Below are 40,442 nucleotides of genomic sequence, written 5' to 3' on the forward strand. Positions count from 1 at the left end.
AGCCGACTACAACCGCGCTATTGAAATTAACCCGAATTATGCTCTAGCCTACAACGGTCGGGGTCTTACTCACCGCCGCCAGGGAAATTATGAAGCAGCCATAGCTGACTACAACCGCGCTATTGAAATTAACCCGAATTATCATAATGCCTACAACAATCGGGGTTTTGCTCACCGGAGCCAGGGAAATTATGAAGCAGCCATAGCCGACTACAACCGCGCTATTGAAATTAACCCGAATTATGCTCTAGCCTACAAAAATCGCGGTGATGCTTACAAGGTTTTAGGAGAAAAGCAAAAAGCCGGTTCCGACTGGCAAACCGCTGCTAACCTCTATCGAAAACAGGACAATAATGCCGGATATCAAGGAGCTATGAACAGCCTGAGAAGCTTGCAGTAGGCTGAGAAACTAGGTTTCTTTGAGGGGCTTTGGTCAAATCCATGAATCACAAAAAGTGTATTTTGTCAAGGGGCGGATTTTCCAGCGCCACAATTTTCGCCAAAATTGGTGCATCGCCAAAGTCAAAATTTACCCCATTACCGCCCAAGTGCCACCATAGAATCAGGCTTACAGAGGATATTTTGGTGAGTTGACAAAACCCCAGTGGATTTTTATTTTTTCAAATTTACCACAACCCCCATTCTGTCGTCAATTATTTAAGAATAAGTAGCAATAAAAATGTAATGAATATTTACAATTTTTTAAATATTAAAATTATTCTCCTAAAAACATTAAATTAACTTATGTTTGCCGGGGTTTGGGGAGGCAGGGGGTTGACAATTTCGGGAAAATCTTTATATGCTTATTATAAAATTGAGATATTGCTAACAAAATTTTGACAGCATATGCAAAAAATATAACACATACATTTGAGGATATCAGCAAAAATAGGATAATGTCAACCCCTAAGCTAAAAATTGATATGGAAGTGTTTTGAGTCGATGGTGGCTGATCCAATATAAACTGTGGTATTTTGTTATGATTAACCCCAATGCAGCCAGAGCAAACCGTCCCCGGCTGGGTAAGAGCTAGTCATGAAAGAGTTTCTGAAATATACCCTAGCCAGTGTAGTTGGCAATTTACTGGGACTGTTCCTAGTCATCACATTTGGCATGGGGGGAATCGCGTTTTTAGTAGTAGTTAGTGCTTCGAGGGGTACACAAACAACCCTAAGAGATAAATCAGTATTGGTGCTAGACCTGTCTGTGGGTATAGCGGACACAGCACCGCCGCCAACACCATCGATCGCCATAGGACAGACCCTGAGAGAAGATCGGGCTAGGTTCTTGCCATTGCGGGTAGTCCTAGAAACTATTGAGCGGGCGAGTAAGGATGATAAAATTGTCGGGCTGTATCTGCAAGGCAGTAGTGGTACAACTCCCACAGGGTTTGGGAATTTAAAGGAAGTCCGTCGGGCTTTGGAAGGGTTTAAAGAGAGCGGTAAAACTATTATTGCTTATGATACTGACTGGACCGAGCGTGAATATTACCTGGGTTCAGTAGCTGATCAAATCATTATCCACCCCATGGGTACGGTGGAGATGAGCGGGTTTAGTTCTCAAAGCGTCTTTTTGGCGGGAGCCTTGGAACGGTTCGGGATTGGGGTACAGGTGACGCGGGTTGGTCAATATAAGTCTGCTGTTGAACCTTTTTTGCGCCAAGAGATGAGCCCGGAAAATAGACAGCAAATGCAGCAGTTATTGGGAGATTTGTGGGGTGAGTTTACCGGGGCGATCGCATCTAGTCGCAGTCTGACTACAGCACAGTTGCAGCAAATTGTGAATCAGGACGGATTTTTAATGGCTGCAGATGCGAAGGATCGCGAAATGGTTGATCATATCGCCCATAGAGATGAAGTGGCCGCTAAACTGCGCGAATTGACCGAAGAAAAGGAGGAGGGAAGACAACCTTTTCGACGGGTGGGGATCCAGGAATATTCGAGAACTCCTCAAGTTAAGGGAAGTTGGGCTGGTAATCCCAACAGTCGCAATATCATTGCTGTAGTCTACGCTGATGGTGAAATTGTCGATGGTCGCGGGGGGATTGGTCAAGTTGGCGGCGATCGCTTTAGCGAAGAGTTACGCAGGCTACGGGATAATGATCGGGTCAAAGGAATTGTCCTGCGGGTCAATAGTCCCGGTGGTAGCGCTACCGCTTCCGAGGTCATCGCACGAGAAGTACAATTGACCAGAGAGGAAAAACCCATTATAGTTTCTATGGGGAATGCCGCCGCTTCCGGTGGTTATTGGATTGCTATGGGGAGCGATCGCATTTTCGCTGAACCCACTACGGTCACTGGTTCCATTGGTGTATTTGGACTGCTGTTTAATGCTCAGGATATTGCTAACCAGAATGGCATTACCTGGGATGGTGTGAAAACCGGACCCTTTGCTGATCTTAATTCTATCTCCCGTCCCAAAACAGACCAGGAACTACAGAAGGTTCAGCAGATGGTTGATTTCATTTATCAGCGGTTTGTCTCTTCCGTCGCCCAATTGAGAGATTTACCACAAGAGGAAGTTTTGGAAATGTCTCAGGGTCGGGTTTGGTCGGGGGTACAAGCTGAAGCCTTGGGGTTAGTTGATCAGTTGGGGGGTTTACAAGATGCGATCGCTGCTGTAGCCGAAAAAGCCGAACTGGGTGATGATTGGAAACTCGCCGAATATCCCAGAATTCCTAGTTTTGAGGAACGTTTGCTAGAAAGCCTGCGAACCGAAGCCACCCAAGCAGACCCTCTGACCAGGGAACTGCTCCAACTCTATCATGAGTTATCCGTGCTTAGGCATCTCAATGATCCTAGGGGAATATATACCCGGTTACCCTTTAACTTACAGATTGATTAGATCCAACCCAATGATCGTCGTGTGGGGCGGGTTGACGACAATTCCGGTGGAGAAATTTAATTGACTGCGGAGGCGCGCCCCTACTAGGATATGCCGACCAAATCTTAAATTTTTCTAAAAAAGTAATAATACCTATTCCCAAATAATCAGTTAAGGTGCTAGACTCTAGTCAATGGAGAATTAAGTATCGGTTGTAGTATTTTTGTTTCAAGTATCAACGAGTTTTTCACGTTCAATGCTGGCAAGTTTCTCTCCGAGAACCTCACTCCCTACGAAACTCTGGTTTTGGAGATAATTTATGTCGATTTACGTTGGTAACCTGTCCTATGAGGTTACAGAAGATGATCTAACTGCTGTGTTCGCAGAGTATGGATCAGTTAAGCGTGTCAAACTACCCACGGACCGAGAAACCGGACGTATGCGTGGTTTTGGCTTCGTAGAAATGGACACAGAAGCTGAAGAACAATCAGCCATTGATGCTCTTGATGGTGCTGAGTGGTGCGGTCGTGATCTGAGAGTCAATAAAGCCAAGCCTCGCGAAAATAGTGGCTCCTTTGGCGGCGGCGGCGGCGGTCGTCGTGGTGGCGGCGGTTACTCTCGTCGGTCCTAAGGGTCTCACTTCCTCACTTCTTTTAATAAGTCTTACAGCTTATCTAGCAATTTCGCGTTTCAGCTTAATAATTGTTAAGAGTTAGTGCTGTGCAGTCGTGCGCTGTCAACATTGTGTTGAAGGCTTTGAGAGATACCTTTCCACGTCTGGGGTAACTGAATTATTCCAGATTGTGCAATACTCAGAAACTTTCTGAATTACTAAATTACTAAGTTAATCAAAACCCCTCATTGTTGTAGGGGTCTTTTTTTGTTTCCATGGAAATATGAAAAAATATACAACATCCCAGACCCTATTTTGGCTTTTCCTCAGCATGAGTTTAGCCAGCATTTACGGTATTCTATCGCTAAAACAAGCCTTTGCGGAACCCAATTTAGTCCATAATGACGCAAGACAGCACATTTTTTGGATGTTGCGGTTCATTGACCCCAACCTGTTTCCCAATGATTTAATAGCCGATTATTTTCAATCTGTAGCTCCCCGGGGATATACTATAGTTTATAAACTAGGTATTATCTTAGGAATAAACCCCTTTGATTTAGCTAAAATTATCCCACCAATTTTAGGATTATTTGTTACTTATTATTTTTTCAGGTTATGTCTTGAGATTTTACCAATTCCAGCCACAGGATTTATCGGCTGTTTAATCATCAATCAAGCCTTATGGTTAAAAGACGATTTAGCATCAGGAACACCCAGAGCATTTATTAACCCGATTTTCATCGCCTTTTTATACTATCTAGTTAGACATTCTCGGCTGGGTGTTTGTGTCACAGTAGCAGCTATTGGCTTATTTTATCCTCAGTATGTTTTCATGGCTGCTATAATGCTGATATTGAGAGTTATTAATTGGCAAAATCGCAGCTTTAAGCTAACCCAAAATAACCGCGATTATCAAATTTTAGCTTGGGGTTTATTGGTCGCGTTCATAGTATTACTTCCATATATTATCACCTCCTCAGAATTTGGTCCGACCATTACTCGCGCCGAAGCCATGAATTCTCCCGAATTTTTCGAGGGGGGACGGAGCAGGTTTTTTCACGATAATTTTATGGATATTTGGTTCACCGGAAGACGTAGCGGAATGTTTCACAGTTCCCTATTTACCCCCGCTACTCAATGTGTGGCTTTATTACTGCCATTTTTACTAATATTTCCGAGACAGTTTCCCCTAGGGAGATATATTACACCCCAGGTTTGGGTATTATTGCAATTATTCATATCATCGGTTTTGATGTTTTTTGCATCCCATGCACTTTTGTTTAGGCTACACCTTCCCGGTCGATATACTGAGTTCAGTTTTCGGATTATTATTGCGCTTTTAACAGCCATATCTTTGACTTTAATATGGGATACACTCCTGAGAGTCTTTAAACATAACTACGGCTATAGATTTTATCGATATTTGGCGGGGAGTCTTATGGCTATTATGGTGGGAATTGTCCTATTATATCCGGCTTTCGTGCCTTATTTTCCATTGGTGAGATATGAAAAAGGTAGAATGACAGAAGTTTATGATTTCTTCCAACAGCAACCCCCAGATATTGTCATAGCTTCTCTGTCAGCAGAGGCTGACCAACTGCCAACTTTTGCTCAAAGAACTGTTTTGATGGCGCGAGAATATGCTATCCCTTATCACTTGGGTTATTATAATCAAATTTTGGCGAGAACTTTGGATATGATTAATGCTCACTATACGGATGATTTGCAGACACTTCAGGATTTTATTAATCAATATAATGTGGATTTTTGGCTGATTGACCCGGCGGCTTTTTCGCCTGAATATATTAAAAATAATCACTGGATGCTGATTTTTTCGGAAGGTCAAAAAGCCTTAAATTTACTGGAAAATAATTCGCAATTTGCTTTATATCAACAGGTTAATATATGCAGGGTTTTTGAGCAGCCTAATTGGTGGATTGTTGATGCAAAATGTATTTTAAATAACCCAGGATGATGAGTTAATAATGTTTTGATTGCCGTTTCAGTAATCATGCCATAAGCCTGCGAAGTACCTCTCCCCGGTGAGAGGAATTTAGGGGGTGAGTAATGTTTAGTGCGATGGCTGCTTGGGGTTATTGTGAATTACTCAGAACGTAAATCTTGAGTAATCCGATCGCAGTTTAATTGCTCTAAATCCTCTGGTGGAATATCCCATTGGGTGGCGGCATTTTGGCGCATTGTACCTACCAGACTATCAGCTTGTTCGGGAGTTAAAATACCCTCTTGTTGAGCAGTTTCTGCGGTGATACATATACCCAACAAAACCCCGGCAGCCGCACCGCCAATACCTCCGATCGCCGTACCTCCGACAAAGCCAATACCACCACTAAATAAGGCAGTAGCAACGGCAATTAAGACAACATGAATGGTTTTCATTATCGGTTATCCTCTCTAACAATTATCAAAATTTAGCAAGATTCTCAGCCTATATCAATCAATATTATATGAAAATCGAGACGATGATGGATCAAAGTTGAGTAAATGGGCAGGGGAGGACTATAATTTTTGGGTAAGATAGCGCTAGGCCTGTTGTAGACTGCGACAGGGAAACTGGGAGTGGGAATGAGTGTTGAAGAGTTGTTGAAGTTGGCACAGGATAATTTAAGCCAAGGAAACCAAGATCGGGCTTTTGCTATTTGTCGAGAAATTATCAGCCAACAGCCTAATTGTGCCATTGCTTATCAACTACTAGGCAATATTCAAGAAGATAATGGCCAATTCATAGCGGCCATGGGGGCTTATACCAAAGCCTTTGAACTTGCACCTAACCAACCTATTAGCTATGCTTACCTTGCCCAAGTATATCGGAATATGGGCTGGTTTGATGAAGCTATTTCATTTTACCAACAGGCGATCGACCTCTCTCCTAATTGGGCAGATTTACACTATCATTTAGGGATGACTTGGCATTGGCAGGGTAATATTGAAGGGGCTATTGGCTGTTACCAAAAAGCGATCGCCTTAAACCCTAAGCTAGGTGAGGCTTATTTAGATATGGCGCTGCGGTTAAATGAGCGGGGGGACATTAACACAGCGATTAAAGTTTTACAAGAAGGCCGAATTAACTGCCCTAATTTTAAGGAAATTTTCAACACTCTGGGATATTTGCAATTACAGCAAAATCAGATAGATGAGGCGATCGCTATCTTTCAAGAAGCCCTAAGTATTGACCCAACCGAACCATTAGTATATAATAATTTGGGTTGGGCTTTCGCTCGCCAAGGAAAGCTGAGTGAAGCGATCGCCGCTTACCATAAGGCAATTAGCCTGAAACCAGATTTAGCTATTGCTTACAGTAATTTGGGTAAGTTGTGGCAGCACAAAAATAACCACCGACAAGCAATCACTTATTTTCAAAAAGCGATCGCCATTGAACCGGATAATATCATGTTCTATAGCGACTGTGGGAATTCTTGCCTAATCATAGGTTGCCTATCTCAAGCCATGGCTTGTTTCCAGAAAGCGATCGCCATTGACCCCAAATTTGTGCAGGGTTATATCCAACGCTTTAATCGGGATGTTATCCTAGAAACAGGTTCAGATGAACTACTACAGGCACAAATAGCCTGCGCCCAGTTTTTGGAAGCTCTGCAAAAATCCGATTTGGAATTGGGGAACTCTGAGAACTCCCAGGAGTCTGATCATAGTGTAACTGAGGTGCCAGATGCGGTTTATAACTACCTAGAAGCTACCTATAGTCATTTGGGTAATACCCTAAATCAATATGGTGAGTGGGATGCAGCAATTAGGTATTATCAACGAGCATTAAGGATTAAACCTCAAAAAATACAAACTTACCTGGATTTAGCATCCTGTCTAGCTAAACAGGGAAGGTTGCAGGGGGCAATAACAGTTTGCCATACTGCCGGGGTGATTGAATACTCCCCAGAAGTCTATTGGCTTTTGGGGAGTTTACTTGAGTTACAGGGACAGTGGGAATTGGCGATCGCTTATTATTCAAAAGTCTTACAAAACGGAGGAACAGCAGAGAAGTTAACTACTGTTTCGCAGGAGTGGCGGGATAGCGGAACTATATCGACCGGAGAAATTCCCCGACCACAACAGCCACCCCAAGGAGTTTATCAGAAAACCCAGGCATGGCTACAGGCGAATAATATAGACACCAGCCACTATATCCCGATTCCAACGGTAGGACAACAGCTACCCCCAACAGAGTTAGACTTAGACAATGTAGGGGGAGAGTGCGGCGGTTTAGATTGTAGCCCTTGTCGAGAGCGAATTTTTGCGGGATTTGAGGTGAGCAATTTAGGTTATGGTATTGAGAGGCGAGTGGCAGATGCCAAGACTGTAGAGGTTCCCTTTGAAACCTTTGTGGCAAGTATTCCCCAGGGACGGTGTTGGATTGTCCCCCAAGAAAATAACTGGAAAGTCTGTCGGGCGATCGCTACCATAACACCGGATAATCAACTGTTAGCGGACCTGTCACGGGAATATCCCGCCCCCCTTCCGGGTTGTACTAACTATAATCCCGAAAAACATTGGATTTTTCGCCAAACTAAACTTTGTCCCCCCCAAAATATTGATGGGACGGTGGCGGTATTATCAGGACTTTCGGGACATATCTATTTTCACTGGATGGTTGATATAATGCCACGGTGGGAATTAATGCGACGGGTGGGGGTAGACTTTAATCAGATAGATGGGTTTGTGGTCAATAGCGCCTTGCTACCGTTTCAGCGGGAAACTTTGCGGCGCTTGGGTATTGCGGAATCGAAAATTATCGAAAGCGATCGCTACCCCCATATTCAGGCGCGACAGTTGCTAGTCCCCTCGTTTGCTTCTCCGACGGGATGGTTGCAACCCTGGGGGGTGGACTTCCTGCGAGGAACTTTTCTCCCGCTGGCGACAGGTGATAATCATGATTACCCTAATCGTATCTATGTTAGTCGTGCCCAGGCTAGACATCGACGGGTTTTGAATGAAGAACAGGTGATGGCGCGCCTGAGTCGGTTGGGGTTTGTGCGGGTGCTACCAGAGAAACTATCATTTTCCCAGCAGGTGGCATTATTCTCACGGGCGGAAATAGTTATCGGTCCCCATGGGAGTGGTTTAACCAATTTGATTTTCTGTCAGCGAGGGGTGAGGGTGATTGAGTTGATCTCCCCCCATTATGACCGCCATTACTATTGGGTGATATCTCAGGCTTTGGGATTAGAGCATTATTCCCTGACTGGGGATGGGTTTTCCTGTTACCCTTTGCGATCGCTAATGTACCAAAATCCCTTAACTGAGGATATCTGGGTCAATATGACCGGGTTGGAGAAGATTTTAGAGAAGTTGGAAATTAGATAAAAAAAATTTTGTGATCCAATCACCATAAACGAGTACAATCGAATCTTGGGAATTAAAAAATGAGTCCGTCTGATCTGAGCCAAACCATGCAAGCTAAAGAGATCCTCCAAAAAAGTGTCCAGTTCCTGCAACAACAAGCCCAAGCATATCTTCAACAAGGACAGGTTGATGATGCTCGTAAGGCTTGTGAACAATTATTGAAAATTCAACCTACCTCGGCGGTGGGGTTTAAGATCCTGGGAGATGTCTCCTTGCGAGGGGGAGATATAGAAACCGCCAAGCAAAACTATACGAAGGCCCTGGAACTACAACCCAACTGGGCTGAAGTTTACGCCAATTTGGGTAGCCTCTATGCGCGATCGCAACAATGGGAACAGGCTAGTGCTGCTTATCAAAAGGCGATCTCGATTAAACCAGAATTTGCTGGGGCTTATCGGAATTTGGCTAAGGTCTGGACTCAACTAAATCGCCCCTTAGATGCTATCCGAACTCAATATAAAGCCTACACCCTAGAACCTCAAACTTTCAGCGCTCAAGAACATCTGGCTTTGGGTGATGGTCTGATGCAGCAGGGTATGGCGACGGAAGCACAGGCTTGTTATCAAAATGCGATTAATCTTAATCCGAGTTTGGCGGCGGCTTATCAAAATCTGGGGGAAGCCCTTAAACAACAGGGTAAATTGCCGGAGGCTGCTACCTATTTTCGGAAGGCTATTGAGTTGAATAACCCAACTCCAGCAGTTTCTAACCCGGTGGATACTTTGGCGGCGGCGGTGTCAACTCCTCAAGATACTTTAGCAGCGGCAACTGCTGCGGGGCAGGTTCCTCAGCCTGATGTGTTGGTGGTGGGTCAATCTCCACAAGTTCCTATGGAGACGGGAATGGGGGTTCCTATTAGTCGCCCGGTTAACCCGGAAACGGTTTTACAAGAGGCTAAGGCATTCTGCGCTATTAAAAAATGGGAACAGGCGGTTTCGGCTTGTCAGAAAGCATTGCGACTTGACCGGAATTTGGCGGAAGCCTATAAAATTCAGGGTAATGCTCTGCAAATGTTGGGGGAAATGGAGGCGGCGGTGCGCTCCTACAATAAGGCTCTGGAAGTTAAGCCTCAATTCCCGGAAGTTCATGCGAATTTGGGTAGCTTGTACGCCCAGGAAGATCGCCTGGAAAAGGCGGTTTCCTGTTATCAACAGGCGATCGCTCAAAATCCTAATTTTGCCGGGTTCTATCGCAATTTGGCTAAGGTTTTAGAACGTCTGGGACGAGAGGGTGAAGCCTCTATATGTCTGGAAAAAGCCTATACTTTGGAACCGACTAAGGCTACCCCGGAAGATCATCTGCGTCTGGGAAATACTCGCCTCGGTCAGGGTAAGCTCGATCAGGCTTATGAGAGTTATCAGCGGGCTTTGGAGTTGAATAAACAACTGGCTCCGGCTTATTATGGTATGGGTAAGGTGAAGGCTTCTGAGCAGGCTTGGTCAGAGGCGGAGGCGGCTTACCGTCAGGCTATTGAACTTGACCCGAAATCAGGAGTTTTTTACCAGGGTTTGGCTGAGTGTTTGGCTGGTAAACAGGACTTTGATGGGGCGATCGCTCTGTATGGTCAGCTATTACAGCTTAATCCGAATTGGGCGGCGGGATACTACCAAATTGGGGAACTTCGCAACCAACAATGGAATTTGTCGGAGGCGGAGGCGGCTTATCGTAAAGCGCTGGAATTGGACAAAAATCTGGCGGCTGCCTATTATGGGTTGGGTCGGGTATTGCTGCGACAAGAACGTTGGGCTGATGTGATTCCGGTTCTGGGTCAAGCAATGGCTTTGGATGCTTCTGGGGCGGATTTTGAGCTGTGTAAGGGTTTCGCTGATGCTCTGGTACAGACGGGACAGCTAGATGAGGCGATCGCTTTCTATCAAAAAGCTACGGATTTGGCGGCGGATAATGCTGAGGTTTGGCAAAAGTTGGGAGACCTATGGCGGGATAAACAAGCGTTTGATCAGGCTATTGAGGCTTATCAAAAGGCTAATGAGTTGGACCCTAATTTGTTCTGGTCTCACAATGGTTTGGCTGATGTGCTGTTTAAGTTGGAACGCTGGTCGGAAGCGGTTGAGGTTTATCAAAAGGCGATCTCGATTAAGTCGGATTATTCCTGGTCCTATAACAGTTTGGCGGAGGCTCTGGTTAAGTTGGAACGCTGGTCGGAGGCGACTACGGCTTACGGAGAGGCGGCGCGGTTGAATCCAGAGTTCCCCTGGTCTAGTTATAATTTGGGAGAGGTTTCGGTTAGACTTCAAAATTGGGAAGAGGCGGTTAAGGGGTATCGCGCCGCCATGGCTGTACAATCGGATTTACCTGGGATTCAACAAAAACTGGCTGATGCACTGCGAGAACGCGCTAAAGGTGATTTAGATGAGGCTCTGGGGTGTTATCTTCAGGTGATGGAACAAGAACCAGATAATGTGGATACCTATCATAAGGCGATCGAGATTAAGCCTGATGATTCTGAACTCTATGTTAAGTTGGCTGATACTCTGGCTCGACAAACTCAGTTGGATGGGGCGATCGTTTTTTACCAAATGGCTCAAGACCTTGACCCTGACAATAGGGCGATCGCTTCTCGCCTACAACAGGTGATTGAAAAAAAAAATGACGGGTTAGAACTATTCATTCCTCAAGAAACTTTCGGGGAAACTCCAATTCTTCCTACTCAGAAAAAATCCCGTCCATCTGAGCAACGGTTTCCCATTGACCAAGAAAGTTATGAACATTGGCTGAGGGAAAATTTGCCTAGACCCGCTGACTTACGGCAAATGTCTCAGGCGGTTAATTATCTCGGATATAAGCCGCTAATTAGTGTGGTTATGCCGGTATATAATACCCCGGAAAAGTTCCTTAAAAAGGCGATCGAATCAGTTACTAACCAAGTTTATCCCTACTGGGAACTGTGTATTGCTGATGATAATTCCAGCGAACCTTGGATTAAACCTCTTCTCAAAGAATATGCCAGAAAAGATAACCGGATTAAAGTTGCTTTTCGCACCGAAAACGGTCACATTTGCGCCGCCTCCAATTCGGCTTTGGAATTAGCCACAGGAGAATATATAGCACTATTAGATCATGATGATGTCATTACCCCAGAAGCACTCTATGAGGTCGCACTGGTACTTAATGAAAATCCCGATGCTGATATGATTTATTCCGATGAGGATAAATTAGACCAATACGGTCAGCGAGTGTTCCCATACTTTAAGCCAGATTGGTGTCCTGACTCATTTTTAGCACGGATGTATACCTGCCATTTAGGAGTATATCGCCGGGAACTGGTTAATCAAGTAGGTAACTTCCGAATTGGTTACGAAGGTAGTCAAGACTATGACCTAGTTTTGCGAGTAACTGAGAAAACTAATAAGATTTTCCATATCCCCTTCTCTACAGTTGGCGACAGCATAGCGGTTCCACCGCCTACGACCCCAACAGTAAACTCTACGCCTATATAGCAGCAGAAAAAGCCCTAAATGAATCCTTTGCTCGTTGCCAAGAAAAGGCGCGAATCGTTTCCGATCATGAGAATTTCCCCGGTCAATACACTGTTCGCTATCACATCGAAGAACACAAACTTGTGAGTATTATTATCCCGACTCGCAACCTGGGAACCACTCTCAATCATTGCCTACAATCAATTTTTGAAAAAAGCACTTATCCTAACTATGAAGTGGTGGTCATTGACAATGGCAGTGATGAGCAAGAAACTTTCGATATTATCAACGCCTGGAAACAAAAAGAACCCCAACGCTTTAGCTGTTACGAGTTTGATGTACCGTTTAATTACCCCCAAATTAATAACTATGGGGTAACTAAAGCTAGGGGCGATTATTTACTGTTTCTAAATAATGACACAGAGGTATTGACCCCCGACTGGATAGAAGCCATGGTAGAACAGGCTCAACGTTCCTCTATTGGTGCTGTCGGTGCTTTGTTACTCTATCCTGATGATACGATTCAACACGCTGGCGTTGTCCTGGGAATTGGCGGGGTAGCGGGTCACAGCCATAAGGGTTATCAGGCTCATCATTTGGGTTATTATAACCAACTGGTAACGGTTAATAATTACTCCGCCGTGACGGGAGCCTGTTTGATGTGTCAGCGAGAGGTTTTTGACCAGGTTGGTGGGTTAGATGAAGAGTTGGAAGTTGCATTTAATGATGTGGATTTCTGCTTAAAGTTAGTGAGCCGAGGATATCGGAATATTTATCTACCCCATGTGGTTTTATATCACTACGAGTCTAAGAGTCGTGGTTATGAGGATACGCCGGAAAAAGAAGAACGGTTTAAACGAGAATCTAAAATCATGAAGCAGCGGTGGAGAGATGTACTCAAGAATGACCCCTGCTATAACCCTAACCTGAGTCGCATACGACAGGACTATGGTATTCGTCTGAGTAATGATGAAAATCAGGTGGTAGCGATATCAATGTCTGAGGATAGGGAGGCGTTTTTAGGATGTGCGATCGACTCACCCAAGCTACACCAGCCTTTTAATGAGGAAAATATGCTGATTCAGGGATGGGTGATTGGTAAGCACTCTCCAGCTAAACTAATCAAGTTTATCTGTGGCGATCGTGTCATTGGCGAATCCAAAATGAACCAGGAGCGTGGTGATGTCGCTAAAGTATTTCCAGATGTCTCCCATGCTATTGATAGTGGCTTCGTCAAAACCATTGATGTCAGTGAAACACCCAGTGAAGTAGAAATTTTGATTCTAGCTACCATGGAAGACGGGAATGAGATTCCTTTGTCAACATTACACCTGCGACATGGTAGCTCAGATGATGATTATTGATATTCTCCTTCTCCCCCTAGACTAACCTAACAGAAATCGTGGGATTGTGGATCCCACGATTAGGTATGCCTGTAATTGCATTTTTAAAGAAGTGAACTCCACTATAAATCATCTACAATTGTCATCAGTTTTTGCTTATATTCTTTCAAACTGGTTCTAATGGATTCTAAGTTTGAAAAACTACTCATCTCTGTCTTTTGTGATTGGGCAAACAAATAAGAATCTATCAATCGACTTTTTAATTCTGGAAATAAATTGTAAATATCTAAGGTTTTTATTTCTGCTTTCCAGAGAATACATAAAAAATCCATAAATCCTGGTTTTACTTGATAAACTTCCGCCTTATAAAAATTAACTATATTATATTTAATTAGCTCAGATATCACATCATAAAAATGTAAATCTGTGAAAATATTGCAGTGAGTATCAATGTAGACTTCTTTAGATTTTTCGGCTGCCAATATCAGTTGATTAACATCTTTAGGAATGCGAGAAAGTGACTTACTGTTTATTTTTCCAGCCCAAACATCAGCCGGTTTCACCGGCTTATTGTAGTATTGAGAGTTAAATACATGACGAAAAGCTGGTTTTTCTAAGTTGTTTAAGTTGTTTTCTAAGATTTCACCCAGGCTTGTCAAGGGTTTCAAAAAATCAAAAGTATAACGTTTATCAGGGATTATTAAAAATACCAAACCAGTATCAGTTAATAAATCAGCAATTTGATTCAGAAAACCAATCATATTGGGTGTATGTTCAGTTACATGGGAAGCTACGATATAATCGTATTTTACAGGTATATCACTGAGAGTCATTTCTGACAAATTATAGGTCACATCCACTACAAAATTAGGATTATGACCAGCAGCCCGTTTTGCCAATTCCTTTAACTCTTGTGTAGTTCTATAGTCTGCATAGTGCATTTGTCCTTGATTTGGCGGCACAAAAGGCCTATCAAATGCTCCAATTTCTAGACCAATGCTAGTTTTTACATCTACTAGATTTTGCAGTATACTTTTATAATATAAAAAACGCTCATTCTCTCTGGGATTTTTGATTTCTAAATTTACCTTTGGAGGGTCAGATTCAGGTTTATCTAAAGGTCTGGAAGATGGGTTATAAAGACGATCATACCTTTGAGCTTCGGACTGAATAAATGCCATAAATTTTTGATCATACTGCTGTTTTCCTCCCAAGGAAGCATAGATTGATGAAACGTGATTTTCTAGTTCTATGATTCGAGTCAAAATATCATGGTTTTCTAATGTGTTACTATAAGAGTTATGACTATCAAAATCTCCGGGTTTTAGACGGCTTTGGGGTGAACTTTCATCAACGGTAGCTCTTCCCCTAAGTTTTCTACATTTATACTCCTGCAAAGACTTAGACTGATAGTGGTTAATCTGTCCAGGTTCATGATTAATATAACCTTGCTCTCTAATATGTTCTCCAGTTGGGTTGTTGCCAAATTTTAATTCTGTCCCATCAATATGAAAATATGCTGATCCAGGCTTTAAAACAGGTATGTGAATGTCGCAGTTTTGTATAGCGTCAATTTTTGATATACATTTAACGTGTTTGTGAACTACATGATTACTAGGAGCGCATTTGACAAATCTTTTAGTTACCAGTTCTGGGAGATACTCATTTTTACAGCCAGATCCAAACATCAGCCAGTTAAACAGGATACTGTCTGCTCTGTTTTCAAAGGACTTAATGCAGTCATGAATCGACTTGAAATTCTTTAAAACTAAAAACTCGTCCATATCTAAAAAACAAACCCATTGAAATAAATCCTTTTGAGTTTGAATGACATGGTTATAGGCTGATTGCTGAGGTGGCTGACCGGGTACTCGTGGCCATTGTTGAAACTTACATAACCCTAACGCTGCTAGTTTTTGAAGCAGATACAAACTATCATCATGACTATCGTTGTCATAAATTATGATTTGATCAAAGCCAACAATCAATCGATGATAAGCTATCCATTCTACTAAATACGGAGACTCATTTTTGGCGGTGGTACACAGAATAGTTTTAGAACTCATTGACTTGATTAAATGGGTGAGGTTAAACATTTTAATAGCATCATTATACTTAATACTTGTATGTGATTATAAGCCAGCCACTTTTATGAATCAATAGTTAAGATATTTCCCATTAACATTAATTAGTCCCATGATATCAGATGAGTCAAAACTTTCCGTGTCAGGCAATATCATGGCTCTGACAATTCCCTTGGTTTCCCCATTATTCCAGTTAACAGAACCTTTCATTTTAAACCATAAGTGAGTTATCCTCAATATGATCAAGCCAAGACTTAGATTTATCAAGTTCCTTTTGAATTTCTTGTAATTGTTTAAAAGACCTCTTTAGCTTATTATTAGCAGAATCTATCATATCATATTTTTGATAGTCAAACACCAACTGATTAGGGGTTTTATATTGCTGATTTAGTAGCAGTTCATAGTTAAGAACACGTTCACGCTCTGCCAAAGCATTTTTCAACTGAGGAAGAAAACGTTGAATTGTTAAATCTTCTACGTCATTGCGATCATAAGCCTTAAATAACTGCGGATTTCTGGGTTGCAATGTAGTAGGTCTCCCGCGCCTAGTCTTATAATCACCATCTTCTTGTGAACGAGTTTTATAATGATTAATCCGCAGCTTTTTTGTAGAAGATATGTCGGTGCGAGATCCTCCTAGTAAAGGTTGCTTAGATTCAGTTACAGGTAAACCATCTAAGTAGGTAAACTCATGAGGTGTTCCAGCCGAACCTAATGTTTTTTCAGGACGAACAATAGATTTAACAACTTGATGAGATTGAAAATTATCTGGAGCGCGTTTTGTATAGTTCTCTATCTGTAAGCCTTTAGGTCTTTTGATATGACCAGAAGAACCAAAACACAGCCAATTGACTACAACTCCTGGATAATCTTTAAACTCTTCTAAAACTTCTCTTACATCGTTTTTTTCAGTAGCAAACAGAAACTCATCTAAGTCAATAAAGGCTATCCACTCGGATTCTCTACCATAATGTTTAAGGCAATGTTCAAAGGCAGGAATTTGACCGGGATGTAGGGGCCAGTCGTGGAAAATTACCTCACCAGTTTGAATATAGGGGATCACAATGTCTGTAGTGTTATCTACACTATTATTGTTATACAAATAAAAACGTTCAACACCAACTAGCTTATGAAACTCCAGCCATTCCATCAAATAACAGCCTTCGTCTCTCATAATGGCACAGATGCTTAACTTACATTTGTCTCTCATCAACTTTTTCCTCGGCGAAATAAAAACAACTATTTAGTGTTTAATCTTTGTATAAATCCACTACGATAGACAAGGGTCGACGGGGGGTTTTGACACGATTATCATGATCAGGAGTTCGCATGACATATCCTTTAGAATAATCAATATCATGCATCACTGGCTGACCATTGGTGTCATAATAGTGCAACCAATTGGCTTGACAGTTCCGCAGGGGTGATAACTCAATCAGCGATCGCAGTCTCTCATAAGTCGGTAACCAAACATGACCTCCTGGAGTTACCCGTTTACGTTTAGCATCCCATTTTCCTCCCCCCTGAGGATCATAATAAGGTTCTCCTTCATCATTTTTCCAGCATCGATTAATCAAATAATCACATCTATAATCTGGAACTGAAATCCGAATAAACCCTCCAGACTTCATCACTCGGTAAATCTCAGGAAAGGTCACAGCCAACAAATCGGAAGGTTCTATATGTTCTATAACATCCTCAGCTTGGAAACAGTCCACTACTTCATCGGGAATGGGCATAAGTTTGGTTAAATCATGTTTAATGTGCCATTGATCAGAACGATAATAAGCCAGCCCTGTCCATCCATCCTCTTTGGCTTTGGGAGACAGAGAATCAGCATAGAGGCGGATGGGACTTTGTTTGAAAATCCTAGCCCAATCTGAATCCGTGGATTTAAAATTCGGAGGTTTAACCCACCAGTCAGTTTGGCGTTGTGGATGAATTCTGCGATTATATTCCCAGTTTTGTAATAAATGATGAACGCGATGGTAATAAGGTCTTTGGGCATCATCTAACATTAGTATGCCGCCTGTTTTTAAGATTCTGATCGCTGTTTGAGCGCACCGAACTCGGTTGCGTCCATCCACTAAAATCAGATCAAAAGATTCGTCCTGAAAATCTTCACAGACTCCATAATAGGGAAGAGATATTAGTCTGAGGTCAACTGGGTTACAATTATCATAGTTATCTAAGTCCCGCTTCACCCTATCATACCATTCTCGATTATGTTCTATCGAAACTACATTTTTGGTATAAGTTGAAAACCATACTGTAGAGCCACCACTTCCAAATTCTAAAACCCGAGCATGGGGATTTTGCTGCAAAAATTGTTGCAAAAATTCAACGGCTCCATTCGCCAGTAAGGGAGGCTTGATTTGTGGTCTTTGGTTAAGCTGTATCATGGGTTTAAGGTTGTGATTATCTTGAGGTAAGTATCCAAATTCCTTCATTAAATCATAAATTTCAGGTCTTTGAGCTAATTTTTGGGTAACATAATCTTTCTTTTTAGGGTCTTTGTTCCAAACTCCAATTTTATCTTTTTCTAGGGGTTTAATCTCCTTGATTGATTTCAAATAATCAGGACTAATTGGCTGAAAATGTTGCCAACATTCAGAAAATGGCTTGTTAATATCAAATCCAAATTTAACTGCTATTTTTTCTTGGATGGCATTTGGGTTAGTTACCAAGTCTTCATATTTAATCCATAGGACTCGCTCATGTTCTTTAACTTTGTTTAGGATTAGAGCATTGTCAATCCATCGTTTCGGATCTTTAATCCAAGGCTCACCAGGCTTTGCTCCATGTTCGGAGACCAAGACATCTCTAGGATCGCGAATCATAAAAATAATAGCTGCATCCTCAAGATCTAAAAAATGGTCAGCTTGGACTTTTTTATGAGATAGTCCTTCAGGACTTGGAAAAGTACCAAAAGTAATTTGATTCGGATTACTTTTATTGGGTATTGGTATATCTTGTGCTGTTAATACATGGCTATTTTTAAATCCTACACCGCATAAAAGCAACATGAGTGTATTTCCAGAACGAGGACATCCCCGTATATAAACTCGCCGAATTGGAATGGATCTTGCAGACACTATTTTCCATAATTGATAAACTATATATTGAATACTAGCAACTATTTCCTTCTCCCTATTAGAAGTTGGTTTAAGTGTATCGAACTGATCCATCAACTGCTTAACTTGGATTTTAACTCTCCATAACTTATCTTGATTTTCTTTCAGGCTTATTCTAGTTTGGAAAAGCTTTTCTTGATTTTTTTCTAAAATTGCTTCTGTTCTATAAAGCTGATTTTGAGATTCAGCCAGCACCATTTTCATTTGACTTATACAAGCCTGAGAATGAACGGCAATAGCTATAATCTCCTGTGATAATTGATCATCTTGATCTATACCTTTGACATTAGCTAAATCTAATGTGCTGGAATTAAAGCTAGACATTGCTGTTAATTCCTTTTTAATTTGAGATAAACGATTTTCCATTCTTTCGATTTTTTCCATTTTAGGTATTCCATTAATTGTCAATGATTTTAATTTATGAAGATTATCAGCCTTTATATCTAATGTTATGGGCTGATTAGTAATTAACGAACTAAACGAACTATTGGTTATTAATTTATCTTGTTTTTTTGCTGTAATAATTATAAACTTGTATGTCAACTGAGTTATATTCATGACAAAATTCCACAAATTCTGAGTTACTAAGTAACTCGTTTTTGGATATTGCTGGCATCACATTTTTGTTTTCCATATGTATTTCTGGGTTTATATTCAAGCCAATCAAATTTATATAGTCGCTAATAAATTGAAAATAGTTTTCGGTAATGCCTACTAAATCGAAATCTCTCAAGATATCAATAATTTCAGCAGGTTTCAAATCTTGATTGAGTTGAAAGTATCGAGATTGATTATTTGCAAATATACCTCTATAGTCACATAAAACTTGGATGATATCTTCAGTATTATGAAGATTTTTGTGTCTAATATCTAATGACATTTTTCTAATTTCTTGTGGATGATTTTTGAAAAACTCAGATTCTACGTCATTGCTAATATAAATTACCCAATTTAAGTGAGATATTAGTTGCTCAATGGGGTCCATCAGGATGGTTACAAGATAGTAATCTTTACGGTCAAAATTTTGGTTAAAATCTTGCAGTCTTAAGTGACCTGAAATAAAGTCAAAAGTTTTCAATTTATTTAAATTATGAAAACTGTCTCTATTTTTGTAATTTTCACAATGTTCTTCTCCACATAAATGAGTTCTCAAAAAATGATTAAAGGAAGTACCTGCAGTTTTCGCAACGTGAATAAAAAATGTTTTTTTCACCGATTTATGCTCATAATGATTGACATCAAGCATGACAACTGGAACTCTGGTATGGTTTTCCAGGACGACTTGTAGACAAAAATTTTGACTTCCCAATAAATTTTTTTTTAAATCTAGCTCAAATTCAAAACCACTAGATTGATAATTACTGATATCTGGATAATATTCAGCAACTTTTGGTCGATGAATATTGACATGGCTTTGTGCAACAATTTGTTGTTCTTTTACCATTTCAACTGCAACAGCAGGCATTTTTTTTCCCAAAACCCACCCACATACATTGATTGTATTACTGAAAGCCACTAGATTTGATTTGGGGGAGTCAAGTACAAATCCTAAGATCAAATGATTATCGTATTTCAACTGATGGACATGGATATTTGTAGCTATAGTCATAGTCACATTATGTTAGATATTTTGACCAACAAGGGATGAGAACCTTACTTCTGTGTCACTAAAGACTTGACAGCGATCGCACGTTTGATAAGTTGTTTCCATGGTTCAGAACTCGTTAGAGAAGCTGTGTCAAACGGAACCCCCTTTTCCTTAGCAAACTGGCTGAAATTCTCCAGCCAATGACTGAGAGTTTCGGTTTTTGACTGGGGGGAATATTTAACAGATCGCTGTAAACATTGAGCCATTGTCTCCAAATCTCCTACCTGATAAGCACACCAAGCATCCCAGACAAAAAGCTGATATTTCCGTTCCTCACTCTGTTCACCAGCCGAATTAGCAACTATTTTATAAAACTGTAACTTTTCAGCTTCTAATTGTGCCTTATTCAGTGCTTTTTGCGACCGTTGTAACTCCTCTTGGGTTTGCTGTAGTTGATGTTGAGATGATTTTAACTCCTGTTCAGTACCCTGCAATTTAGCCTGATACTGAGCGATCGCTTTTTCCATCTCATTTTCCTGTTCAATTGATTTTTCCAAAAGTCGTTCCCACTCTTCCAGTTGATTCTTATACTGGGTTTTTTGTTGCTGACTTTCAGCTAAATACAATTGACATATCTCCAAGTTCCCTTGAGTTTGATGTAATTGTATCAGAGTTCGCTGATGATTTTTCTCAACCTGGTTAAGTTTAACCAGAGACTGACTCAATTGGATCTCAGTTTTCTCCAGTTGTGGCTCAAGTCGTTCTAATTCTGCTAGATACTTATGTTGTTGAAACTCCGCATATTCTAGTTTACCTTGGGTATCATGAAGTTGAGCAATAGTTCGGACTCGGGTTTTGTTCCCTTGTTCCAGTTTTAGCCTTGATTGACTCAACATCATCTCAGTTTTCATCAGCCGAGACTCAGACTCATTTAGTTGAGACTGTAGTTGATGTTTGTGGCTTAAAATTTCTCGGTTTTGTTGCTCCGACTGTTCCAGTTCTTCCTGCGTATGGTGTAACTGGGATTGATATTTCATCACATCCCATTGAGTTTGACTTAACTGTGATTTGGCTTGATCGAGTTCTTCCTGAACTTGGCTAAACTGCGATCGCAATACTGTCAATTGACTGTGAGACTCCTGTAAAATCGACTCAGTTTTTTGCAGTTGGGTGTGAGTTTTTTCTAAAATCTCTTCCGTTTGTTCCAACTGAGACCTTAACTGTTCTACAATCGACTCTGTTTGCTGTAGCTGAGACCTAGTTTCTTCCAATTCATCGCGAGTTGGGTTTAACTGAGACAGAGTTTCTTCCAGTTTAGCTTGAGTCCCTTCTAACTCAACCCGGAGAGACTTATTTTCGGCTGCGGACAGTCGATAATTCGCCCAATCTCTGAAGGCCCAAGCCATATAGGGAGAAGACTTAATCTGATTACTCCATGATAAATCTGGAGTTTGATTAGGATGCCATCCCCGACTCTCTAGTTCCTGATACATTTCTATGGCTTCAGGAAAATAATAATCGATTAAGCTGGGACGTTGACCATCTTCTGAACTATTCGTTTGCAGTAGGGAGGCATCATAAACAGCCGGAGAAGGATTAGTTAAATTTATCCCAAATTTATGATTGATTTCTGCTACATATTTATCTTGATATTTAACAATCGTTTCAATATTTGCCAACAAACACTTATCACCATATTTATTATAAAAGTCTAATACCTTCTGGTTATAAAATACCCAATATTTAACTGCTAATTCTGGCTGACTTCTAAAAAGTTCATCTCCTCGGCGGTACAGAGAATCTATCACATCCCAGGGAGAACGGTAAATCAACAGAAACCTAGCATCAGGTAATAACTCCGCCCAAAAATCTAAAAATAGCGTCGTCCGAGGTTCTTTCCATCCCCAAATATGACTCAGAGAATTTTTGTCGACAATGGCATTAGCTCGGTCGATAAACTCTTCGGGAACATCTAGGTTATCTTGTAATGTCCAACCATCTACATTAACACCCTGCGATCGCAATAAATCTAGGTGAAATTCAAAAAAATCAATATTCTCAAAGTAGCCTTTGGGGTTAAACTCGGTTCCCTGCATTAGCCGACGACCAATGTGCAACCCAGCACTTTGCAATAATGAAGCGGTCAAGGATGTACCTGAACGGTGCATTCCTGTCATAATTAAAACCTGGGATTCGCTCTTTTTATCTGGCATGGTATAAATGTCGGTTTATCTTTAGTTTATAAGTGAATGGCAAATATAGCGTTTATTAAGGTTCATAACTGACTAGCTACCAACCCGGACAGCCTAGCCCGCCAGTCCGTGGGAGTTTACCATAAATCATCGAGATGGTTCAGGATTTCCATAAATGCTGTCCGTTCTTTGATTAAACCATGTTCAGCGACCGTTTGAAAGGCTGCTTTTTTGACCAGAGACTTCCGCACCTCAGAAAAGACGATCGCCTCTTTGATGGCTTCTAACAGCCCTTCCACAGTATACTTGGGTCGCAGACAATTGTAACCAGGAAAACAGAAACACCGATTCCCAATACAATCTGGACAGATAGTTAGTGTCCCCATGGCCATAGCTTCCAGGGCGGGAAGGTAAAATCCCTCTCCCTCTTCGCGGTTAGGCAGGAGTATCGTCATTTTAGCACGGTTGAGGTACTGTAGATAATCCCTTCTGGGAATTAGGGATGTCAGTAGTTGCACCCCATAGCCCATTCCTGCTAACCTTTGTTGTAACTGTTCGCCTAGTTCCGGTTGTTTCAGGGCCGAAATCAGGATTTCGATATCCCGTTGGGGGTCGGGTCGGGGTTCGGGGAAACTACTGGTATCTAAGCCATTGGGGATAATAAACACGGGTCCATTGACCTGACGTGATTCTGCCAGATAGGTTCCTACTTCTGGGCTGACACAAATGCGGATCGCTTTATGGTTGAGAAACTGATAGCGAGGATTATCTGGGTAGGCGTGCCGGATGTGCTGAATTAGATTAATAATTGGTATGGGGGAGTTGTGGCGCTGGGTGGCTGGTAAAAATTCCCAGTCCATACCGTCCATAAAGATAATTTGGGGATCTGATAGCGGTTTAGATAAAATTAGTTCCTTGTCAATATTGAACCAGGGGTTATTAGCATCGATCGCACTTTCGGGAGAAAAATAAATCTGGGGTAGGTAGTCCGGGGAATCGAGAATATGATTAAAATAATCCCAGACCTTTAAATGACCTCCGGTTAGTCCCCCATAATCTCGATAAAATAAAATAGATTTTCGCTGTGGTGAGCTAGGTGGTATAATTGCGGGCGATGGACTACCCTGGGCTGGTAACTTTTCCATCTGCTCAGAGATTTGTTCTAGCCAGGACTGCGATCGCTCTAACTCAGAGTCGATTTGCTCTAATTTTTGGCGGTCAAATTCCATAAATTATGTACAATTGGGAGGGATGGCTCGATTCAGTAGGGGGATGGGAACATCTAATTAAACTCTGGGTCAGTCTCTAGGGCGGGTCATAACCAACAAATATCAATCATCTGTTCTTCCATATCAAAATATAGTAAAGAAACCGAACATGAGCGTCACTTCCTTCGACACAGCCAATCAACTCCTAAGAAAAGGTCAGCTAGACGAGGCGATCGCATCCTATAATCAGGCGATCGCAGAAAGTCCCCAATCGGCTTGGTATTATCATAACTTGGGGGAAGCCCTCAGCCAACAGGGAAAAATAGACGAAGCTATTGCAGCCTATCGTCAAGCTACCGAACTTAACCCTAATTCTGCCTGGTCTTATGATAATCTGGGAACCCTCCTAAATCAACAGGGTAACTTACCAGAAGCCGTTAGTTGTTTCCGCAAGGCTATTGAACTTGACCCAGATTTCTCCGAATTTTACCACAATTTAGCCCTAGTGCTGATTAAAGAAGGCCGCCTAGAGGAGGCGGTTTCCCTATTACAAAAAGCCATTGAGTTAAAAGCCGACGATGCCGAATTATACCACAGCTTGGGTAAAGCCTACCAGCAACAACAGCAATATTCGGAAGCAGTTACAGCCTATCGTCAGGGGTTAGAATTAAACCCTTATTGGTCCGACTGTTATCTGAGTTTAGGTCAAACTTTGGAGGCTTTAGGAGAAACCGAAGAGGCGATCGCCTCCTATCGTCGCTCCTACGAACTTAATCCTAGCCTATCAGAAGCCCTGCCCAAATTGCAAACAGTCCTAGAGTCCCAAGGACGCTGGGAGGAATTAGCCACCCTCTACCGTCGCTGTTGTATTGTTGATCCTAACTCAGCCACCAGTCATAAATACCAGGGGACCGCTTTAGCCAATAGTGGAAAGCTATCAGAGGCGGCGGAGAGTTATCAGAAAGCCTTAGAGTTAGACCCGAATTTGGTAGAAATTCTGCAACCCCTAGGACAGGTTTTAACCCAATTAAATCAATGGGAAGCCGCCGTTGACATATTCCAAAAAGCCACCCAAGTCGATCCTAACTCCGCTTCATTCTACCATCAATTGGGGCAGGCTTTAGCTAAATGCGATCGCCTCTTAGAAGCACTCGCCGCCTATAAACGGGCTTCAGAATTGCATCCCACTTCCACCCCAGTCCTGTTTGATTTAGGTCAGGCCTTGACTAAACTTTACCATTGGTCCGAGGCGATCGCCACCTATCAAAAAGCCTTATATCTTAATCCCCCCAACCAGGCTGAAATTCAAACCCATCTACAGGAAGTCCAGGACAAACAGCGCCACCTAGACGAGGAAATCGCCGCCTATAGCGACAGCCACGAGTTTCATCCTAATTCTAGCGAATCCTACGAAAAATTCGCACAGTTTCTCAGAAGCAAGGGAAAAATTGAAGATGCGATCATAGGATTTCACCAAGCCTGTATTCTCAATCCTCAGTCAGCCGTAGCCCATCATCAACTAGGTTATACCCTCGCTCGTGGTCAACGCTGGGATGAGGCAATTCTAGCTTATCAGAAGGCGGCCGAACTTAATCCCTACTCTCCCCATGTGCAATATCACCTGGGAGAAGCCTTGGTTGAGGAAGGACGGTTAGACGAAGCGATCGCTCATTTTAAACAGTCCATCACCATTGACCCAGAATTTGAAGAGGGTTATGATGCTCTCAGGCAGGCGATCGCAAAAAAAAAAGGTAGCCTCTAAAACCGATCCGATTTCTCATTATCGGCATTTACTCCAAGCCAGTCCCAACAACCCTGATCTACATCAGGAGTTGGGACAGCTTTTGCATAGCCAGGGTCAAACCCAATTAGCGATCGCCCATTATCAAAAAGCCATAGACCTTCAGCCAGGACCCGTTCACCTGTGGTTTTATCGCAATTTGGGAGAAGCCATGTTAACTACTGATCAACATTTTAGGCTACCTTAGCCAGAGTTTCCCATGCAGCCAACCTACACCACCCATAGTCATTGGATGCAACAGGCCTTAAAACTAGGCGCAGCAGCCGGAGAAGCCGGAGAAGTCCCCGTTGGTGCCCTCATTGTCAATCAACAGGGAAAACTCATTGCCCAGGGAGAAAATCGCCGAGAACGCGATCCGGACCCCACCGCCCATGCTGAAATTATAGCATTGCGCCAAGCCAGTCAGGTATTAGGAGATTGGCATTTAAACACCTGCACCCTATATGTCACCCTAGAACCCTGTCCCATGTGTGCAGGAGCCATTCTCCAAGCTAGGATAGGTTTATTGGTCTATGGTGTCGATGACCCCAAAACTGGCAGCATTCGCACCGTTTGCAATCTTCCAGACAGTCCCGCCTCCTATCATCGTCTCCCTGTCCTTGGGGGTATTCTCGAATCATCCTGTCGCCAACAACTGCAATCCTGGTTTGCTCAACATCGCGCTAATATGTAACCATTGAGACAATCTAATAACTGTCATCCTCTCCCATGACAGCAGGGGGTTAGAGGATTTACCTTAGACTTATAGAGTTTAGAAATCACAAATCATGATCATGGTAACAGTTGAATCGATTAAACCCTTGTCTAATTCACCTCCATCTACCCAGACTAAATCCTCTGATGTCGCACATTGGTTAACTTCTATCGTTTATCCCCTGGGACGCTATGGGGTTCTTCCCTTCTATTTTAAAAAAATTACCGTCACCGGACAGGAGAATTTACCCAAAGACAGTCCCCTAATTTTAGCACCCACCCATAGATCCCGTTGGGATGCTTTTATTGTACCATTTGCAGCAGGTCCTTATGTCACCGGACGAGATTGCCGGTTTATGGTAACTGCTGATGAAATGAAAGGACTGCAAGGGTGGTTTATTCGCCTAATTGGAGGGTTTGCGGTTAATCAAAAACATCCGGCGATCGCCAGTCTTCGATATGGCGTTGATTTACTACGTCAGGGAGAAATGTTAGTCATTTTTCCAGAAGCTGGCATTTTTAGGGATAATCAAATTCACCCCCTCAAAGCCGGATTAGGTCGTTTGGCAATTCAGGCTGAATCACACTATCCTAATTTAGGAGTTAAGATTGTGCCTATATCTATCCATTACAGTCCCAATATTCCCCATTGGCGGTCTGAGGTTAACGTCACAATTGGGAAACCCCTAGAAGTCAAAGAATATGCCACCGGTTCAGCCAAAAAAGAATCTATCAGGTTGATGTCAGACTTAAATCAGGGTTTAATCGATATTGATAGTTTCTAGTATATATGAATAATTTACCTCAATTTAACTCCGGTCAAATTGTAGCTATTGATGCTCAAAATACCTCTGTTTATGCCGAAGTGATTCAAGTGGTTATGGTGCGCCGAGTCTGTTGGGTGCGTCCCTTAATCCTCGTCGAATTTACCACAGAAAATCAGCCCATTTGCTATCATTTGCGAGACAGTGCTGATTTGATTTGGCCCTTGGAGTTATTTAGGGTAGCTTTGGATACAGAAGTAATACCTTTTTTAGTCGCATTAAATCCCCCAGAACAAAAGCCGGAAATGTTACCCAGAAACCATCAACTTTTTCGAGAGTTTATTTCCCAAATTTGGCTCAATCATTCCCAGGTTTTTCGGGAAGTTAGATAAAGATTCCCTTTTCTCTTGACAAATCCTAGGAATTGACTTATACTTATATCATGGGAGAATGTGGCGGCATATATATGGCTTTCCTTGAAGGAACCGAAGACCTCCACCACCAGATTAATCTAGTAGTTGTATATTTAACTCCTCCAACGTCTCCGAATTTTCATCAATAGTAATAGTATTAGGTAAAAGTTGCCGAAACGTTGGTTAAGATGCCAATTTAGAGTTTCATCTGTATCAACACTGACACGGATATTAGTAGAAAAATTGCGCCTACCCCAAAAATATTGCAGACCCAAACTCGAAGACCTATCTAAATCCCCACTCCCCAATAATGTCAATCCCCGCAAAAGTCTCCAGTTGAGACTATACCAAGTTCTCTCAAAATCACTATTAAAAGTTGCATAAAATTGTCGAGAGTCCCAAACTATATCAGTAGTAATATTAACATCATCCCCCAGAAAGCCAGAAACCCCAACCCGCAAAGGTGTTCCTTTCGGTTGATCAAAAACTTCCGCCAAACCACGGGTAGATGAATCATAAATCCCACCTAAACCCACGGTTAAATCTTCGGTTATTCCCCAACGCTGAGAAACTGCGGCATTAAATTCGGTAAATTCTCCCCAGAAGTCATCACCTCGATTAAAACGACGCTGTAACCCTCCAGAAATTACCAATGCTGACGCGCCTTGAGGTAATTGTTCTGGTAGAATGGTAAACCTAGCTTCTTCTATTTTGGGTTCACTAATGAGAGAGCCGCCAGGGTAAAGTAAAACATAGTAATTTCTGCCAACCTGTCTACCTACAAGAACATTATCAAAACGGTAAAAGCCAGAATTATCGACAAACTGTTCTGCTATGACCTCCCCACGATAACGACTCGAAACCAGTTGTGCTAAAGTTCCTGGTTCAGCATTACCTGTTACTGTGGCGGTAACTTGTTCGGGTTGCAAACGTTGACTAGGGTTGGCGGCACCACTACCCAATAATGAACTAGGGGAATATCCCCGCCTTTGAATGGTGGTAAATCCCCAAAAGTCACCTGTAGTCCTTTGGTCTCGCCAAAATCTCCGTTGAGAACCTAAAAAATAATCGCTATATTCAGTTTGGCGGATGATTTGAAATTCGGATAATCGCCAGGTTTCGCTGTCGGTTATGTCTCCATGATTAAGCGTGAGAAACCAACTACTATCTAAAACTGTTCCGACGGCGGATAGGCGACCTGTGTTGTTCAGGTCAACACCTTGGTTTTTGGTAAGATTAACCCGCTGTTATATTATACCAGTGTTAAAGTTGGGGGGGGAAATTTCTGGCAATCCTTCTAAAATTACTGGCGGTCTTTCCCGGCTGCTTCTTCTCCCCCTTCTGACTTCGGGGACCTCAAAAATAATTGCATATTCCCGAAAACTAAATTCTGATTTGATATCAAATAAGTCTTGAATATCTTGCACGGAAAGGACTAACCCTAATTCGGGGTCGTTGCGAATTTCATCGAGGTTAAGGCGGACAATTTTAAAGGGCGATCGCAATTCGACTTCATTATCTGATATAACTGTAGATGTAAACTTTATGACCTGCAAAACTTCACCATAAGGAATTAGCCAATTCCCAAAATTTATCACCTCATTATCCGTTACTGACCCGCGCACAAATACCCCAGTTTTAAAATTGCGCCTACCAGCATTTAAGCCAATCATAAAAATCGTGAATTCCGGTGATTCTGGGGTGATTTCCTCTGTGATGTCTGGGACAAGCAGATTGTATCCACAAATTTTCAACAGCCATCAGGGTAAACAACTGCCCCAAAATAAACACTTATAAATATTTGGCATAACTCAGTGTTAAAACTGCCTTAATTGCCGTCAAATTATGGCAGTATTTTACTGATAATATACTCCATTCATCACCATGTTAAGGAACGGCTAATGTTACGCTGAATGGGATTTTGTTATTCCGGTTTACTCCCCAAGCCAAATTCCCATAAAGTTTATAATCTCCCGGTTCAAGGGGTTGATTAGAATTGATATTAACCAAACGTTCTTTTTCCGCAATCACCGTAGTATCTACACCACGACCACTCTGGATTTCCTGATTTCCTTGAGAAATTACCCATTCTGGTTGCACAATCACACTGGCTTGTCCACTATTACGAACCAATAAATGTAAACGATTCGATTCGGGATTATAGCGAACATTAACAATATCTAAATCGTGATAAATATCTCCCTTGCGAACATAGACTGCTACCCCAATTTGGGGAACAATAGTCGTCCTTAATACAAAATTTCTGGTTTCATCTGTTTGTTCCTCAATGATGGCTTCTAAATTTTCGGTAATTAGCATTGCTCGATATTCTCCGTCGGGTCAACTCGGTCGCATATCAAGCAGATGTTGCATTGTGCAGTAAAAAACTGATTAATTTATTTACTGGCAAGGGTTTCAGCTTTTTTTAAATCAAACGCCCTTTTTACGGTTGCACTTGACCATCTGGGAAAACTCGGATGTTAACTGGGTTAAAGAAAAGAAGGCAGATTAGACGATCGCCCGCCTAGAACATTCTCTATTGATGGGATGTGTGGCAAAATCAGGGTCAGAATTAGGGATGTTGGGGATTCTGAATCAAAAAGCCCGTCTTAGTTGACTTCCCCGCAACCGAGACTCCCGTAACAGAACAACATCACAGGGATGATGCCTTTTTTAAGCCTTCCCAAACTATCCCTAGTGTTAGGGGTAGTTTAGGAGTGCTTTTGACTAGACCCTGAAGCAAGCTAACAATGTTATTGAAAGCTCTAACGATTGGCGATATGGCGATGTTTATATCGCATCTGAAACTAAGATATCATACTTTTTCTCATTTTTATATCCGATTTGTGCAACTTTTTCAGGGTTGAGGGGTATTCTCCAAAATAACGATGGAATTGTTCGGAAAATCGGCCCATGTGGGAGAAGCCGTAGGCGGTGGCGATCGCATAAATGGTGCTGGGGTTTGCACTACGTCCGCAAAGTTCTTCCCGGACGGCGTTTAGTTTGCGGGCGCGAATATATTGCTGTACCCCTACCCCGGTAATTTCCTTGAAGGCGTATTGTAGGGATCTCAGGGAGATGCCAAGCTGTTGACATAACTCCTCATTGGTAAGGTTTTGGCGTAAATTATTGTCGATGATCGCCTGTACTGTTTCAAAGATCCAATACCGTCGAGAGGGTTTGAAAATTTGGCGATCGCCACGCTGTTCAAAGGTATAGTCTAATAATTCCCGAAACTGACACAAAAATTTTTCTCGCAACAGTGCCGCTTCCTGGGGAGTCAAAAGACCTCGACGATACAGACATTCAGCCCTAGGAAACCACTGCTGCATAAATCTGGTGAAGTTGGCAAACCTAATGGGGTGGACGGTCAAAACTGCTTGATTGGGGTCCTGGCTATTTTCCCAAAATTTCTCTGGTAGTAAATCCAGGTTGGCGAGGAGTTCATCATTGAAACAAATATATACACCATGCCAACCCGGAGGTAAACTTGATGTGTATTCGATTTGGCTGCGATGAACGGCGATCGCATTACCAATGGGGTCTGTATAGCCCATCCAAGACAATAGGGGATGATGGGGATACAAGCCCAGGGAAAAATGGGTTTCTCCTTCGGGAATTACATGGTGATCGCTAAACAGATTTTCTGTGAAGAAATGCGCTATTTCTATCCCCGGAAAAGCTACTTCTCGATGTTCGAGCCTAAATACTCCTTCTCCTAAATGGAACCCTTCTATCCAGGCGGGTAACACTTCACTCTGGGAGTCTACCGCCAAGGCTCGGCGAGCCTTGTACTCGGCACACATGGGCTTATACAAGTCTATACGGTTGACCATAATCAGTTTCAATATATCAGGATTAGCTGCAACAACCAAGAATAATAATTGATGATACAACTGTTAAATTTGCCTTCATACTACCAAAATTTATCCCCGATAATTCCATCTTTTATCTTGACAAACTCCCCTACATTGACATATAATAATAACATGGAAAAATGTGCGGGCATATATATCAGTTTTTTAGTTATCCTTGATATATTCGGGCATCTTCCATCCTCCTGCAAGTATCTGTAATTTACGCAGTTTCTGAGACTAATTCCAGCACCACATTTAGGACGACTCAGGAGTGGATATATTTACTATTTCCACAAGTCACCAATCTATCTTTCCTAGTCGATATCTGGGATGGGGTTCTGCTGTTAATTCCCACGATAAGATGAATCACCCCCCTTTCTGGAGAGGGAGAGATGGTTGGGGTTAGAGGAATCTAAAATGGCGGCAGTTTTACTGATAACGTATTCCCGCATTTCCCATTCTGTCTATGGCTTCTTGAATGCGGCTTTCTTTATTGGTTAAAGCAATTCGGATAAAACCCTCTCCCGCCGCGCCATAACCGTTGCCAGGGGGGACAATCACCCCACATTTCTCTAAGAGTAATTTGGCAAAATCTGTGGAAGTGTAATTGCTGGGAACAGGTACCCAAATATATAATGTGGCTTTGGGTGGTTCAATTTTCCAACCCAGAGAACGCAATCCTGAAATGACTAAATCGCGGCGATGTTGATAGATATCATTCAGCTTTTGACGGTCTGATTCTGGGGTCAAATAGGCGGCGATCGCCGCTTTTTGAATAGCCTTAAACACACCGGAATCTACATTGGTTTTAACTTGGCTTAATCCCTTAATCCCGATTTCATTACCTACCACAAACCCAATGCGCCACCCGGTCATATTATAGGATTTAGACAGGCTATGAAACTCAATAGCAATATCTTTCGCACCGGGAACCTCTAAGACACTTGGCGCTCGATAACCTTCATAACACACCTCAGAATAGGCGTGATCATGACATAGTAGAATGTCGAACTTTTGACAAAAATCTACCATGGTGCTAAAATCTTCTAAGGTGGCGATCGCACCTGTGGGATTATTGGGGTAGTTTACCCAAAATAATTTAGCCCGTCTAGCTATCTCCTCTGGAATTGCCTGTAAATCTGGTAAAAAGCCATTTTCCGGCTTCAGGGGAACGTAGTAAGGCTCTCCCCCAGCGAATAGGGTGGAAGTGCGATACACTGGATAACCCGGATCGGGGATTAAGACAATATCCCCCCCCTCCACAAAGGCTAAGGCTGTGTTGTGGATAGCTTCCTTAGAACCCACAGAGGAGATAATCTCGGTTTCTGGGTTTAAGCCAGTGACACCAAAGCGACGAGACATCCAAGCGATCGCCGCCTCCCGGTATTCTATCATACCCCGATAGGGTGGATAATTGTGGTTGGAGGGGTCTTCGATCGCCTCGTGCATAGCCACCCTGATATGATCCAAGGTAGGCTGGTCAGGATCACCCACTCCAATATTTATTATATCTACCCCTTGAGCCACCAGTTCTATACGTCTCCGGTCAATTTCAGCAAACAGGTAGGGGGGGATTTTTTCTAAACGTTTAGCAAACTGCATTATCACTCACTGGGGTTGGTTCATTAGATATAAGCCAGAGAATTATACCAGAAAAATCTTACAACCTACCCATGAACAGCAGCAAATGAACGGCGATGCAAACCCAGTTATCGCCTTAATTACAGGCTTGTCGGTTAAATTCTTGCCAAAAGAAAATCGGCAGTAACAACAACTCTAAATTAAATCCTACACAATGGGACAGTTTCGGGTTCAAGGGGAACCAGCTTGATTAACTGTGTTAAGTTCCGAACCTAGGGACTAGGTATTAAGCGAATACGTCCGGCATCCATTTCGTCCATCAGTAATTCTAACGCTTCATAATCCACATCGGAAATATAACCCAGTCGAGTCAGTTCATAGTTAATCCCGTTTTCAATTTCCGGGGTCAGGCATCTAAAGTAAAGTGCTTTAGATACCAGTTTTCGAATTCCATTAGTGGCTGACATGAGTAGTCAAGTAACTCAACTTATGTTAATTCTCCAACCAATAAACAGTCTGGCTGGTGATCTGCATCTCCATAAATATGTGATCTAAATCACGCAGTCTGGCTATTGGGGGTTGGTGATAGCAGAAATTAAGATGCTGCTATATTATGAGACAATCAAACAGTTTTTATCTGTGTTGTTTTATACACTTCTTATCATCTCATGACAAGTTCAGTGCCTATCAATAAGTTAACAAAAACTTAATCTTTGTGCCACCGATAATATCATATCTGCCCATAAAATCTAGCCCGATACCGGAAACATAGACAATATCCACCCTATTTTGATTGACAAAATCACCATATCTATCAACTAATTATCAGCCCCAAATCTCCGCAAATATGAAGCCACCAAGTCCTGTAGTGAATCAGGATAAATTTAATCTGTCAGAATTGCACCCATCATGTATAATGGTGGTATATGCGTCATTTCTGAGCCGAACATCATCAAAACATATCCGTAAAGATTGCCGATTTAAGAATCAGAAGAGGTAGAAAGTGGCAGTTCCAGTCAAAGAATTAATCACACCAGAAATCAACCAGCCAGCGAGATATTTAGGTAATGAATTAGGGGCGAAACACAAACCCTGGGAATCAGCGGCTGTGCGCTGGTCTCTCACGTATCCAGAAATCTATGAGGTAGGAGCCTCGAACCTAGGACACATAATCCTCTATAATATCATCAATGCCCAGCCGAGACAATTATGCGATCGCGCCTATTTACCGGCCGCCGATCTTAGCGCCAAACTGCGAGACACCCAAACCCCCCTATTTGCGGTAGAGTCCCGCCGTTCTCTGACGGAATTTGACATTCTCGGGTTTAGTCTCAGCTATGAACTAGGGGCCACGAATATCCTAGAAATGCTAGATCTTGCCCACATTCCCCTAACCTGGAAACAAAGGCAGGAGCCAAATGGACAAACCCCCCTAGGAGAACTTCCCCTAATCTTTGCCGGTGGCCAAACCGCCACATCCAACCCGGAACCCTACGCGGACTTCTTCGATTTTATCGCTTTAGGGGACGGAGAGGAACTCCTCCCAGAAATAGGTTTAGTGATAGAAGAAGGGAAAGCAGCCGGGTTAACCCGGGAACAGCTACTCTTAGACCTAGCCCAAGTGCCAGGGGTATACGTTCCCCAATTCTATGATATGGCGGCGGATGGGTCAATCCATCCTAACCATCCCGACGTACCTGCAACCATTATCCGTCGGGTAGCGACTCCGATGCCTGCCTATTCGATTACAATGGTTCCATTCGTGGAAACAGTTCACGATCGCCTAGCCATAGAAGTGAGACGAGGTTGCACCCGTGGCTGTCGTTTCTGTCAACCGGGAATGTTAACCCGTCCGGCTAGAGACGTAGAACCCGAAGCGGTGGTAGAGGCGATCGCCAAAGGGATGAAAGCAACGGGATATAATGAATTTTCCCTATTATCCCTAAGCTGTTCAGACTACCTATCATTACCCGCAGTAGGAATGGAAATCAAAAACCGCCTGCGTGACAGCAATATATCCCTATCCCTACCCAGTCAACGAGTCGATCGCTTTGACGAAAACATTGCCAACATTATCGGCGGAACCCGCACCAGTAGCCTGACCTTTGCACCCGAAGCGGGGACCCAAAGAATGCGGGATGTCATCAATAAAGGACTAACCAATGAGGAGTTATTGCGAGGAGTCCAAACCGCCTACGAGCAAGGTTGGGATAAAATCAAACTATACTTTATGATCGGCCTACCGGGAGAAACGGATGCTGATGTCCTAGGTATCGCGGAAACCGTCCGCTGGTTGCAGCGTCAATGTCAGGGACACCGCCGCCGCCCCCTAAGCATTAACCTGACCATTTCTAATTTTACCCCGAAACCCCATACACCCTTTCAATGGCACAGTGTATCGACCACAGAATTTCAACGCAAACAGCAATTGCTGAAAGCGGAATTTCACCGCCTCAAAGGGGTTAAAGCCAACTTTACGGACGTGCGGATCTCGGCTATGGAGGACTTTATCGGTAGAGGCGATCGCCGACTAGCACCCGTAGTCCAACGAGCCTGGGAACTGGGGGCCGGAATGGATGCTTGGTGGGAAAGCCTAGATCGTGCCTTCGCCGCCTGGACCCAAGCCATAGAAGAGTCTGGGTTAGGCTGGAAATATCGGCAAGTAGAAGCCGGGGAATGGAACCTCATGGAAAAGGCGATCGCCGAGGACAGCCACGACCACAGCCACCGTGAACAACTACTAGACCAACCTCTACCTTGGGACCATATCAACACCGGAATAGACAAAAACTGGCTGAAACAAGACCTACAAAGGGCGATCGAAGCGGCCACAGTTCCCGACTGTTCTTTCGCCGCCTGTTCCCATTGTGGGGTATGTGGCCCAGAATTAGGTCATAACGTGGTATTTACACCCCCACCCATTCCCGAATTTACGGGTCATTTCGTCCCCCCTTCCCAACGAGTCCAACGGTTCCGAGTCTGGTTTGGGAAATTAGGAGAGATGGCATTAGTCGGACATCTTGACCTGATGAAAGTATTTGATCGCGCCGTCAGACGCGCAGAATTGCCCATATCCTTCACGGGAGGCTATCATCCCGGCCCCCGTATATCCCCCGCCAATGCACTGCCTTTAGGAACCACTAGCACCGGGGAAATCGCGGATTTTGACCTAGCCGAGACTATGGATATACAAACCTTTCAACGGGAATTATCCGCCTGTCTCCCGGACAACTTACCGATTTATCGGGTCGAAGAAGTGGACGTTAACTCGGCGGCGATCGCCCAAACCATAGGACAAGCTACCTATATCATCCATTTACAAGCCCAAGATGAAACCATTACCCCGAATCATTGGGCCAGTTGGGTGGAGGCTGTACTGAACAGTTCAGAAATGTTGTGGGAAAAAACTACCAAATCAGGTAAAATCAGAATTATTAACCTGCGGGAGCAGTTATTACAACTAGAGGCGATCGTAAAGGAAACAGTCAAAATTCCACTATGGGAATTAGACCAACCCGCCCCAAACGCTACCCTGTTGCGTTATTTGGGAACCTGTCGCAATGATGGCACTCAACTGAGACCTGAGCAAGTAGTCTATATGCTAGAACAGGTTAGCAGCCTGGAATTGCAACTAATTTCAATCCATCGAGAACATCTAACTTTAGCCTAAACCAATTTTCTCGTAGCGTCAGAGTGAGGCTATATCAATCTTGGCCGGACAATTTTCGGCTGACGCACCGCAGATTACAGATTCGGCTGGTTTAGGGTATAATGATCTAACCTGTAGAATACCTAATTAACCCTACTACCTGGGATTAACTTAGGCAATTGGGTTTAGGGTGATCAGAAGAATGGGTCTAAAACCCTGTTGTTCTAGGACGGCTTTGTTCTCAAATAGATGAAGTCATAAGGATCAAGACCCGTTGAAATAGCTACGATGAGAGCGCACCTAGACAGTTCCGAGGGGCAATGTTTAACTACATCCCTGAAGAAAACCAGCTTTGGGCTTGAGTAGAATTAAACATAGTCGCCCGAGGACATTGGGAGACTCTAAACGGACGCAGAGCGAGGGTAAGACTACTTCGGTAGCACATTGCTGTGAAGCGTCAAGGAATCCTCGCTCCTTCAGGGCGAGGAGGTATGTCAAGGCTATCGAATGGACAATTTAGGGAGTATTTAACCCCCGCTCAATTGCCACTCCTATCGAGACCCACCCACAAGGGGATGGAGTTTTTCGGAGGAAGAGCATGAATTAGAGCAAAAGTTCCGGAGGAGCATCTCGAACCGACAATGGCTACTATGGCGAGTCCCTTGCCCTTTTCTCAGCAGATGATTGCTGCGGGTGCGATCGCACGCTTCGCGAACGATTCTAGCAGCCACCACAATATAAGGCCCACGCAGATGCGCGTGCCTGTAGGGGCGGGTGTTAGATATGCCATTGGAAACAGGACAAGACTGCTGCACCCGCCCCGCCAAGTTTTGAGGAAATTAAATGTCCAAGCAAATTATTATTGCAGAGCAGCATAGGATAGCTGCAGTTTTTTCTGAAGATGAGATTCAAGAACTTGTGGTGGCCACCGGAAACCAACAAGTTAGTGATATTTATTTAGGAATTGTTGAAAATGTCCTGCCAGGAATAGACGCGGCTTTTGTCAATATTGGCGACCCCGAACGTAACGGATTTATTCATGTTTCCGATTTGGGACCACTAAGATTAAAGCGATCGTCCGGTTCCATTACCGAACTATTGATGCCTCAACAAAAGGTTCTAGTCCAAGTGATGAAAGAACCCACCGGCACCAAAGGACCAAGATTAACAGGGAATATTACCCTACCAGGACGCTATCTCGTCTTAATGCCCTATGGCCGAGGTGTAAATCTATCTCGCCGTATCCGATCAGAAGCAGAACGCAATCGTCTTAGGGCCTTAGCGATTTTAATTAAACCCTCTGGTATGGGTTTATTAGTCCGAACCGAAGCTGAGGGTATGGCAGAAGATGCCATTTTAGAAGACTTAGAAGCCCTACAAAAACAGTGGGAAGAAGTCCAACAAGAGGCTACCTCGACCCGACCTCCCGCTCTACTCAATCGAGATAATGATTTTATCCAACGGGTGCTAAGAGATATGTATAGCACCGAAGTTAATCGCATTGTTGTAGATTCCGCTGATGGCATTAAACGAGTTAAACAGCATTTGGTCAACTGGAGTGTTGGTAAAACTCCCCAAGGAGTCTTGATTGACCACCACCGAGAACGTATCCCTATCCTTGAATATTTCCGCGTTAATGCTGCTATTCGAGAAGCACTACGCCCTAGGGTAGATTTGCCCTCCGGAGGATACATTATCATTGAACCAACAGAAGCCTTGACCGTCATTGACGTTAACTCCGGTTCCTTTACCCGTTCGGCGACTTCTCGGGAAACTGTCCTCTGGACTAACTGTGAAGCGGCTACCGAAATCGCCCGTCAACTGCGCCTACGCAATATCGCTGGGGTGATTATTGTTGACTTTATTGATATGGACTCCCGCCGAGATCAGCTACAAGTCCTTGAACACTTTAATAAGGTCTTGAAAGCAGATAAGTCTAGACCACAAATTGCTCAATTGTCTGAGTTGGGTTTGGTCGAGTTAACCAGAAAACGCCAAGGACAAAATATTTATGAGTTGTTTGGCCGTAGTTGTCCCACTTGTAACGGCTTGGGACATCTGATTCATCTCCCCGGAGAGTCAGCAGCCGATACCGCTGAAGCCTCTGAACGATTCATGGTTGGTCCGAAAGGGTTATCTAGCACCCCTGGTTTGGATACCGGAACTCGCACAGCCGCCGTAGACAACACTCGCCGAGTTCAAGCCAATGTGTCTTCTGTATCGTCCGCTGAAACTGTTTATAGGGATGATTCGGAAATAGTTTCTGCTGAAACTGATACAGGAGGTAATTTCCCTGAGTTGGAGTTGCTTAATCATCCCAGTTATCAAGACATTGGCGGTACTAGCAATATCCGCCGCCGTCGCCGCCGTCGCATTGGTGATCTGGAACCTTTAGTGCGTGAGGAAGAGGGAAATCGTGGTAATCTCCGCGTTAACTCGGGTAATACCTACAATGAGACGACTAAGACTGAAACTAATACCGATGTGGCTTTCTCCGGTCGCCAAGAACTTACTGAGCGATTTCCTAAGTCCGTTAAGTCTGATGCGATCAAGGCTATCCCAGAACCTCCAGAGGTCGTAGCTGTGGAAATGACTGGGGATGAACAGGATGTTTATGCGCTGATGGGGATTTCTCCCTTGGTACTCTCTAACCAGTCGGTGAAAAATGCTAGAAATGCGATCGTCACAGTTCGTTTACCAGGTGATACGCCTTTACCTCTGTCCAGCATTTTGGAGGAGGAAACCGACACCGCTATCTCCTGGGCTCCAACTCTACCAATTCCTAATGCTGTGACAGTCCCACCTGCTGAAAATCTGATCTCTCAAGATGACCAAAACCTCGTTTATAATCATGTAGAAGATACAACTGACGATTCTGAAGAGTCCCCAGAAATCACAGAATCTATCGAGGTCATAGATCCTAGTGATCTCACAGTCACAGATATTAATGATGTCACAGATCCTAATGATGATATCGACGATTCTGATTATATTTATCCCTCGGAAGATTCGGAAAATTTGGAAACTGAAGGCGACGCTGAAAATACACCTGTTATTCGCCGCCGCCGCCGCCGTTCTTCGGCCGTTTCTGAGTGAGTATCCCCAGCTTTACCTATCAACTCCCTCCCGCCTTTGAACAACTATCCTGGACTGCTGTGGCTGGTATAGATGAGGTGGGAAGGGGAGCTTGGTTTGGTCCAGTGGTGGCTGCTGCTGTACAACTGTCAGAAACAACTATCTTGGAACTTGCTGCGGCTGGGGTTAAAGATAGTAAAAAATTGACTCCGACTCTTCGCGCCAGTTTGTCTACTTTGATTAGATCTAAGGCGATCGCCTGTGGAATTGGTTGGGCTTCGGCGCGGGAAATCGATCGCCTAAATATTTTGCAAGCTACCCAACTCGCTATGCGGCGATCGGTGCTTAAATTGGACCCGCCACCGCAATTGTGTTTGGTTGATGGGAACCGACTTATCCCCAATCTGTCTATCCCTCAACAGGCGATCGTCAAAGGGGATAGTCATTGTATTGTCATCGCCGCCTCTAGTATTCTGGCTAAGGTCTGGCGGGATGAACTCATGACGCGCTTAGATCGCACTTACCCACAATATGGTTTAGCCAAACACAAGGGATACGGTACTAAACAGCATAAACAAGCTTTACAATCTTATGGTCCTTGTTTTCACCATCGTTTCTCCTTTGCTCCCGTCCGTCAACATTTGGAGCGGGAGGCGGGTTCAGTAGGTTGGCTGTGGGAATCATCACCGACTGGGGAAACCCCCCACCAATAAGCACTGGGGGCGGGCGATCGGAAGTTGGCTGCTGGGAATCATCACCCGACTGGGGAAACCCCCCACCAATAAGCACTGGGGGCGGGCGATCGGAAGTTGGA

General features: G+C 43.2%; 26 protein-coding genes and 1 pseudogene. 13 read left to right on the plus strand and 14 right to left on the minus strand.

Annotated elements, in window-relative coordinates:
- Positions 1-1,035 precede the first annotated feature (1,035 nt).
- The 3 genes from sppA to P5674_RS09670 all read left to right on the plus strand — a co-directional run bounded on the left by sppA (position 1,036) and on the right by P5674_RS09670 (position 5,411).
- Positions 1,036-2,844: a signal peptide peptidase SppA gene (sppA, locus tag P5674_RS09660; protein WP_006619983.1), complete on the plus strand. Its 1,809-nt coding sequence runs from the start codon at positions 1,036-1,038 to the stop codon at positions 2,842-2,844.
- A 298-nt stretch (positions 2,845-3,142) separates the two neighbouring features.
- Positions 3,143-3,454 carry an RNA recognition motif domain-containing protein gene (locus tag P5674_RS09665; RefSeq protein WP_006619982.1) on the plus strand — a complete coding sequence of 104 codons (312 nt, stop codon included), beginning with the start codon at positions 3,143-3,145 and terminating at the stop codon, positions 3,452-3,454.
- Between the two features lie 265 nt (positions 3,455-3,719).
- Entirely contained in the window at positions 3,720-5,411 is a 1,692-nt protein-coding gene (locus P5674_RS09670) for a hypothetical protein (protein ID WP_006619981.1), read from the plus strand.
- Positions 5,412-5,539: 128 nt separating this feature from the next.
- Here P5674_RS09670 and P5674_RS09675 read toward each other — a convergent pair whose 3' ends face one another.
- Entirely contained in the window at positions 5,540-5,833 is a 294-nt protein-coding gene (locus P5674_RS09675; RefSeq protein ID WP_006619980.1) for a hypothetical protein, read from the minus strand.
- A 186-nt stretch (positions 5,834-6,019) separates the two neighbouring features.
- Here P5674_RS09675 and P5674_RS09680 point away from each other — a divergent pair, with 186 nt between their 5' ends.
- Positions 6,020-8,770 (plus strand): tetratricopeptide repeat protein, encoded by a 2,751-nt coding sequence (locus tag P5674_RS09680; protein WP_315669964.1) that lies wholly within the window; start codon positions 6,020-6,022, stop codon positions 8,768-8,770.
- Positions 8,771-8,829: 59 nt separating this feature from the next.
- A pseudogene (locus P5674_RS09685) lies at positions 8,830-13,610 on the plus strand (tetratricopeptide repeat protein).
- Between the two features lie 101 nt (positions 13,611-13,711).
- Here the strand turns inward: P5674_RS09685 and P5674_RS09690 are convergent.
- From P5674_RS09690 to P5674_RS09720, 7 genes are all read right to left on the minus strand, one after another.
- On the minus strand, positions 13,712-15,655 hold the full coding sequence (locus tag P5674_RS09690) for a glycosyltransferase family 2 protein (protein WP_126277514.1): 1,944 nt from the start codon (positions 15,653-15,655) through the stop codon (positions 13,712-13,714).
- A 90-nt stretch (positions 15,656-15,745) separates the two neighbouring features.
- Complete coding sequence (locus P5674_RS09695; protein WP_157888714.1) at positions 15,746-15,883, minus strand: hypothetical protein; 138 nt, start codon at positions 15,881-15,883, stop codon at positions 15,746-15,748.
- Between the two features lies 1 nt (position 15,884).
- Positions 15,885-16,847, minus strand: a complete 963-nt coding sequence (locus tag P5674_RS09700; protein ID WP_162270053.1) for a glycosyltransferase family 92 protein — start codon at positions 16,845-16,847, stop codon at positions 15,885-15,887.
- A gap of 76 nt (positions 16,848-16,923) precedes the next feature.
- Positions 16,924-19,365 (minus strand): methyltransferase domain-containing protein, encoded by a 2,442-nt coding sequence (locus P5674_RS09705; protein WP_006619975.1) that lies wholly within the window; start codon positions 19,363-19,365, stop codon positions 16,924-16,926.
- Positions 19,307-20,416: a hypothetical protein gene (locus P5674_RS09710; protein ID WP_006619974.1), complete on the minus strand. Its 1,110-nt coding sequence runs from the start codon at positions 20,414-20,416 to the stop codon at positions 19,307-19,309. The genes P5674_RS09705 and P5674_RS09710 overlap by 59 nt, the downstream gene beginning before the upstream one ends.
- Positions 20,417-20,460: 44 nt before the next feature.
- A complete protein-coding gene (locus P5674_RS09715; protein ID WP_315669965.1) occupies positions 20,461-22,608 on the minus strand; it encodes a sulfotransferase in 2,148 nt (715 codons plus the stop codon).
- A 116-nt stretch (positions 22,609-22,724) separates the two neighbouring features.
- Complete coding sequence (locus P5674_RS09720) at positions 22,725-23,816, minus strand: glycosyltransferase (protein WP_315669966.1); 1,092 nt, start codon at positions 23,814-23,816, stop codon at positions 22,725-22,727.
- Between the two features lie 148 nt (positions 23,817-23,964).
- Here P5674_RS09720 and P5674_RS09725 point away from each other — a divergent pair, with 148 nt between their 5' ends.
- From P5674_RS09725 to P5674_RS09745, 5 genes are all read left to right on the plus strand, one after another.
- The gene (locus tag P5674_RS09725) at positions 23,965-25,557 is read left to right on the plus strand and encodes a tetratricopeptide repeat protein (protein ID WP_006619971.1); all 1,593 of its coding nucleotides are present in this window, start codon (positions 23,965-23,967) and stop codon (positions 25,555-25,557) included.
- Entirely contained in the window at positions 25,511-25,783 is a 273-nt protein-coding gene (locus P5674_RS09730) for a tetratricopeptide repeat protein (RefSeq protein ID WP_231851953.1), read from the plus strand. The genes P5674_RS09725 and P5674_RS09730 overlap by 47 nt, the downstream gene beginning before the upstream one ends.
- A 12-nt stretch (positions 25,784-25,795) precedes the next feature.
- Positions 25,796-26,269: a tRNA adenosine(34) deaminase TadA gene (gene tadA / locus P5674_RS09735; protein WP_014276021.1), complete on the plus strand. Its 474-nt coding sequence runs from the start codon at positions 25,796-25,798 to the stop codon at positions 26,267-26,269.
- A gap of 100 nt (positions 26,270-26,369) precedes the next feature.
- A complete protein-coding gene (locus tag P5674_RS09740; RefSeq protein ID WP_315669967.1) occupies positions 26,370-27,074 on the plus strand; it encodes a lysophospholipid acyltransferase family protein in 705 nt (234 codons plus the stop codon).
- 5 nt (positions 27,075-27,079) lie between these two features.
- Positions 27,080-27,445, plus strand: a complete 366-nt coding sequence (locus P5674_RS09745) for a hypothetical protein (protein WP_006619967.1) — start codon at positions 27,080-27,082, stop codon at positions 27,443-27,445.
- Between the two features lie 134 nt (positions 27,446-27,579).
- Here the strand turns inward: P5674_RS09745 and P5674_RS09750 are convergent, their stop codons facing one another.
- From P5674_RS09750 to P5674_RS09775, 6 genes are all read right to left on the minus strand, one after another.
- A complete protein-coding gene (locus P5674_RS09750) occupies positions 27,580-28,428 on the minus strand; it encodes a hypothetical protein (RefSeq protein ID WP_071941182.1) in 849 nt (282 codons plus the stop codon).
- 285 nt (positions 28,429-28,713) lie between these two features.
- Positions 28,714-29,220, minus strand: a complete 507-nt coding sequence (locus P5674_RS09755) for a hypothetical protein (protein WP_231851954.1) — start codon at positions 29,218-29,220, stop codon at positions 28,714-28,716.
- A gap of 133 nt (positions 29,221-29,353) precedes the next feature.
- Positions 29,354-29,785 carry a hypothetical protein gene (locus tag P5674_RS09760; RefSeq protein ID WP_006619966.1) on the minus strand — a complete coding sequence of 144 codons (432 nt, stop codon included), beginning with the start codon at positions 29,783-29,785 and terminating at the stop codon, positions 29,354-29,356.
- Positions 29,786-30,273: 488 nt separating this feature from the next.
- Positions 30,274-31,302 carry a helix-turn-helix domain-containing protein gene (locus P5674_RS09765; RefSeq protein ID WP_152088433.1) on the minus strand — a complete coding sequence of 343 codons (1,029 nt, stop codon included), beginning with the start codon at positions 31,300-31,302 and terminating at the stop codon, positions 30,274-30,276.
- 450 nt (positions 31,303-31,752) lie between these two features.
- Complete coding sequence (locus P5674_RS09770) at positions 31,753-32,925, minus strand: LL-diaminopimelate aminotransferase (protein ID WP_006619964.1); 1,173 nt, start codon at positions 32,923-32,925, stop codon at positions 31,753-31,755.
- A gap of 251 nt (positions 32,926-33,176) precedes the next feature.
- Positions 33,177-33,371: a hypothetical protein gene (locus P5674_RS09775; RefSeq protein WP_006619963.1), complete on the minus strand. Its 195-nt coding sequence runs from the start codon at positions 33,369-33,371 to the stop codon at positions 33,177-33,179.
- A 536-nt stretch (positions 33,372-33,907) separates the two neighbouring features.
- On the opposite strand from P5674_RS09775, the gene P5674_RS09780 reads away from it, so the two are divergent.
- From P5674_RS09780 to P5674_RS09790, 3 genes are all read left to right on the plus strand, one after another.
- A complete protein-coding gene (locus tag P5674_RS09780; RefSeq protein WP_014276025.1) occupies positions 33,908-36,574 on the plus strand; it encodes a TIGR03960 family B12-binding radical SAM protein in 2,667 nt (888 codons plus the stop codon).
- 822 nt (positions 36,575-37,396) lie between these two features.
- Positions 37,397-39,649 (plus strand): Rne/Rng family ribonuclease, encoded by a 2,253-nt coding sequence (locus tag P5674_RS09785; protein WP_014276026.1) that lies wholly within the window; start codon positions 37,397-37,399, stop codon positions 39,647-39,649.
- Positions 39,646-40,341: a ribonuclease HII gene (locus P5674_RS09790; protein ID WP_006619960.1), complete on the plus strand. Its 696-nt coding sequence runs from the start codon at positions 39,646-39,648 to the stop codon at positions 40,339-40,341. The genes P5674_RS09785 and P5674_RS09790 overlap by 4 nt, the downstream gene beginning before the upstream one ends.
- Positions 40,342-40,442 lie beyond the last annotated feature (101 nt).

This window comes from Limnospira sp. PMC 289.06 (genome assembly GCF_032350395.1).
Classification (GTDB): Bacteria; Cyanobacteriota; Cyanobacteriia; order Cyanobacteriales; family Microcoleaceae; genus Limnospira; species Limnospira platensis.

Excerpts from the sequence above, each read along its gene's own strand:
- P5674_RS09785 (WP_014276026.1), top strand. The coding sequence starts at position 37,397 with ATGTCCAAGCAAATTATTATTGCAGAGCAGCATAGGATAGCTGCAGTT.
- P5674_RS09745 (WP_006619967.1), top strand. The coding sequence starts at position 27,080 with ATGAATAATTTACCTCAATTTAACTCCGGTCAAATTGTAGCTATTGAT.
- P5674_RS09710 (WP_006619974.1), bottom strand. The coding sequence starts at position 20,416 with ATGACTATAGCTACAAATATCCATGTCCATCAGTTGAAATACGATAAT.
- P5674_RS09765 (WP_152088433.1), bottom strand. The coding sequence starts at position 31,302 with ATGGTCAACCGTATAGACTTGTATAAGCCCATGTGTGCCGAGTACAAG.
- P5674_RS09670 (WP_006619981.1), top strand. The coding sequence starts at position 3,720 with ATGAAAAAATATACAACATCCCAGACCCTATTTTGGCTTTTCCTCAGC.
- P5674_RS09720 (WP_315669966.1), bottom strand. The coding sequence starts at position 23,816 with ATGGAATTTGACCGCCAAAAATTAGAGCAAATCGACTCTGAGTTAGAG.
- P5674_RS09690 (WP_126277514.1), bottom strand. The coding sequence starts at position 15,655 with ATGAGTTCTAAAACTATTCTGTGTACCACCGCCAAAAATGAGTCTCCG.
- P5674_RS09775 (WP_006619963.1), bottom strand. The coding sequence starts at position 33,371 with ATGTCAGCCACTAATGGAATTCGAAAACTGGTATCTAAAGCACTTTAC.
- sppA (WP_006619983.1), top strand. The coding sequence starts at position 1,036 with ATGAAAGAGTTTCTGAAATATACCCTAGCCAGTGTAGTTGGCAATTTA.
- P5674_RS09740 (WP_315669967.1), top strand. The coding sequence starts at position 26,370 with ATGGTAACAGTTGAATCGATTAAACCCTTGTCTAATTCACCTCCATCT.
- P5674_RS09675 (WP_006619980.1), bottom strand. The coding sequence starts at position 5,833 with ATGAAAACCATTCATGTTGTCTTAATTGCCGTTGCTACTGCCTTATTT.
- P5674_RS09665 (WP_006619982.1), top strand. The coding sequence starts at position 3,143 with ATGTCGATTTACGTTGGTAACCTGTCCTATGAGGTTACAGAAGATGAT.
- P5674_RS09730 (WP_231851953.1), top strand. The coding sequence starts at position 25,511 with ATGATGCTCTCAGGCAGGCGATCGCAAAAAAAAAAGGTAGCCTCTAAA.
- P5674_RS09700 (WP_162270053.1), bottom strand. The coding sequence starts at position 16,847 with ATGAGAGACGAAGGCTGTTATTTGATGGAATGGCTGGAGTTTCATAAG.
- P5674_RS09695 (WP_157888714.1), bottom strand. The coding sequence starts at position 15,883 with ATGAAAGGTTCTGTTAACTGGAATAATGGGGAAACCAAGGGAATTGTC.
- P5674_RS09705 (WP_006619975.1), bottom strand. The coding sequence starts at position 19,365 with ATGAATATAACTCAGTTGACATACAAGTTTATAATTATTACAGCAAAA.
- P5674_RS09680 (WP_315669964.1), top strand. The coding sequence starts at position 6,020 with ATGAGTGTTGAAGAGTTGTTGAAGTTGGCACAGGATAATTTAAGCCAA.
- P5674_RS09770 (WP_006619964.1), bottom strand. The coding sequence starts at position 32,925 with ATGCAGTTTGCTAAACGTTTAGAAAAAATCCCCCCCTACCTGTTTGCT.
- P5674_RS09760 (WP_006619966.1), bottom strand. The coding sequence starts at position 29,785 with ATGCTAATTACCGAAAATTTAGAAGCCATCATTGAGGAACAAACAGAT.
- P5674_RS09715 (WP_315669965.1), bottom strand. The coding sequence starts at position 22,608 with ATGCCAGATAAAAAGAGCGAATCCCAGGTTTTAATTATGACAGGAATG.
- P5674_RS09725 (WP_006619971.1), top strand. The coding sequence starts at position 23,965 with ATGAGCGTCACTTCCTTCGACACAGCCAATCAACTCCTAAGAAAAGGT.
- tadA (WP_014276021.1), top strand. The coding sequence starts at position 25,796 with ATGCAGCCAACCTACACCACCCATAGTCATTGGATGCAACAGGCCTTA.